This is a genomic window from Streptomyces sp. NPDC088725 (assembly GCF_044751305.1).
Lineage (GTDB): Bacteria > Actinomycetota > Actinomycetes > Streptomycetales > Streptomycetaceae > Streptomyces.
Window position 1 is genome coordinate 518,678 of record NZ_JBIVLO010000004.1, and the last position, 57,318, is coordinate 575,995.

Below are 57,318 nucleotides of genomic sequence, written 5' to 3' on the forward strand. Positions count from 1 at the left end.
AGCAACGGAACACCCCCGCGTGCGCGGGGCCGACCGACAGTGCTCCGCACGTCGACGTACGGGGTGTGGAACACCCCCGCGTGCGCGGGGCCGACCATCGGACGGAACGCCCGCCATGGCCCGACCGCGGAACACCCCCGCGTGCGCGGGGCCGACGCCCCCTCAGCCGACGCGGGCAACCGCCTGGTGGGAACACCCCCGCGTGCGCGGGGCCGACCTGCGTAGCTTGCGGTCGCCGTCGTGGAGCAACGGAACACCCCCGCGTGCGCGGGGCCGACCGACAGTGCTCCGCACGTCGACGTACGGGGTGTGGAACACCCCCGCGTGCGCGGGGCCGACCTCATGCTCGCCCCCGTTGCCGTCGAGGGCGATGGAACACCCCCGCGTGCGCGGGGCCGACTTCGACGCCCTGCGGGCGGGGGACGAGGACGAGGGAACACCCCCGCGTGCGCGGGGCCGACGGCCGAGCGCTGGCAGGCGGGCGGCTACGGCCAGGAACACCCCCGCGTGCGCGGGGCCGACGACGGCCGGGCGAAGCCGACGTGGTGGCTGACCGGAACACCCCCGCGTGCGCGGGGCCGACGACGCCGCCCTCCGGAACATGTTGATGCCGAGCGGAACACCCCCGCGTGCGCGGGGCCGACTGGGCGGTACCCAGATGGCGGCGTGGTCATGGCGGAACACCCCCGCGTGCGCGGGGCCGACACGTCGTCGAACCCAACGACACAGACACCCAGCGGAACACCCCCGCGTGCGCGGGGCCGACGCCGTCTCCGAGGAGACCCTCACCGCCCACGGCGGAACACCCCCGCGTGCGCGGGGCCGACGCCGGACTGCTCACCGCCCTCGTCTGACCTCACGGAACACCCCCGCGTGCGCGGGGCCGACGAACCGTACGCCCGGCGAGCCGTCGAGCGAGGCGGAACACCCCCGCGTGCGCGGGGCCGACCTGGTCGCGTCCCACGCGAGCTCGGCGACAAGGGGAACACCCCCGCGTGCGCGGGGCCGACTCGCGGTCCCTGGTCCGGTCAGCGACGCCGGCGGGAACACCCCCGCGTGCGCGGGGCCGACGCTTTTTGACCTGGGGTTTTATTCGCGAGGTGCCCTGGTTTTGTTCGGTGGGGTCGGCCCGAGGTGTTGAGTGAGGGGCTGTCCATAGGCCGCAGGACAGGGCAATGGTGGTTGGTCCCTCGGGCGTTGTCGGGGTTTCGTTCTCGGCTGTCCGGTCACCCTAGCGAGCCGGATCGGGGCCGGGACGGATTCCGGGTCCAGAAGCAGATCCCTCCGTGGAAGCGGTAACGCATCTGGTGGGCGCGGTAGTTGGGTTCGTGCTGTGCGCCCGTGGCCTGGTGTGGCCGTACGCAAAACACCCCCCTGGCTGCGTTTCCGCAGGTCAGGAGGGTGTGAGAGCGGTAGCGGAGGGATTTGAACCCTCGGTGAGTTTCCCCACACTCGCTTTCGAGGCGAGCTCCTTCGGCCGCTCGGACACGCTACCGAGAGAGATCTTAGCCCAAGGTTGGCCGTGCTCCGAAATCCGGGTTCTGGGGTGGGGTCAGCGGGCTCTGAAGAAGGTGGTCAGCTGGGCGGAGCACTCGTCGGCGAGCACTCCGTGGATCACTTCCGGGCGGTGGTTGAGGCGGCGGTCGCGTACGGCGTCCCAGAGGGAGCCGGCCGCGCCGGCTTTTTCGTCGAGGGCGCCGAACACCAGGCGGTCCACCCGGGACTGCACGATCGCGCCCGCGCACATCGTGCACGGTTCCAGGGTCACCACCAGCGTGCAGCCCGTCAGGCGCCAGGCGCCGAGTTGCCCGGCCGCCCTGCGGATGGCCAGGACCTCCGCATGGGCTGTCGGGTCGCCCGTCGCCTCGCGTTCGTTGTGTCCGGCCGCCAGGACCGTCCCCTTCGGGGACAGCAGGACAGCGCCCACCGGGACATCGCCGGAGCGCGCCGCCCTCGCGGCCTCGTCCAGGGCGAGGCGCATGGGCGCCCGCCACGGATCCCGTACCGGGTCCGGAGCCCGGTCCGGGGTCGGGGTCCGCTCAGGGGCCCGGTCCGGGTCCGCTTTTCGCTCCTGGGCCCGGTCCGGGTCCGGGTTGGAATTCCGAGCCCGGTCCGAGGCCGGGGGCGGAACCGCGTCCCCCGTCCCGTCCGGTTCCCGGGCGTGCGCCATCGTCACCGGTGCTCCTCCCGGCAGCCTTCGTACCGTTCCCCCACTAGCGGACGGTCTCCAGGATCTCGGCGGCGCCCAGGGCCTCGGCGATCTCGGACATCGCGTCGGTTTCGAGCTCCAGCAGGTCCGACTCGGAAAGGCCGAGGTCGGCGAGAATGCCCTGGTCCCCGACGGGTCCCGCGGGCACGGTGTCGCCGGCCTTCACGGGGATGTCGTCGTCCTCCTCGTCGTTCTCGTCCGGTTCGCCGTCCTCGGTGCCGTCGAGGTCCAGCGAGTCGAGTTCGTCGGCAGGGTTCTCGTTGTCCCTGCCGATCACTTCGTCGATAAGGATCTCCCCGTACGAGGAGCGTGCGGCCGCGGCCGCGTCGGAGACGTAGATGCGAGGGTCCTCCTCGCCCTCCACGCGGAGGATGCCGAACCAGGCGTCCTCCTGCTCGATGAAGACGAGCACCGTGTCCTCGTCCACCGAGGCATCACGGGCCAGGTCGGTCAGATCCGACAGGGTCTCCACGTCGTCCAGCTCTGTGTCGCTCGCTTCCCACCCGTCTTCGGTGCGCGCGAGCAGTGCGGCGAAGTACACCGTGACTCTCCCACTGGTCAGAGGTGACGATCCGGCGGTGCGTTGTCTGTGCCCCGCCCTCTCGGAATCGTGGCAGAAACCTGCGCTTCGCGAGAGGTCTTCCGCCGTTGCGTCGTCAGCCCATTTTATTCGGGGCCGGTTCGTACCCGACTGCCGGATGCCGTCATCTGTCCACGGTCGGCCGCCGCGCAGCCGTCAGGACGCCGGGGCGACGGACCCGCCGGCCGACCGCGGCTACCAGCGGAAAGTGCGCATCCGCATCTGCTGGCGCATCCGCGCGGCCCGTGCCTGCCGGGGCTTCACGCGCTCGCGCAGGGCCTTGGCCTCGTTCAGCTCCCGCAGGAACAGCGCGCGCCGCCTGCGACGCTCCAGGTCACTCTCCTGGCCCTGGACGAGGCCCTGATCGAGGTCCGGGTCGGGGCCGGCGTCCTCGTCCGCCGCGATGTCAGAGGCCGGGCCGACGTCAGAGGCCGGGTCGACGTCCTCGTTCGGATTGACGTCCTGGTCCACGCCGTCGTCCTGGGCATGCTCGCGCTCCCGTTCCGGCATCGACAGCCCCCCGTCCCCGCATCGACGCTTCACCACCCCCAGGACCGGGTCCTGTCTCCGGGAATGGTTCACCAGGAAAACCCCCTACCACCTTCCCTCGCACCCGAAGGATGATGCAGGCGCGCGCCGCGTTGACGCCCGGTTACTGTGGTCGCCATGCGGATTCACGTTGTCGACCACCCGCTGGTGGCGCACAAACTCACCACACTGCGCGATCGGCGCACCGACTCAGCGACCTTCCGGCGCCTCGCCGACGAGCTGGTCACCCTGCTCGCGTACGAGGCCACCAGGGATGTGCGTACCGAGCAGGTCGACATCGAGACCCCGGTGACGCCGACCACGGGAGTGCGACTGTCGTACCCGCGCCCGCTCGTCGTGCCCATCCTGCGGGCGGGGCTCGGCATGCTCGACGGCATGGTGCGGCTGCTGCCGACCGCCGAGGTGGGCTTCCTGGGGATGATCCGCGACGAGGAGACGCTTCAGGCGTCGACGTACGCGTCCCGGATGCCCGAGGACCTCTCCGGCCGTCAGGTGTACGTGCTCGACCCGATGCTGGCCACCGGCGGCACGCTGGTGACGGCGATCAAGGAGCTGATCAAGCGCGGCGCCGACGATGTGACCGCCGTGGTGCTCCTCGCGGCGCCCGAGGGCGTCGAGGTGATGGAACGTGACCTCGCGGGCACCCCCGTCACGGTCGTCACGGCCGCCGTCGACGAGCGCCTGAACGAGAACGGGTACATCGTCCCCGGCCTGGGTGATGCCGGGGACCGCATGTACGGGACCGTCGCCTAGATCCACTGGATCCGGCGCGGCAGGGATCAGTCGGTGCAGGCGGAAGCGGAGGGCGTCGGCGCGGGCTTCGTCAGGGTGGCGAGTGCCTGGTCGGCGTCCTTCGGCACGTTCAGCGTCTTGAAGGCCGTGCCGATGATCAGATCGACGTCCGCCGTCTTCCGGGCGTCGGTCTTCTTCGCCGCGCCCTTCAGCTGCGTACCGAGCACCGCGAAGGGGCCGTCCTCGGAGGTCGGGGCGCCGAGCAGCAGTCCGGCGCCCGGGACCTTCTTGTCGTACGTCTCCGGCGCGTTGCCCACCTTGCCGATGTCGAACCCGCGCTTCTTGAGTTCGTCCGCGGTGGACTTGGCGAGGCCGCCCCGCGGGGTCGCGTTGTAGACGTTGACCTTGATCTGGCCGGGCTTGGGCAGCGCCTTGACCGGCGCCTTGGTGGGTCTGCAGGCCGGTTTGTGGCTGGTGGCGGCGGCGGCCTGCTTTCCGTCACCTGTGAAGACATCGATGAGCTGCAGGGTTCCCCAGCCGGCCAGGCCGAGGGCGACGACGGCGGCGGCTGCCGCGAGCACGTACCTGCGGCGGTGACGAGGACGGCGCATGCGTGGGTACTTGTTACCCGTGATGCGGTATTTTCCGCCCATGCCGGGGGGAGTCAGCATGCTCATGAACGCAGCGTAGTGCGAGCCGCTGGTGATTCCTACTAAATGATCAATAGGTTGAGCGATCAGAGGTACGAAAAAGCCCCGAAAGGCTCAGCCGCCACTCAGCCTTCACTCATTGGTCGCCGGGTGAGCGCATTGGTCATCCGGCGAATGCAATGTTCGCGGAGCATTGACGGCCAGGCGCCAGCATGGGGCGTGACGCGCGAGCGTTGACGGCCGGGCGAGGGCCCGTTCAGCCGAGATCCAGCTCCAGCACACGCGCGTGCAGCACCTGTCGCTGCTGGAGCGCCGCGCGGACCGCGCGGTGCAGGCCGTCCTCCAGGTAGAGATCGCCCTGCCACTTCACCACGTGCGCGAAGAGGTCGCCGTAGAAAGTGGAGTCCTCGGCGAGCAGGGTCTCCAGATCCAATTGGCCCTTCGTGGTCACGAGCTGATCGAGGCGGACCGGGCGCGGCGCCACATCCGCCCACTGGCGGGTTGATTCCCGGCCGTGGTCGGGATACGGCCGCCCGTTACCGATGCGCTTGAAGATCACACGGAAAGCCTACCGGGCGGGCGGCTCCGGGCGCAGCCATGCTGCCGGACTCCGGAAGGCGCAAGTGCTGACAGAGCGGGAGCAAAGCCCTGACCGCGCGGGTTGGCAGGCGCGGCCGGGCGGGCGGAGCGCCGGCTGACCGCGCCGGTCGATTCGCTCGAAAGGGGTCGCCGTCCGGCCACCTGATTGTCAGTCCCCTGATGACCAGCTGCCCGGCTACGGGGCGGGCCCGCGGTTCGCGAGCGGGCCGAAGTCGTGGACGTACCTTTCGCGAGCGGGCCGAGGTCGTGGGCGTACGTACCCACCGCGTCGGCGATCACGCCGACGTTGATGCCGAAGGCCTTCATGTCGATGTTCGTGAGGTCGTCGCAGGCGGAGTGGTAGCACGCGTCGTACGCCACGCCCGCCTCGCCGCCGTACGTCTCCGCCTCGGCCGCCGACTTGATGTCCTCGGCGCCGGTGAAGGTGCCTCCCGAGGGAATGCCGGCGTCCATGAACGGCCCGTAGTCGGAACGGCCGTCGAAGTCCGCTCCCCGGTGCGGGACATTCCTGCGGTCGAGGAAATCGGTGATCCCCTTCTCCAGCTGTGCGGAGCCCTCCGGGCCCGGTCCCGAGCCGGTCGCGTCGGAGTCGTCGCCGTCGTAGACGAGTTCGGCGTAGTTGGGCGAGGCGATCATGTCGAAGTTGAGGTAGAGCGCGATGTCCGCGCGCTGCCCGGGGGTGAGGCCCGTGACGTACGCGCCGGAGCCGAGCAGTCCCAGTTCCTCCGCCGACCACCAGGCGAAACGCACCTTGTTGGTGGGGGCGGCGTGGATCTTCGCGAGTTCGAGGGCGACGGCGAGCAGCCCGGCGGATCCCGAGCCGTTGTCGTTGATGCCGGGGCCCGCCGTGACGGAGTCCAGGTGGGCGCCGAGCATGACGGTCCGGTCGGCGCGGCCCTCTCCGGTCTCGGCGATGACGTTGCGGGTGGTGCGCTGCTCCCGGAACTGCCGGAGGTCCAGAGTGACTGTGACACCGCCCGGCTCGCTCCCGCTCTTACTGGCCTCGGCCTCGGCCGCGAGCGCCTTGCCCGCCTCCTGGGTGATCCCGCCGGTGGGGATCGCGGCGGCGGCCGGATCGCCGAGTGTTCCGCTGAGCGCGCCGTCGGTGTTGTTGTAGATGATCGCGCCGACCGCGCCCGCGTTCGCGGCCTGCCGCTGCTTGGCCGAGAAGGCGCAGCCGCCGCGCTTGATGAGCGCGATCTTGCCGGTGACGGGGGCGGAGGTGTAGTCGGCGGGCTCGCAGCCGGCTGTCCCGTCGGCGGTGACGACGGCGAGTTCCGCCGTGAGGCCGCCCTCGGGCGTGGACGCCGTGTAGGACATCGCGGCGATGCCGACCTCGCGTGTCTCCGGCGCGGTAACGGTCAGTTTTTCGGCGAGCGTTTCGACGTACGTGAAGTCGAAGGTGCCGTACGAGACCTGGTAGCCGGCTTCCTTGAGCCGGTCGTGGACGTACGCGGCGGAGGCCTCGTGTCCGGGCGATCCCGCGGCACGGTTGCCGCCCGCGGAGCCGGCGATGGCCTGGAACCGTCTCAGATGCCGGTAGGCGTCCTCTGCGGACGTTTTCCGTACGAGCTGCCGGGAGAGCTTCGCCGCGCTTTTCCCGGGATCGCCGAGTCCCGGTACGGGCGCCGAGCCGGGTCCCGGTACGGGCGCCGATCCGGGTCCCGGTACGTCTGTGGCGGCGGGGGCCGCGGACAGCAGCAGCGGCACCGCGAGCGCGACGGCGGCGGCGACGGTCAGGGATCGGCGCGGCCTGCCGTTCATTTGTCGTCCCTTGCCGCTTTCGCCGCCTTGGCCGCGCGTTTCGCTTCCTGCTTGAACGCCCGGACCCTGGCGAGCGTCTCCGGCCCGGTGATGTCCGCGGCCGAGCGGTACGAGCCCTCCTCGCCGTACGCGCCCGCCGCCGCGCGCCAGCCGTCGGGCCGTACGCCGAACTGTTTGCCCAGGAGTGCAAGGAAGATCTGCGCCTTCTGTTTGCCGAAGCCGGGCAGCGCGAGCAGCCGCTCCAACACCTCGTCGCCGGTGGCGACATCACGCCACACCGCGCTCGGATCACCGTCGTACCGTTCCACCAGGTACTGGCAGAGCTGCTGCACGCGCCCGGCCATGGAGCTGGGGTAGCGGTGCACGGCGGGCTTCTGCGAGAGCAGCGCGGCGAAGGCGTCGGGGTCGTACGCGGCGATCGCGCGCGCGTCGAGGTCGTCGCCGCCCATGCGTACGGCGATGGTCCATGGGCCCGAGAAGGCCCATTCCATGGGGACTTGCTGGTCGAGCAGCATGCCGACGAGCGCGGCCAGGGGGCTGCGGCCGAGCAGCGCGTCGGCCTCGGGCTCTTGTGCGAGCCGAATGGTGGTGCTCATTCGGCGATGATCACCCGGCGTATGACATATTCCGGGTACGCCACGCAGAATACGTACGTTTATACGACTGATGAATGCTGCGGATGACGCGGATGGCGGAGTGCCGGGTGGGGTAGATCTGGACCAACCGGGTGACGAGGGCAGGGGGCGGTGGGCGATGCCGGCATTCCTGACCGGCTCATTCCGGCCCAGGAAAACCTTCCGGAACTGTCGGGAAAGGCCGCGCTCCAGTGACACAGCCCTTTGAACTGCCGGATTTCTACATGCCTTATCCGGCCCGCCTCAATCCGCATCTGGAGGAGGCCAGAGAGCATTCCAAACAGTGGGCCAGAGACATGGGAATGCTGGAAGGCTCCGGGATCTGGGAGGAGAGCGACCTCGACGCCCACGACTACGCGCTGCTCTGCTCCTACACGCACCCGGACTGCGACGGCCCCGACCTGTCGCTGGTCACCGACTGGTATGTCTGGGTCTTCTTCTTCGACGACCACTTCCTGGAGATCTTCAAACGGGACCACGACCGCGAGGGCGGCAAGGTCTACCTCGAACGGCTGGCCGCCTTCATGCCGATGGATCTGGCCTCCGGCTTTCCCGAGGCCACCAATCCGGTGGAGGCGGGCCTCGCGGACCTCTGGGCCCGTACGGTCCCGAGCATGTCCATGGACTGGCGGGAGCGGTTCGCCGAATCCACCGAGAATCTGCTCAACGAATCCCTCTGGGAGCTTTCGAACATCAACGCGGGGCGTATCGCCAACCCCGTGGAGTACATCGAAATGCGCCGGAAGGTCGGTGGTGCGCCCTGGTCGGCTGGGCTCATCGAATTCGTGAGCGCCGAGGTTCCCGCCGAGATCGCCGCGTCGCGCCCGATGCGGGTGCTCAAGGACACGTTCTCGGACGCCGTCCATCTGCGGAACGACCTCTTCTCGTACCAGCGGGAGATCGAGGAGGAGGGCGAGCTGAGCAATGGCGTGCTCGTCCTGGAGACCTTCTTGGGTTGTACGACGCAGGAGGCGGCCGACGCCGTCAACGACCTGCTGACCTCGCGCCTCCATCAGTTCGACAACACGGCACTCACCGAACTGGGGCCGCTCTTCGTCGAGAAGGGCATCGCGCCGGACGCCGCCGCCGGGACCCTCGCGTATGTGAAGGGGCTCCAGGACTGGCAGTCCGGCGGCCATGAGTGGCACATGCGCTCCAGCCGCTACATGAACGGCGGTGGGAGCGCCGCGGATCCGGGGAGCACGGCGGGACCGCTGTTCTCGATGACCCCGGTCGGCCGGGGCACGGCCGCGTCCGGTTTCGTCAAGGCGCTCACGGCGGGATCGGGGGCGCGACTGCGCAGCCACAGCCATGTCCCGTTCCAGCGGGTGGGGCCCTCGCTGCTGCCGGAATTCCAGATGCCTTACGAGACGACGCTCAGCCCGCATCTGGAGCTGTCGCGCGAGCACGTCGTGGAGTGGTGTCACCGGATGGGGATCCTGGAGGCCCAGCCGGGCATGCCGTTCTCCGACGTCTGGGACGAGGAGCGGCTGCGCCGGATCGACCTCCCGCTGTGCGCGGCCGGTATCCATCCGGACGCCACGCCCGAAGGGCTCGACCTGACGTCGGACTGGCTGGCGTGGGGCACGTACGGCGACGACTACTTCCCGGTGGTGTACGGCAACACCCGGGATCTGGCGGGCGCGAAGGCGTGCAACGAACGGCTCTCGCTGTTCATGCCGCTGGAGACCGGCGCCGGGACGCCACCGCCGGCGACGGGGCTGGAGCGGGGGCTGGCCGACCTCTGGGTCCGTACGGCCGCGCCGATGGACATGGACGGCCGCCGCGCCTTCCGCACGTCGGTCGAGGACATGACCGCGAGCTGGCTGTGGGAGCTGGCCAACCAGGCGCAGAACCGCATCCCGGACCCCGTCGACTACATGGAGATGCGCCGCCAGACCTTCGGCTCCGACATGACGATGAGCCTGTCGAGGATCGGCCACGGCACCACCGTGCCGCCGGAGATCTACCGCAGCGGACCGATGAAGTCCCTGGAGAACGCGGCGCAGGACTACGCCTGCCTGATGAACGACCTCTTCTCGTACCAGAAGGAGATCGAGTTCGAGGGCGAGGTGCACAACGGTGTGCTCGTCGTGCAGAACTTCTTCAACTGCGACTACAAGACGGGCGTCGCGATCATCGACGACCTGATGAAGTCGCGCATGCGCCAGTTCCAGCACGTCGCGGCCAACGAACTGCCGGTGCTGTACGACGACTTCGGGCTGGATGACGAGGTGCGCAAAGTGCTCGACGGGTATGTGAAGGAGCTGGAGAACTGGCTCGCGGGGATTCTGACGTGGCATCAGGGATGCCGCCGCTACCGGGAATCGGATCTGGTCGAGGACCGCGCGGGCATCACGCGCTGGGTGCCGCCCACCCTGTCCGGCCCCGGTACGTCGGCCGCGCGGGTCCGGTTGCCGTCGGCGTTGTTGTCGCCGTCGGCGTCGCCGCTGTTGTCGTCCACGAACGCGATCGCGGGCGCAGGTAGGGGTGTTCCGACATCTGTGCCCCATATGGCTCAGTAACCTGCTTATGGGGTAGGGCGTTTGCCATCCGGTCGATGTGATCGATACCGGATCGAGGGCGCGGGTGGCGAGCGGAGACGCACGGGACGTGCGGGGTGCGCGGGACGGCGTACAGGACGTACGGGGCGTACGGACGGCGGTGCTGGAAGCCGTCTCCGGCTGGGTCCCCGGAGAGCCCGTTCCGAACGAGGCGCTGCCCGGCACCTGGGGTGTGGACGACGCCTGGGTACGCAGCCGTACGGGCATCGGCAGCCGTCACCGGGCCGGCCCCGGACTCTCGACGGGCGACCTCGCGTACGAGGCCGCGAGGCAGCTGGTCGGGAACGACCGGCGCGCGTCGGCGGCCGGGGTCTCCGCGGTGTTCGGGGCGGCCGGTGCGCCTGATGTGTCGGGCGGTGTGTCTGATGCGGCGGGTGTGCCGGAGCCACGCGATGCGCGAGGTGCACACGATGCACGAGGCGTATGCGGTGCGCCGGTTGCCGCTGGTGCCGCTGGTGCCGCCGTCGTGTCCGGTGCGGCAGGTGCATCTGGTGCGGCCGCGGTTGGTGGTGCGTCTGGGACCACCGGTGCGGCAGGTGCAGTTGGTGGGTCCGTCGCCGGTGGTGTGCCCGCGTCGGGTGGTGTGCCCGGGGCTCGTGGTGTGTCCGGGGTGGATGCCGTGGTGCTGGCCACGTCCACCCCGGACTGCCTCTGCCCCGCCACGGCACCGGCCCTGGCCACGCGCCTCGGGCTGGGTACGGTGCCCGCGCTCGACATCGCGGCGGTGTGCAGCGGCTTCGTGTACGGCCTCGCCGTCTGCCAAGGCCTCGTTCTCTCGGGCCTGTTCGACCGCGTGCTGCTCGTCGGCGCCGACGTCTACTCGACCTGGCTCGATCCCCAGGACCGTTCGTCCGGTGTGGTGTTCGGGGACGGCGCGGGCGCCGCACTGATCGCGGCCGGCCGCGCCGGTGACCCCGGTGAGCTGCTGGGTTTCGACCTGGGCAGCGACGGCGCCGGACATGAGCTGATCACCGTGCCGGGCGGCGGCGCCCGCTCCAGGTCCACCGGCCGACCGCCCGCCGAGGGTGACGAGTACTTCCGGATGCGGGGCCGTGCGGTCTATCAGGAGGCCGTCGTCCGCATGACCGCCTCCTGCCGCGCCCTGCTGGACAAGCTGGGCTGGGACGCCGGTCAGGTGGACCACTTCGTACCGCACCAGGCCAACGCGCGCATCCTCCGCGCGGTGGCGGGCCGGGTGGGCATCGGCGCGGAGCGCTGCGTGATCCACCTGGACCGGGTGGCCAACACGGGCGCGGCCTCCATCCCCCTGGCCCTCGCGGACGCGGCGGCACAGGGCCGCTTCCGTGCGGGCGACCGGGTGCTGCTCACCGCCTTCGGCGGCGGCCTCACCTGGGGCTCGGCGGCGCTGAGTTGGCCCGCCCCGCCGGAAACGGCAACCGTCCCGCCGGAAGCACCACCAGAGGCGGCAACAGGCGCGGCGGTCGACCAGGGCGGCGGGCCGGGCCTCCCCCACGACGGCAGCGAGCCCGACGTCCTTCACGACGGCAGCGAGCCCGATCTCTCCGAGGGCGGCAGCGCGCCGGACCTCTCTCACGATGCTCGGGCTGCGGCCCAGGACGGAAGGAACGGATCATGACGGAGACGGCTGAGACGGTCGCGGTGAGCGGGGTGGGAGTGGTCAGCCCCGCCGGGGCCGACGAGACGTCGTTCTGGGACGGGCTGTGCGCGGGCCGTTCCTTCGCCAGGCGGTCGGCCGAACTGGCGGGCATGCCGGTGGACTTCGCCTGCGCGATCGACGGACTGGACGTGGACGAGGCCGTCGGCGGACGGTCCGTGTGGCGGATGGCGCGGTTCGTGAAGCTGGGGCTCATCGCCGCCAGGCAGGCCGTGGCCGACGCCGGTCTCGACCCCGCGACCTGGGACGGCCGGCGGGTGGGCGTGGTGCTCGGTGTGGGTGTGGGCGGGGTCTCCGTACTGACCGACAACGCGCTGAAGCTGGAGGCGCAGGGGCCCGGCGCGGTCTCCCCGCTGCTCGTGCCGATGATGATCCCGAACGCGGCCGGAGGAGAGGTCGCGATCGCACTCAAGGCCCAGGGGCCCAGCCTCGCGCCGGCGACCGCCTGCGCCTCCGGGGCCACCGCCATCGCCGTCGCCCGGGACCTGCTGGTCACGGGGCAGTGCGACATCGTGGTGGCGGGCGGCGCCGAGTCCGTGCTGACACCGCTCGTCGTGACGGCCTTCGCGCGGATGGGCGCGCTGTCCAGGCGTACGGGTGACCCGGGCGCGGCCTCGCGGCCGTTCGCGCAGGACCGGGACGGGTTCGTCATCGGTGAGGGCGCCGCCATGGTCGTCCTGGAGCGGGAGGCCGATGCGCGGGCCAGGGGGCGCGTACCGCGCGCGCTGCTGGCCGGGACGGGCTCCAGCACGGACGCGTACCACCCGACGGCCCCCGAGCCGCAGGGGCGTGGCGCGCAGGCCGCGGTGGAGGCGGCGCTGCGGGAGGCGGGCTGGAGCGCGGCGGATGTCGACCATGTGAACGCGCACGGCACGTCCACCCCGCTCAACGACGCGATGGAGGGCATGCTGATCAGCCGGGTATTTCCGCACCGGCCGTCAGTCACCGCGCCCAAGGGCGTGGTGGGCCACACACTCGCGGCGGCCGGGGCGATCGAGGCGGTGGCCTGCGTGCTCACGCTGGAGCACGGAGTCGTCCCGCCGATCGCGAACCTCGACGCGCCCGCTGTTGAGTTCGATCTCGACTGCGTGACGAAAACGCCCCGGCGACAGCAGGTGGAGAGGGCCGTCAGCCACTCTTTCGGCTTCGGCGGGCACAACGTGGTGCTGGCATTCCGACGCGCCTGACCGACGTGGGCAGACAGGGTGTTTGAACGAACATATGTCCGGTGAATTTGGGGGTGGCAGGGTCGTTTCTTCGGTTACCTCCGATCGTTCTTCTCGCGTGACCCTAATGATCGATGGCGGCGCCCGGGTGTTCACGATGGACGGGCTGACGCGCGTACTGTTCGGCAACAATTTCGAACACGAGCACGGGCCATGGCGTCAGCTCGCCGCCGCAGAACCGTTCCGCCGTAGACCGGGCGCCTCGGCCGCGGAACGGCTCTCGCTCGCGTACGACCGGCTCCGTACCGTCAATGACTCGCTCGCGGAGCCGATGGCTCTGGCCGCCGATCCGCGTCGGCTCGTCGCGCTGCACGAATGGCTGGGGCCCGTCGATCCGTCCTTCACCACGGTGGCCGGGATCCATTACAACCTGTTTCTCGGCAGCCTGCTCGACCATGCGGAGGACAGCGGCGACGAGGGCACTCCCGACGACGAGGGCCGAGACCTGTCGGACTTTCTCGCGCTGCGCCGCATCGGCACCTTCCTCTGTACGGAGGTGGCGCACGGCAACGACGCCGTCGCGGTCGAGACGACAGCGACGTACGACCGCGAGCGCGACGGCTTCGTCCTGGACACGCCGCACGCGGGGGCGCAGAAGTTCATGCCCAACACCAGCCCGGCGGGCGGCCCGAAAACCGGGGTCGTCGCGGCCAGGCTGCTGATAGACGGCGCCGACCACGGCGTTTTCCTCTTCCTGACGCCGCTGACGGGCCCGGTGCCGCTGACGGGCCCGGCGCCGCTGACGGGCCCGGCGCCGCTGACGGGCCCGGTGCCGATGACCGGCCCGGAGCCGCCGACCGACGCCGTCGACCCGCCGACCGGCCTGACGCCGCCGACCGACGCCGTAGCCGCGCTGCCCGGTGTACGGGTGCGCAGGCTGCCCGCGCGGATGGGCAGCCCGGTGGACCACTGCCTGACCTCGTTCCACGGCGTGTTCGTGCCACGCGGCGCGCTGCTCGCCGGAGAACAGGGGCGGATCGGCGACGACGGGGTGTTCAGCAGCGGGCAGAGCAACCGCAGGCGGCGCTTCCTCGCCTCGATCGGGCGGGTCACGGCGGGCAAGCTCTCGATGAGCGCCTGCGCGGTCGGCTCCGCACGCGTCACCCTCGCGCTCGCGGTGCGCTACGGCGGTCACCGGCTGATCGCGGGATCGCGCGGGGCCCAACGGGTGCCGGTGTTCGCGCACCGCAGCCACCACGGCCCGCTGATCGCCGCGCTGGCCACGGTCTTCCACATGAGCGTGCTGCACCGTACGGCGCTCGACGCGTGGGAGTCCCGCACCGAGCGTACGAAGGACGAGGCGGAGCGGCTGGTCGCGGTCACGAAGGGCTGGGTCACCTGGCAGGCCCGGGACATCATCGTGGAGTGCAGGGAGCGCTGCGGGGCGCAGGGGCTGCTGGAGAACAACGGCATCGGCGAACTGGTCGCCGGCATCGAGGGGGTCATCACGGCAGAGGGCGACAATGTCGCCATCTACGCCAAGGCGGCGGCCGAGATGCTGTTCACGACCGCTGCCGTTCCCGCGCCCGCTCCCACCGGTGTGCCGGAGCCCGGTGAGCTGTCCGACCCGCGTTTCCTGGGCGAACTCCTCGCGGCCGTCGAGACGTTGTGGCTGACCCGTGCCCGCAGCAGGATGAGCCGGGCGCCGCACGGCGACCCGCTCGCGCGCTGGAACGCTGCCTCGGGCGCCGCGCTGCGGGCCGTCGAGGCACACGCGTACCGCAGGGCGGCCGAAGCGTTCGCGACGGCGGTGGCCCAGGCGGGCGCCGATGCGACGGCGGTGGACCTGGCGACTGTCGACGCTTCGGCGGTGGACCTGACCGATACCGAGGCACCGGCATCCGCCGATACCGGCACTCCGCCGTCCGCCGCCCACCCGCACACGCTGCCGCGCTCCCTCCAGCAGCTGTTCGCGCTGCGCTGGATCGAGCGCAACAGCGGCGATCTGCTGGCCGCCGGTCTGCTGGCCGCCCGCCAGCTGGACGAGCTGTCCGAGACCGTCGAACAGCTCATCGCCGAGCTGGCTCCCCACGCCGCCACGCTCATCGCGGCCTTCGCCCTGCCTGAGGAGCTGCTTGCCGACTGGCCGATCGCCGGCGCTGACTACGCCGGCGCCTACGACGACGCGGACGCCGCCTGGCACTCCGTCGGCCCGAGATCCCCTACCGAATGAATTCCCTGAAAGGACATGCGATGACCTACATCCACCCGAAGATCACCGAGGTGCTCACTGAGACCTTCAAGGTGCCCGCGGTCGAGATCTTTCCCGAAGCCACGATGGACAGCCTGGAAATGGATTCCCTCGCCGTCGCCGAATTCGCCGTCATCATCAAGGAGACCCTGGGAATCGACACGGACGCCGAAAATCTCCTCAAGGGCGCCACCCTCGCCGAGATCAGCATGTTCCTCACCGAGTCCGCGGTGGGCGTTCCCCAATGACCGGGCCCACCATCGCGGTCACCGGTCTGGGCATGATCACACCGGTCGGCAACGACACCGGTTCCACCTGGCAAGGGGTGTGCGCCGGTGCGTCGCCCGCTCGTCGCGTCCCCGAACTGGCAGGCTGTCAGATCGACTTCGCCTGTACGGTCGGCGGTATCGACCTCGATACCGCCATCGGCGGACGCACGGCGTTCCGGATGGGCCGGTACGTCAAGTTCGCGCTCCTGGCCGCCCGCGAGGCGGTCGCGGACGCCGGACTCGACCCCGCCACCTGGGACGGCACACGCGTGGCCGTCGTCGTCGGCACCAGCAGCGGGGGTTCGGCGAGCCTGACCGAGCAGACGATGGCGCTCGAACAGCGCGGTCCCGAGGCGACCTCACCGTCCGGCATCCTGCTCACGATCCCGAACATGCCGGCGGCGGAGATCGCCATCAAGATGCGGGCCACCGGTCCCAGCATGGCGCCGTGCACGGCGTGTTCGTCGGGCGTCACGGCGCTGTCCGTGGCGCGTGACCTGCTGGCCACCGGGCAGTGCGACATCGCGGTGGCGGGCGCGACGGAGTCGATCGTCTTCCCGGTCGCCATGACCGGCTTCGCCCGCTCGGGCGCCGGGGCCCTGGCGGGACCCGGGGACGATCCGGCGCGGCTGTGCCGGCCGTTCGCGGCCGATCGCGCCGGTCTCGTCATGGGCGAGGGCGCCGCGATCATGGTGCTTGAGCGGGACGGCGACGCGCGGGCGCGCGGCGCCGTCCCGCGCGCGATCCTCGCGGGTGCCGGCGCGACCACCGACGCCCACCACCCCACCAGCCCGCACCCCTCGGGCGCCGTCGCCCAACGCGCGGTGGAAGCAGCGCTGTTGAACGCGGGATGGGAAGCCTCCGACGTGGACCACGTCAACGCCCACGGCACGTCGACACCCCTCAACGATGCCACCGAGGCCGCGCTGATCAGCCGGGCATACCCGCACCGGCCCCCGGTCACGGCCCCGAAGGGCGTGCTGGGCCACTGCATGGGGGCGGCGGGCGCGATCGAGGCCGGTCTGACCGTCCTCACGCTCCAGCACGGAGTCGTACCGCCCATCGCCAACCTGGAAGCTCCCGCAGCGGAGTTCGACATCAACTGCGTCACCAAACAGCCGCTCCACCGGCGGATCGACCGAGCGGTCAGCCACTCGTTCGGCTTCGGCGGACACAACGCTGTCGTGGCGCTGCAACGGGCCTGAACCGGTCCGCGCGGATCGACGCGGTGCCCCTGACTTACGAGGCCCTGGCCCACCAGGTACCGGCCTACGAGGCCGGGGGCATCCTCATCGGGTCCGCAACCCGGCCCGCTGTACGGTCACTTGCCCCGCTCGCCGCAGCGGCCGTGTCGCGTACGTAGGTCTCCGCGCTCTGTACGAACATGTCGTGCAGGGCGCGTGCCGCCGCCGGAAGCGAGTCCGACGGGGGCCGCTGGAGCACGAGTTGTACGTACGTGTCGGCGGCCGCCAGCGGGCGGTACGTGATCAGGCCCGTCCGCTCCAGCGGGTCGCCCGTGACGCTGAAGTCCGGCAGCACCGTGGCCCCCAGGCCCTCCGCCACCATCAGCTTGCCCATCTCCGCGCCGTCCGTGGAGTACGAGAACGTCGGGCTGCGCCCCTCCAGCAGCCGGTGCACATAGCGGTGCATCACGTAACCGGCCCGCATCACGATGAGCGGTTGCCCGAGCAGGTCCGTCACCGACACCGAACTCAGTCCCGCCAGCGGGCTGTCGGAGCGCATGCAGACGACCGGCCGGCCGCGCAGCAGCTCCGTGGTGGCCAGGCCCGGCGGTTTGTCGTCGCCCTGAAGGTAGTTGACGAGGCCCAGGTCCAGACCGCCTTCCAGCAGAGCCCGGTGGATCTCCGCCTGCTGGGCGCCGGTCACCTCGATCTGGGTCTCCGGGTACACCGCGCGGAACGCCTGGATGGTGGGGACCAGCAGCGGGACCGTCGCCGCGTTGACCGTACCCAGGCGGATCATGCGGCTGGTGCGGTGCCGGTCGTCGGCGGCGCGGCGGAGCGCGTCCACCGCGTCCAGTACGCCGACGATGTGCGGCAGCAGCTCGCGCCCCGCGCTGCTGATCTTGGCGCCGGAGCGTTTGCGGTCCAGGATGTCGACGCCCAGTTCCCGTTCCAGGTTCCGGACGGTCTCGCTCAGGGCGGGTTGCGAGATGTGCAGGGACTCCGCCGCGCGGCGCAGGGAGCCCAGACGGGTCACCGCCTCGATGTATTCGAGCTGTTCTGTCCGCATGATGACGCCCTCATCCTGTCACGATGAAAGGTAAACCCTATCGCCATCTCGCGGATCCCGATTCGACCGCCATCGACCGGACCGGGGCACGGCACGTACGCTCATGAGGCAGGGTCTGACAGGGGCCTGTCGAAGAGCGAGAGGCGGTGACGGTACGGATGGCGGATGCCCGGGACACACGGGAGCTGACCAGGCGCCGTCATGTCGACCTCGTACGCGTCTCCAGCGCCCTCTGTCGCCGCACGGACTGAGAAGTCGCGACTGAGAGGGAGCGAGCGGGACGATCGGGCGATGTCTCGATGAGTACCGGTGATGCGCCGGTGCTGCCCCCGCCCTCACCTCTCCGGTCCGCCCGTGGCCGGTGAATGAGCGAGAGATCCGTATCGCCGTGTGAGTGACAGTTCCGTGTCGCCGCGTGAGTGAGTGATCGGTATCGCGTGTTCTCCGGACGCCGGGCGCCGTTCGTACTGCCCGCTGTCCGTATCGCGCCCTGAGGTGATCGCGCATGGCCACGATCCTGTCCGTATCCGGAAGTCCCTCTCCCACCTCCCGCACCGCCCGGCTGCTCCGCCATCTGGACGCCCGGCTCACCGAGCAGGGGCACCGGGTGGTGCCCCTGGACGTACGTACGCTGCCCGCCGAAGCCCTGCTCGGAGCTGATTTCGGGCACCCCGCGATCGTCTCCGCCCGGCGGCTGTTCGAGGAGGCCGACGGGGTCGTCGTCGGCACCCCGATCTACAAGGCCGCGTACTCGGGGCTGCTGAAGTCCCTGCTGGATCTGCTGCCGCAGTACGCGCTGGCGGGCAAGACCGTGCTGCCGCTGGCGACCGGCGGCTCCACCGCGCATGTGCTGGCCATCGACTACGCGCTGCGGCCGGTGCTCTCGTCCATGGGCGCGGCGCACATCGTGCAGGGGTGGTTCGTCCTCGACCGGCACATCACCGCGCGGGACGACGGCGGGGTGAGTGTGGAACCGGAGGCGCAGGGGGCGCTGGACACGGTGGTCGACCAGTTCTCGGCGGCGCTTCGGCGGCCGCTCCGGCCCGGTGTCGCCGCTTCCGCTGTCGCCGCCTGATCCCTGTCCGTCCGTCCTTTCTCCGGAGGCTCCACCGTGACCGCTCCCTCTTCCGCCGGCCGTGCCGCCGCGCACGTGATCGCCGACGACGCCGAAGCACTCGCCGTCGCCGCCGAACTGGCCGGTGAGTTCCGGACCGGCGCGGCGGAGCGGGACGCGGGGCGCGTGCTGCCGCGCGCCGAACTGGACCGGCTCTCGGACGCCGGGCTGCTCGCCATCACCGTGCCCCGCGAACACGGCGGCGCCGACGTCACCGCCCGTACGCTCGCCGAGGTCTTCCGGCTGCTGGCGTCCGGCGACCCGAGCCTCGCGCAGATCCCGCAGAGCCACTTCGTGTACGTGAACGTCCTGCGGCGCCAAGGCACCGCCGCCCAGCAGAAGTTCTTCTTCGCGGAGGTGCTGGCGGGGCGGCGGTTCGGCAACGCCCAGTCGGAGCGCGGAACGAAACATGTGCAGGACATCCGCACCCGGTTGGTCCCGCAGGACCCCGAACTCCCTGGTGCGGAAGGCTCGTACGTCCTCAGCGGCGAGAAGCACTACTCCACCGGCGCGCTGTTCGCCGACTGGATCCCGGTGCTCGCGCGCATTCCCGGCGATGCGGGGGAAGGCGCGCTGCACGTCGCGTACGTACCCCGGGACGCGCCGGGCGTGAGCGTCGTGGACGACTGGGACGGCATGGGGCAGCGCACCACCGCGAGCGGGACGGTCCGGCTGGCGGAGGTCGTGGTGCCGGCCGACCGGGTCGTACCGCATCACCTCACCTTCGAGGGGCCTCAGCTGCACGGGGCGGTGGCGCAGTTGCTGCACGCGGCGATCGACGCGGGCATCGCGTCCGCCGCGCTCGCGGAGGCCGCGGAGTTCGTCCGCACGAAGAGCCGCCCGTGGTTCGAGAGCGGATACGAGACCGCTGCCGAGGATCCGCTGCTCGTCCAGCGGTTCGGGGAGCTGGGGGTGCGGGTACGGGCCGCCGACGCGCTGCTCGCCGCGGCGGCGGACGCGGTGGACGCGGCCAGGGCCTCACTGACCGACGACACCGCGGCGGAGGCGTCCATCGCGGTGGCGGCGGCGAAGGTCTCGGCGGCCACGGCGGCGGTGGACACGAGCAGCGCGCTGTTCGAAGTGGCCGGTACGCGCGCGGCGCTGGACAGCCTGAACCTCAACCGCTTCTGGCGTGACGCGCGTACGCACACGCTGCACGATCCGGTGCGCTGGAAGGTGCAGCACATCGGCCGCTACGTCCTGTCGGGCACGCGACCGCCACGGCACGGCCTGCTCTGACACCTGCTGCCTTACACCCCTTCCTGGAGAGTTCCGTGAGCCTCACGTTCCACTGGTTCCTGCCCACCTACGGCGACAGCCGCCATGTCGTCGGCGGCGGCCACGGCCTGCCCGCGGGCGCGGCGGGCGGGCAGCGCCCCGCGTCGCTCGGCTACCTCACCCAGATCGGCCGGGCGGCCGAACAGCTCGGCTTCGTCGGCGCGTTGACACCCACCGGCGCCTGGTGCGAGGACGCGTGGCTCACGACGGCGATGCTGGCGCGTGAGACGGAACGGCTGAAGTTCCTGGTCGCGTTCCGCCCCGGCTTCGTCGCCCCGACGCTCGCGGCGCAGATGGCGGCGACCTTCCAGCGGCACGCCCCCGGGCGTCTGTTGCTCAACGTGGTCACCGGCGGCGAAAGCCACGAGCAGCGCGCGTACGGGGACTTCCTCGACAAGGAGGGCCGGTACGCGCGCACCGGTGAGTTCCTGGCGATCGTACGGGCGCTGTGGCGCGGCGAGTCGGTGACGCTCGACGGCGAGCATCTGCGCGTGGAGAACGCCAAGCTGGCGCGGGTACCGGACCCCGTACCGCCGGTGTACTTCGGCGGTTCCTCTCCGGCGGCCGGTGAGGTCGCGGCGCGGCACAGCGATGTCTACCTGACGTGGGGCGAGCCGCCCGCGCAGGTCGCGGAGAAGATCGCGTGGATCCGGACCCTCGCGGAGAAGGCGGGCCGGACCGTACGGTTCGGCATCCGGCTGCACGTGATCGCCCGCGACACCTCCGACCAGGCATGGGCCGAGGCGCGGCGGCTGCTGGAAGGGTTCTCCGAGGACGCGATCAGGGACGTACAGGCGGGCCTGGCACGGAGCGAGTCGGAGGGCCAGCGCCGGATGCTGGCCCTGCACGGCGGAAGCAGCGACGGCCTGGAGGTCTCGCCGAACCTGTGGGCGGGGATCGGCCTGGTACGCGGTGGCGCCGGGACGGCCCTGGTGGGCAGCCACGCGGAGGTGGCGGAACGCATCGCGGAATACGCAGAGTTGGGCATCGAGGAGTTCATCATGTCCGGGCACCCACATGTGGAAGAGGCGTACTGGTTCGGCGAGGGCGTACTGCCCCTGCTGGCCCGCCAGGGCCTGTGGACCCACCCGGCCGCCTCCACGGAACCGGCGGCATCGGTCCCGTTCGCGGCGGAGGTACGACGCTGAGGCGGTGACGTCGCGACCGCGCGCGGGCGGAAGCACGGTAGACGTCACCCGAGGGGGCGGTCGGGGCCGACGACCGCGTCGAAGAGGGGCCACGCGTCGATCTCTTTCGTGCCGGGTGAACCCGGCACCGCGTCGTGTGCGACGGCCAGGTCGAGAAGCCGGCGGACGACGCCTGGTTCGTTGAGGTTGAGGTGGTCGGTGCCGTTGCTGACGGAGCCCGTGTGGCCCGTGTATTCAGGGACGAAGCGGCCAGGACCCGCGCTGAAGACGAGGCGCAGTGTCGTGCCCGCTTCCTCACGGTGGAGAGAAAGCGTCTCGCGGCACCCGAAGCGCCCGTCGCGCCGACCGCACCTGTGGCGTACCGCCCATAACCAGGTCGCGTCGCCGACTACGAGGCGGCGGACCCGACGTTTCTCACCCACGGCTCCCACCCTACGGACCACACCGGGACGGCTCAGCGGCCCGCGGAAAATGGGTCGACAGGCGACGCGTGGCACGGTGGGATGAGCGGCGCCCGCCCGCAGGGCGGCCTCGACCCTCCCAGAAGGTGACCCATGTGCGCTGCCAAGATGCACGCCGATGAGGCGGACATCGACGACTCGCTCGTACGCGGTCTGATCGCGGCGCAGTTCCCGCAGTGGGCGGACCTGCGCGTCGAAGCCGTCGCCTCGTCCGGTACGGACAACGCCATGTATCGCCTCGGCGAGGACATGGCCGTACGCCTTCCGCGTACGGCGGGTGCCGCCGGAGACGTGGAGCCCGAGCAGCGCTGGCAGCCGTGGCTCGCCTCGCGGCTTCCGGTCGCCGTTCCCGTACCGCTGGGGAAGGGGACGCCGACTGCCGACTATCCGTGGAGCTGGACCGTCTGCCGCTGGCTGGACGGCGACAACCCCGTCGTGGGCCGTCTGGCCCAACCGGCCCTGCTCGCAACGGAGCTGGCGGATTTCATCACCGCGCTGCGCCGCATCGATCCCGCCGAAGGTCCGTGGACCCGTCGAGGCGCGCCACTGGCGACACTGGACGCCGGGGCCCGCGCCGCGATCGCGCAACTGCACGGGCTGATCGACACCGACGCGGTCACGGCGGTGTGGGAGGAGGCGCTGAAGATCCCTGAGCGGTCCGGGCCCACCGCGTGGCTCCACGGCGACCTCTCTCCCGGGAACGTGCTGGTCAGAGGCGGTCGGTTGAGCGCCGTCATCGACTTCGGATGTGCGGGTGTGGGCGACCCCACCGCAGACCTGATGGTGGCGTGGAATCTGCTGCCCGCCGAGGCGCGTGGCGTATTCCGCGACGCTCTGGAGGCCGACGACGCGATGTGGGCGCGTGGACGCGGCTGGGCGCTTGGCGTTGCGCTCATCCAACTCCCTTACTACTGGGAGACGAACCCTGTGCTGGCGGCCAACTCGCGTCATGTGATCCGTGAAGTCCTCGCGGACCAGGGGTACGTGGGATGACCCGGCAGCGGACGGGAGCGAGCCGGCCTGCGCCTGCTCAGGCCCTGCGATTCCATCGCGACTACCTCGACGCGGTGCGCGCGGGAACGAAGACGACCACGGTGCGGCTCCGGGAAACGGTGACAACGGGCGCGGTGCGCCTGGTGTTTGAGCTGGACAAGGAGGCGGAACTGCCCGGCGTCGTCACGCTGCTCACACCGAAGCGAGTGGCCGACCTGACCGAGGAGGACGCGCGGGCCGACGGCTTCCAGGACGTGGCGGAGCTGCACGAGAGGCTGCGCTACCACTACCCCGGCATCGCTCCGGCCGACGACGTCACCGTCGTGCACTTCCGACTGGCGGACTGACACCGTGGCTTGGAGATCGTGTTGATCTCTCCCATCCAAGATCACCGACAGAGTCAAACCAAGAGTCTCGATCAAACCCGGAACGGTTCAGTTCGCGTCGATGCAGTCACTGGCCAGCAGGTGCAGCCCGACCCCATCCTCGGCTGACCTCGGCGTTTCGCCTGGCCTGAGGCCAGGCGAAACGCCGAGGCTAAGGTCTGCAGATCGTCCCGGAGGCAGCGGGGCGGCCCTGAGGCGATCGTAGGAGTAATCGCACGGGAACGACCGCCGGATCGTCCAATATGTTGCCCGATTTCGCGCCATCTTCGTACACGCCGGGAGGAGAATTCGAACTACAACAAACAGAAACGCTGTTGCCTGATCCGGGACGTATGCGCGGTCTGGCCGGGCTGCGAGCCGCGTGTCGATTACGTCGCGAACGCGGACGCGATTTACGACTGCGGGGGTGTCAGTCTCTTCACCGGTTCGTTGCGAAGCTGACGAAGTCGGCCCACGCGCCGGGGGTGAGCATGAGGACGGGACCGGTGGGGACCTTGCTGTCGCGAACAGGGACGACCCCAGCGAAGTCGTCCGAGACTTCGAGGCAACTGCCCCCCTCGTCGTTGCTGTAGGACGACTTGCGCCAGTGGATGGTGCGCGGGTCCTGCTCAACGCTCATGTGTGTAGTCCTCCGACACCGATTCGATCAGGGAGAGGGACGCCTCAGGCGACAGCGCCGCGGCCCGCAGTAAATCGTACTCGCGCTGGTACTTGCGAACCAGCGCCGGTTCGTCCAACAGCTGCCCCGCGTGCTGGCTTTCGAAATAGACGACCGGAGGTGCGTCGTCGAAAGTCATCAGGTTGAACATGCCGGAGCTGGCCGCCCAAGCTCCCGCTGAAAAGGGCAAGATCTGTACGATGATTCGCTCTCGACGGATCAGTCCAGCAATGTGCGTGAGCTGGACGGCCATGACGGCAGGCCCCCCGACGGGGATGCGGAGCACCGATTCATGGAGCACCGCCCAAAACACGGGCTTTGTTGGGTCATCGAGCAAGGCTGCTCGCTCCATCCTCTCGCGGACCAGAGCGTCAACGTTGCGGTGGCGGTTGAGTGTCGCCGAGGGGCGCATCAAAGCTCGTGCGTAGCTCTCGGTCTGTAGTAGGCCGGGCATACGAGTAGGTGCGTACTCGCCGATGCTGGTGGCCAGACTTTCGAGGTAGGCGGCGTGAGTGAAGTATGCCGGATGCGGTGAGCTGTTGATGAGGTCGTCGCACATGCGGCCGAAGAGGCCGTCCGTCTTCAGTTCGGCATCCATGCGCTTCGCCAGGTCGTACTGCGGTTTGCGGATTGCCGTTTCGAACTGTCCGATATACGCACCTGAACAGAACACTCGGTCGCCCAGTTCCTGCTGGGTGAGGCCGACAACTTCGCGGCGGCGCTTCAGCTCGGACCCGAAAAAGTCCCACCCGAACCTCGGCTGGCGGAACGCGTTCGGATTCTCATTCTTGGCCATGGCATGACTCCTTTGTCCTGCACGGTCGTTGTTGACGCTCAGCCCTGTCGAGATTAACGGCGATAGGGCAATGCTGGATGCGAAAAGTCAGCGACCGGTGACGGAGAGTGCGACGTGCGAGCGAATGGTCTGGGTGGTGAAGACGTGACGGATCCCGTGGGTGGGTTTGAGGACACGGTCCACGGCTGGGGCTTCCTCCGCATACCGTCCGACCACCGTGGGGTCGGCCGCTACGCGCCGGTCACGGAAGAGCTGATGCGACGGGTGCTTCGTGGACTGAAAGGGTTGGCGGGATGACGAGGAGCGAGGCGCGGTGGTCGTTGGCGCGGCTGACGGAGCGGTTCGGGAAGGACGGTGTGCTCATCGTCCCGAAGGGCGATCCGGGCGCTGACGGCGCTGACCTGGTGCCGGGGTCGGCGCTGCGGTGGCCGCCGTGTGAGTGCGGGGGTGAGAAGTGTCCGGACTCGGGTCCGGGCGCGGAGCCGAAGCCGTTGTCCGCCGCCGAGGTGCTGAGCGCGCGGCTGGCCGAGCGGAATCGGCTGAGCCGGCAGGAGCGGCTGTGAGGTCGAAGCCCGGTCCCGGTGGGCTGCGTGTGGGGATGGTCGTCTACGACCGTACGTACGACATGGTCGGCGTCGTGGATGACTTCGCCGGGCCGCTGGTTCACCTGTCGCGGCCCACCGGGCTTATGTGGGCGAGTCGTTGGGCGTCCGTACGGCAGGGGACCGCGTACGAGCAGCGGCAGCTCCGGGCCATCGGCGCGCTTCACCGGCTCCGCCACAAAGGGCTGGCCCAGGACCGCAGGAGGTAGCGGCGCCGGGGCGATGTCCCGGTGAGGTTGGGAGACGTATGGGGTATTACGAGGCGTCCTCGGCCCGGCGGGGCCAGGGGCGGCCCTCCTTCTCCTCGATCGTGGTGTTGAAGCGCAGCAACGCATGGGCCAGCGTGGCCAGTTCGTCCGGTGACCAGTCGGCCAGGACCGTGCCGAGGCCGTCGGTCGCCCAGGCGCGGTTGGCGTGCAGGCGGCGCAGGCCCTCGTCGGTGATGCGCAGCTTGCGGGCCATTCCGCCGTCCGGGTCCGGGATCCGTTCCGCCAGGTTCGTACGGAGCAGCGCGGCGGTCTGGCGGTTGATGGTGGAGGCGTCCAGTCCGAAGGCGTCAGCCAATTGGCCGATGGACAGGGGGCCTTCCAGTTCGATACGGCTGAGAAGCAGCGAGGCGCTGCGCTCCAGGCGGTCGCCCGGCGGGCAGTTGGAGGAGGAACCCATGGAGGAATGGCGGCCCACCAGCCTCAGCTCGCGCTCGATCGTGGCGATCTCCGCTTTTGCCGCGCCGGCCCTCGTGATGTCCGCCCTTGCGACGTCCGCCTTTGTCACATGCGCCCCCGGCGTCTCCCGCGCGGCGGTCTCCACTGCCGTGGTCGGCTCCGCAGCCGTCTCCGCCCTCGTGGTCGGCTCCGTCGCCAGGTCCTTCTCCACGCCTGCCTCTTTCTGCGGGTCGGTGCGCCGGGATGCCGGTCCGGTGCGTCGGGTCGTGCGCCGGGATCGTGGACGTAGTGGACGTATCGACACCGTACCGTTGTCTGTATGTAGGGTGCATTATGCATGCAGCCTGCATACTGTGTGCATGATGCATGCCCGCATAGCAGTCCGACTGGAGAGAACATGAGCGCCGTTTCGGCCTCGCCGGCGTCCACGGCGCCCACGGAGTCCCGCAGTACCAACGTGATCGTCGGCGTCCTCGCGGCCGCGGGCATCATGGTCTCGCTGATGCAGACGCTCGTCGTCCCGCTGATCCCCGACCTGCCCCGCCTGCTGCACACCAGCGCGTCCAACGCGTCCTGGGCCATCACCGCCACCCTGCTCGGCGCCGCCGTGGCCACCCCGGTGGTCGGACGGCTCGGTGACCTCTACGGCAAGCGGCGGATGCTGCTGATCAGCACGGCGTTGCTGGTCATCGGCTCACTGGTGTGCGCGCCCGCCGACTCGCTGACCCCTGTCGTGATCGGCCGGACGCTCCAGGGCTTCGGGATGGGCGTGATTCCGCTCGGCATCAGCATCATGCGCGATGTGCTGCCGGCCGAACGGCTCGGTTCCGCCATGGCGGTCATGAGCTCGTCGCTCGGTGTCGGTGGCGCGCTCGGGCTGCCCCTTTCGGCGGCCGTGGCGCAGGCCACCAACTGGCATGTGCTGTTCTGGGGCTCCGCGGGGCTCGGGCTCGTGGTCGGCATACTGATCTTCCGGCTGGTTCCCGGTTCGCCGGTCGTCGCGCGCGGCTCGTTCGACTTCGTCGGTGCGATCGGTCTGTCCATCGGACTGGTGTGTCTGCTGCTGCCGGTGTCCAAGGGCAGTGACTGGGGCTGGGGGAGCGGGACGACGCTCGGCCTGTTCGGCACCGCGGTGGTGGTTCTTCTGCTCTGGGGCATCTGGGAGCTGAAGCGGCCCGCGCCGCTGGTGGATCTCCGTACCAGCGCGCGCCGCCCGATCCTGATGACCAACCTCGCGTCGGTCGTGATCGGCTTCGCGATGTACGCGATGTCCCTGGTGGCACCGCAGTTGCTCCAGCTGCCGTCGAGCACCGGCTACGGTCTCGGGCAGTCGATGCTCGCGGCGGGCCTGTGGATGGCTCCCGCCGGGCTGGTGATGATGGCGGTCTCGCCGTACGCGGCGAAGGTGTCGGCCGCGCGCGGCCCGAAGGTCTCGCTGCTCATCGGCGCGATCATCATCGCGTGCGGGTACGGGGTCGGGCTCGGCCTGATGGGCAGTACGTGGGGCATCCTCGTCTTCGCGGCGGTCATCAGCGCGGGTGTGGGCTTCGCGTACGCGGCGATGCCGGCGCTGATCATGGGCTCGGTGCCCGCGACGGAGGGTGCGGCGGCCAACGGCCTGAACAGCCTGGCGCGTTCCATCGGTACGTCGACGGCCAGCGCGGTCATGGGTGTGGTGCTCGCGCACATGACGATGGACCTGGGCCCGGTGTCGATTCCCACGGAGGAGGGTTTCCGTGTCACGTTCATGATCGGCGCGGGGGTCGCCGTGGTGGCGGCTCTGGTGGTTCTGACGATTCCGTCGCGTACCAAGCCGGCGGCGGAGCGGCTGCTCGCGTCGGACGAGACGGATCCGCGTCCGAAGGAAGCGGCCACGGAGGCGTAGGCGCCCTTCCCTCCCGCGCTCCCTGTCCGGCGTCGACGGCCCCGCATCCGTATGGTTCCCACGGATGCGGGGCCGTCCGGGTGTCGGTGGGCGGTGCGGCGGAACAGATCGAGGCGCCTACCGGTTTTGATCAGCATGGCAACTCTTGGACTCATCGGCAGTGGACTCATCGGCAGCACGCTCGCGCGGATCGCGGTGGACCGCGGTCTCGACGTCGTACTCAGCAACTCGCGGGGGCCCGAGACCCTCGCCGATCTCGTCGCGGAACTCGGCCCGCGCGCCACGGCAGGCACCTCGCGGGAGGCCGCCGCCGCAGGCGACTGGGTCGTCGTGACGATCCCGCTCAAGGCGTACGAGCAGGTCCCGCGCGAGCCTCTGGTCGGCAAGACCGTGCTCGACACGAACAACTACTACCCGCAGCGTGACGGGAATCTGCCCCGGCTCGACAGCGGGGAGACGACGAGCAGCGAGCTGCTTCAGGGGCACCTGGAGGGCGCGCACGTCGTCAAGGCGTTCAACAACATCTTCTTCAAGCACCTCGCCGAACTGCCCCGGGCGACGGGCGCCGCGGACCGCACCGCGCTGCCGATCGCGGGGGACGACGCCGAGGCCAAGGCGCGGGCGACGGAGCTGCTGGACATCCTGGGCTTCGACACCGTGGACGCGGGTTCGCTCGCGGAGGGATGGCGGTTCCAGCCGGGTACGCCGGCGTACGGCGAGCCGTTCGCCGGGCGGGCGGAGGGCGAGGCGTCCGGAACGGCGTTCATGGAGGCGCCCGCCGGAGCCGCCTCTGTAGCCGACATCGAGGAAGCGCTGGCCGCGGCGCGCCGCTGATGCCCCTGACGCGCGGGTGATTCGTGAGGTTTGGGTTAATGATCGCTTGCGTGTGTGAATACCGGGCACGGACTGAAGATGGAACGTTCCCGGGCAGCTACGGTGGCAGAGGCGGACACCGCACACAGAGCGGACACCGCGAGCGGATCGAAAAGACCGGGTGACGCGGGCGCCGGGAGCGAGGGCGCACCCGGGGCGGTCTCGCGCGGGGCGGTCGGGCGGGGGTTCCCGTCCGCCGTCCCGCGCGGCGCGTTCCCGTCCGCACCGCGCGGCGGGGGACGGGTACAAGGTGTGGACGGGCTGCGCACCCTCGCCGTCGTGCTCGTCATGGTCTACCACCTCGAACCGGGGCTGCTGCCCGGCGGCGCCCTCGGCGTGGATGTCTTCTTCACCATCAGCGGGTTTGTGATCACCCGGCTGCTGCTCGCCGAGTTCGCCCGTACGGGGAACGTCGCGATGCGTTCGTTCTACTGGCGGCGGTGGCTGCGGCTGGTGCCCGCGCTGATGATCGTGTGCGCGGTGTGTGCCGTACTCGCGTTCGCGACGGAACTGCCCGGTTTCGACGGCGCCTGGGCGTCGATAGGGCTGGCCGCCACCTTCCTGGTCAACATCGCCAGGGCCGTGCAGCCGGGTGCCTACGGTGATGTGACGGGGGTGCTCGGTCACGCCTGGTCGCTGGGCGTGGAGGAACAGTTCTACTTGCTGTGGCCACCGTTGCTGCTGTTGCTCCTGCGACGAGTCGGGGCGCGGACGGTGGTGCTCGTGGCCGCCGTGCTGTGTCTGCTGCCGATGGTGTGGCGCTTCGTACTGTGGGACTCGACGGCGGCACACCGTATCTACAACGGCACCGACACCCGCGCCGACCAGCTGCTGATCGGCGCGCTGCTTGCGCTCGTGGTGGCCCGGCTGCACGCCGACGACCTGCGGCTCGCGGCGCTGCGCAGGTGGTCGGGGCGGCTGGCCTGGCCGGCGATGGCGGTGCTCGCGCTGATCGTCTGGCAGGTGCCGATGACGGGTTCGAGCGCGTGGTCCGCGCCGTTCTACACGGTCGGTTTCCTGCTGACGGCCCTGCTGTCGGCCACGGTCGTGGCCGCGCTGGAGCTCCAGCCGCGCGGCCGGCTGTCCCGGGCGCTGTCCCTGGCCCCGGTGGCCTGGGTCGGGCGCAATCTCAGTTACGGCCTCTACCTCTGGCACTACCCGCTCGGGAAGCTGCTGTCCGGCCTGGGAATGGAGACGGGACTGAACACCTGGCACGCGCCCGCGACCATCGCCGCGTCCTTCGCGGTGGCCACGGCCTCGTACTTCCTCGTCGAGCGCCCACTCACCCGCCGCTACAAGCGCCCGCGCACGCCGGGGCGCAAGCCCCCGTCGACGGTCGTGTCCACGTCTGTGCCCGCGTCCGCTGCGGTACCGTCCACTGTCTCCGCCTGACTGTGTCCGGCGGTGTCCGGCTGACGGTGGTGTGTGCCCGAAGGGCGCTGAAGGGGCCGAAGGGGGCTGGGCTTTGGGTTCACCGGGAGCGGGTCGGAGCCGTCGTGCCGTGCTCGCGGCGGGCGCCGGGAGCGTACTGGCGGCTTGCGTTTCCTCGGGCGGTCGTACGGCCGCCGGGGGCTCTTCGAGTGGTGGGCCGCAGGACCAGGCGCAGGACCAGGCGCAGGACCAGGTGCAAGGCCGGCTGCGAGAGCAGTTGCGCGGGCTTGAGCGTGAGCACTCCGCCCGGCTCGGCGTGTTCGCGCGGAACGTGCGCACCGGTGCGACGGCGGTGCACCGCGCGGACGAGCGGTTCCCGATCTGCTCGACGTTCAAGCCGCTCGCCGTCGCCGCCGTCCTGCGGGACCGGGACAGGAACGGCGAGTTCCTGGCCAGGCGTATCCGCTACACCGAAGCCGACCTCGTGGACCACTCCCCGGTCACCGGCACCACAGAGCACGTGTCGGACGGCATGACCGTGGCGGAACTCTGCGCCGCCGCCCTCAGCCACAGCGACAACGGCGCCGCGAACCTCCTGCTGCGCGAACTCGGCGGCCCCGGGACGGTCACCCGTTTCTGCCGCTCCGTCGGCGACACGACCACGCGGCTCGACCGGTGGGAGCCCGAGCTGAACTCGGCGGAGCCCGGCCGGGTGGAGGACACCAGCAGCCCGCGCGCACTCGGCGGAACGTACGCGCGGCTGACCATCGGCGACGCGCTCACGCGGCAGGACGCGAAACGTCTGACCGACTGGCTCCGGGCCAGCACGACCGGCGGGAAGAGCTTCGGCGCCGGACTTCCGGACGGCTGGACCCGCGCGGAGAAGACCGGTTCCGGTGCCTACGGGACCAACAACGACGTGGGCATCGTCTGGACCCCGGACCGGTCGCCGGTCGTGCTGGCCGTCCTCACCACCAAGAAGGACGCGGACGCGCCGGCGGACTACCCTCTGGTCGCCGAGACCACCGCGCTCCTGGCATCGGCGCTCGGCTGACGGTCTTGTGGCACGGGTGGCCGGCGACCGTTCGGGGGCCGGGCGGCACCGGGGTTCAGGCCGTGACGCCGTTCGCGTCGTTGACGTACATGATCGCGCGGCCCGGGACGGGGAGTTGGATGCCCTCGGCCCGGTAGCGCCGGTGCAGTCGTTTGATGAACTCGTGCTGGATCAGATACTGGTGGTTGAACTCCAGCGCCCGCAGGACGACCGCGAGGCCGACGCCGGATTCCGTGAACGTATGGAAGCGGACGGCCGATTCGTGGTCGGGGACGCCGCCTGGCACCTCGGCCATGACCTGGTCCGCGACCTCCGTGGTCACACGCTCGACGTGGTCGAGGTCGCTGCCGTACCCCACGGTCACCTGGATCAGCACGGCCAACTGCTGTTCCGGGCGGTGGTAGTTGGTCATGATCGTGCCGGCGAGCCTGGAGTTGGGGATTATCACCAGGTTGTCGGGGAGCTGACGGACCACGGTGTTCCGCCAGTTGATGTCGACGACGTAGCCTTCTTCGCCGCTGCTGAGGCGTATGTAGTCGCCGGGCTGGACCGTTTTCGAGACGAGGATGTGCACACCGGCGAAGAGATTGGCCAGGGTGTCCTGGAGCGCGAGGGCGATCGCCAGGCCGCCCACGCCCAGTGCGGTGATCAGCGGCGCGACGGAGATGCCGAGCGTCTGCAACAGCGCCAGGATGCCGAGCGCCAGGACCGTGGCGCGCGTGATGTTGACGAAGATGCTCGCGGATCCGGCCACGGCGGCCCTGGACTGCGTCACGGACCGTACGACTTCGGCGATCGCGCGGGCAGCCGCGCAGGTGGCGGCCAGTATGAGGATGGCGATCACGGTCCGGTCGACGTCACGCCCGACCGCCCGGGTCAGCGGCAGCGACGCGGCCGCCGCCGAACACCCGACGGCGAGCGCGCCCCACGGCGCCATGGTGCGCAGCGCGGCGACGATGATGTCGTCGCCGCCCCAGCGCGTACCGCGGGCCCGCTCCCCGAGCCACCGCAGCGTCACCCGCAGCAGCAGCCCGGCGACGAGGCCGATGAGCACGGCCGCACTGGCGAGAAACAGGTCGTGCGGCGTGACGTCACGGATCACCGGCGGCCCCCTGATTGCTGCGTCGTCACTCGGTCTCCCGACTGCCTGTACGGTCGCCCGGCCGTTTCCCGGTTGTCCGGCGGGCCCGCGCACTTCATGCGGACTTTCCGCGCACAGAACTGAATGCCCGGAATGTTCGCCATAAATGCGGCGGAGCGCCCTCGGAACGTGGAACGGCCGGGCGGACGGGAGTTGGCGGGGCGCCTGGTGAGAGGAAGGGCAATTGTCCTGGACGCTCTCGTACGTTTGTCTCTGGTGCCACGAGTCGGGGGCGAGGAGTCTGGTGTCGGCGGTCCGGTGCGTGGGGTCCGGCGCTGAGGGGCCGGTGCGAGAAAGCCGGTGTGAGGCGGAGAAGTACAGTCCGGTGGTGAAGGCACGGAGGGGGATTCGGCCATGCGTATCCATACGGTGAGATCGCGCGTCGCGGAGCGGCAACGCGCCGTGCGTCCGCGCGGGGCGTGGCCGCGGGGTTCATGGGGGGCGCGGCGCGGGGGCCTGCTGTCTTTCGGGACGGTCCTCCTGTGCCTGCTGTTCAGCTCGCTCGCCGTCACGCCCGCCACCGCAGCCGGGTCCGCCACCGCAGCCGGGTCCGACGCCGCGCCGCAGTCCGCGCGGCTCGCGGACCTGTTGCGTGACACCCCTGTCTATGTGACGGACCAACTGCCGCGCGAGGTGCCGCGTTCCACCGCACCGGACTTCGCCAGGCTCGCCAAGCGCACGGGTGTTCCCACGTACGTCCTCGTCCTCCCCGACCAGAGCCTGGCCGGGGAGTCGCTGCTCGGCGCCGTGCACGACAGGCTCGGCAAGGAAGGGCTGTACGTTCTGCTCAACCCGACGGGAGTGGCCGACGCGCGTGCCTTCGGTGTGAGCGTCCCCGCCGAGGACGCGTCGACCATCCAGCTCTACGGACTGCCGTACGACGCGGGCCCGCTGCGGTCCTTCGAGATGTTCGTGGACGCCGTCGCGCAGGGCCCGGACCGGGCCGCGCGGCGCGCGGACGAGCTGCGGAAGAAGTACGGCGACGGCGGCAAGGAGATCGCCCCGCTCTTCATCTCGGCGACCGACCGGGAGAACCAGTCCTTCGTGACCGGGGTCGTGCTGCTCGGGGCGCCGTTGCTGGTGCTGCTGATCAGCCCGTACGTACGGAGATGGCGGCGCCGGGTCCCGCCGGGAGCGGCGCCCGGGTCCGCCGGCCTGCCTCGGCCGCTGCCGAATCTGATCGAGACGGCCGTCGCCGCGGCGCTCGCCGCCACGGTCCTGATCGGCGCACCGCAGATCTTCGACCAGAAGGTCGACAGCGATTCACCGATGCCCACCCGCGCCGACATGACGTCCAGGCTCGACCGGGTCGCGGCCGGTCTCGGCCACGACCCGCTGTACACCGACCCGGAGAGCCCGCAACTGCTCGACGCCGCGCGCCGGGCGGAACTGGAAGGGCGCATCAAGAAGTTCGCGCCGGGCCCGGTCTATGTCTCCGTCGTTCCCCAGCTCAGCCGGGACGAGTCGGCGGGCGACGTAGGTGTGTTCGCGGCGGCGCTGCACAGCAGGGTCGGCAAGGACGGTGTCTATGTTGTCGCCGACCCGCTGACGGGACAGATCGATCTCGTCAACTACGGCCTGCCGCTGGACGAGAGCACCCTCCTCTTCAAGGTGCCCGACAGTGTGGTCAGGGAGGATTACGAGCGGCGCAGTGACGATCACCAGCTCGGTGAACGGCTCGATCAGCTGATGACGTTCCTGGAGAAGGCGCCGAAGTCGTCCACACCGCCGTCGGACAGCGCCGGCAGGTCGGACAGAGTGGCGGAGCCGCTGGACGATCACGCGCTTCCGTCCCTGTACGCGGGGGACTTCCGGCCGGGGCTGCTGATCGGTGCGCTGGCGGCTGGGCTGGTCTTCGGTCTCACCGCGGGCGGCCTGGGCATCGCGCGCCTGGCCGGGAGCCGACGCCGCTCGGCGGGAGCGCCGCCGGTGTCCCTGGCGAAGGCGGCGGGCGCGCAGGTTCCCGTGTTCGACGCGCCGGCGACGCCGTCCGCCGCGTACCTCCGGCGTAAGGCCCAGGAGGAACTGGACGGGCTCGCGGCCGAGTTCGGCGCACAGACGCCCGGCGACGCTGTCCGGGAGCGGGTCTGGGACTGCCTCGACGCGGCGATACTGTTGACCGACCGCGATCCGGACGGCCGCGTCGACGCCGACGCCACGCCCTCCGACCTGGTGGCCGCGATCGTGCTGGCGCGGGCCGGCCGGGCGCAGCTCAAGGGGACGGCATACCGGCACTGCTGCGCGGTCAACCCGCTGCACGGGGCCGGGAACGCCCGGCAGGACCTCCTGCTCGGCACGGAGCGCGTCCGACGCGTACGGGTGTGCGCGTTCTGCCGTACCGCTGCTCGCCGCGAGCCTCAGCGGGTAGAAGGACTGCGGCTGACCCTGCCGGGCCCGGCGGGCCGGGGCCCGAGGACCCCGTACGAGGAGGCCGCGGGAGCGCTGTCGGCCGCGCGCGACGGAATACCTCAGCTGATCGTCAAAGCAAGGGAGTACGCCAGTGTCCAGTGACCGCACGCGTGGCCCCGCGCGGCTGCTTGCCGCACGGACGGCGGGGCTGGTGGCCGCGCTCGCGCTCGTACTCCCGCCGCTGCTCACGGCGTCACCGGCTTCCGCCGCTCCTGCCGTTCCGGTGGCTGCGGACGCGCCGGTGGCAGTGGCGGCCGACACGAGTCCGGGGCAGCGGATCGCGGACGCGCTGCGCACCTCACAGGTGTACGTGGACGCCGCGTACGAAGGCGCCGTACCGCCCGACCGGCAGAAGGAACTCACCGCGCGGATCGACCGCACGGGACTGCCGATCAAGGTGGCACTCGTCCCGCTGGTCAAGGGCGACGCCTTCGACGGCGACCCCCAGATGCTGGCAGACATCGTCCACGAACGGCTCGGGCAGCGTGAGTTGGTCCTCATCACCATGGGCGGCTTCACCGACACGCTGAACGGTTACGAATGGCCGGACGGGAGGCACCAGGCGCGGGACGCGGTGAGCGCGGTCGGGTTCCTGGACTCGATGAAGGGCGCGTCGCTCGCGGACCGCGTCGCCAAGGCCGTCGACCTGACCGCTCAGGGCAACGGCAAGAAGGTCTACGACGACGCGACGGCCGACCTGCGCGGCGGCGTGGACAGCCTGAAGGACGCCGAGAAGGACCAGCGGGACAACGGCGGGACGGAGGCGTGGCTGCCGGTCACGGTGGGAGTCGTGGCGCTGGCGCTGTGCGCGGGCTGCGGTTTCTGGCTGGTGCGGCGCCGCCGTCCTTCGCGCTCCGGGGTGAGCACGCCGTTCGCGTTCCCGCAGGCGGTGTTCGCCGCGGCCCGCGCGGCCGACGAGGACGAGCTGCGGCGCCGCGCGGAGACCGAAGTGCTCGCGCTCGGCGAGGCGGTGCGGGCGGCCGACGCGGCGGCGGTGCCCGAGCTGGGCCGCGCGCTGGACGCGTACCAGGCCGCGGGCAAGGTGCTCGACGGCGCGCGCGGACTTCCCGACCTCGCCGGCGTGCTGGCCCTGGTCACGGCGGGGCGTGACGCGCTGGACGGCCGGTCCGACGCGCTGCCGCTCTGCTTCTTCGACCCGCTGCACGGCCGCGCCGAACACCGCGTCCGCTGGCGCCCGCTGGGCCGCCGCGACACCTTGGACGTGGCACCCTGCCACACCTGCGCCCAGGCGATACGGGCCCGGCGCGCCCCGGAGGTCCTGACGGACACGGGGCGCGACGGCAAGCGCGTGCCGTACTTCGAACTCGGATCGCAGGACAGCGTGTGGGCGGCGACGGGATACGGCTCGCTGGTGAAGTCGGGCAGTGTGGGGGACATGGCGGAGCGGGTGACACGCGGAGACTTCACGCGGACGCGGCGGTGAGCCCGTGCGTCTGCCGGATCCGGGCGCCGGGGCCCGCGGCCTCGGGTCAGTAGTGGGCGACCGGGGTGGGGAAGGTGGTGGTCGGGTTGAAGAGGGCCGCGTACGCCTCCTCGTGGTGCCGGCGGTGCCGGCCCGACCGGATGGCCTCGGGGGGCGGCGGCGAGGCGTTGGGGGTGAGCAGCCCGTCGTCGGCGAGGGACTGGACGCGCAGCAGCAGGGCCCGCATGTCCAGGCCGAGTTCGGCGGCGACCGTCTGAAGGTCGAGGCCGGACTTCCAGCTCCAGAGCAGCACCGAGTCCATGCTCGACGACCAGATCACGGCGTTGTCCGCGTCGGTGGCGTGCAGTGCGGGTGGCGCGGTCATGTCCTGGGGCTGGGGCTGTGTCGGCGGCTGGTATTGGTACTGCGGCAGGGGCTCCATGTACGGGTTCGGGGGTGGCGGCGGGGCCGGGTGAACCGTTTCGTCGCGTGGATGCGGCACCTGGATTTCCATGGCCGGGTGAGCCTCGGCGGAAGGATCCCTCGGCATCTCCTGTACGCACTCCCGCGTCGGGTCCCTCGGTTGCTGCGGTCCGCGGACCAGCAGCTCCTCGGCGACGACCCGGGCGTCGCTGCGGCCCACGGTGCGGCGCGCCAGGCGCACTTCCCGCTCGTTCAGGCCCATCAGATCCGCGATCGTGCCATCGTTGCCGACGGTCACGGCGAACGCCGCGAGCGTCCTGCTCCGCTCCGCCTGCGCCTCGTCCAGCACGGCCTGCGCCTGGCGTACGCGCTCGTCACTGGCGCAGAACGCTTCCGCCAGTACGGTGTTCCGATCCCAGAATTCACGTGGTTCCACGAGGGTTACAACGCGGCCGTGCGCACAGGGAACGGACTTCGCTGGCAATTACACCTAAATGGACCAAACGGGTGCCGTGTGTCGCTTCCTTCACGCGGGGGGCACAGGAGCCTCACGTGGGGCCGGGACGGCAGTGACACCGAGCCATCCCCTGGCCAACGAGTGCCCCTGCGAGCCACGTGTCGGCGGAGCTTTTGCCGTCTCGGCAAGAGTATTTGTCGCGTGCCCGGTCGGCGGCGGACCCTCTCCGGTACTGGGGCGCGTGTTCCGGTACCGGGGCACGTGTTCGGGTACTGGGCACGCGCGACGCATACGGAAGAGGGCGCACACGCCATGGCTGACCACACGGTTTCGGACGACACCCGTCCTGACGACACCCGTCCTGACGACGAGATCTGGGACGAGCTGTACTCCGGGAGCGAGCAGAGATGGAGCGGGAATCCCAACGCCATCCTGGTCCGTGAGGTCACCGGCACGGAGCCGGGCCGCGCCCTGGACCTCGGGTGCGGTGAAGGCGGGGACGCCATCTGGCTCGCGCGGGAAGGGTGGCGCGTCACCGCCACCGACGTCTCGCGCGTCGCCCTCGACCGCGCGGCCCGGCACGCGGCGGAGGCGGGCGTCGCCGACCGGATCGACTGGCAGCAGCACGACTTCACCGTGTCGTTTCCCGGTGGCGTCTACGATCTCGTCTCCGCGCAGTTCCTGCACTCACTCGGTGGCATGTCGCGGGAGAAGGTTCTGCGGACCGCCGTCCCGGCCGTCGCGCCCGGCGGAGTGCTGCTCGTCGTCGGGCACGCGGGATCCCCGTCCTGGGAGCACCACGCGCACCCCGAAGTGCGCTTCCCCACGCCGGAAGAGGTGCTTGACGACCTCGATCTCGCGGAAGGCGAGTGGGAGGTACTGATCTGCGAGGAACACCCGCGCACCCAGGCGGGCCCCGACGGGCAGCCGACCACTCGTACGGACAACACGGTCAAAGTCCGGCGGCTGAGTGCCTGAGCGCATGAGTGGTCGGGCACCTGAGTGGTCGGGCATCTGAGCGGCCGGGTGCCCGAGCCGCCCCGGCCCTTCCGAGGGCTCTTGCGTCACCGGTCCCGGATCAGCCGAAGTACTGGCCGCCGTTGATGTCCACCACGGTCCCGGTGACGAACCCGGAGAGTTCGGAGGCGAGCCACAGCGCCGGACCCGCCACGTCCTGCGGGACCCCCGCGCGACCGGCCGGGATGGCGGTGATCGTGGCCGCCTTCGACTCCGCCGAGGTGAACGTGTCATGGAACGGCGTGGCCTCGATGAACCCGGGCGCGAGCGCGTTCACCGTGATCCCCTCGGGCGCCAGCTCCTTGGCCAGGCTGCGCGTGAAGCCGAACACCCCGGCCTTCGCGGTGGCGTAGGCGAGCGCGCCCGGATGCCCGCCGCTGCGCCCGGCCAGTGACGCGACGTTGATGATCCGGCCCGATCCCCTGGTCAGGAGGGGATGGGCATGATGAGTGAAGAGGAACAGGCTGTCGAGGTTCACGGCCAGGACGCGGTGCCAGAGGTCCAGCTCCAGAGCGTCGAGGGTGGCCCGCTGGACCAGTCCGCCCACGTTGTTGACGAGGATGTCCAGCCCGCCGAACTCCGCCCGCACCTGATCGAGCGCGCCCGCGACCTGGGACTCGGCGGTGGCGTCGACCGGCAGCAGCAGCGGTTGGTGGCCCGAGGCGCTGGTGAGCGCCGCGACCAGCTCCTCCTGCGGCTCATGCGTCAGATACGTCAGCGCGATCCGCGCACCGGCGTCCGCGAACTGCCGGGCGATCTGTTCGCCGATGCCTACGGAACCGCCCGTGACCAGCGCGGTCTTTCCTGCCAGGAGCTTCGTCACGTTCGGTCCTTCATGTCCTGTCGTTCACCGCGGCACGTCCGGTCGTTCGCACCGGCACGTTCGGTCGTTCACGCCGGCGGTTCCGTACGCCGGTCCCTCACCGTGGGCGGGGCGAACGTACCTCTCACCGCACAGGTGTGCAATAAACGCCCGGAACGGAAGCCCTACCCCTGATCCGGCGGCGCGCCCGTCGTCCCCCGGGCCACCAGCTTCGTGTCCAGGAGTACGCGCGGTTCCGCGACCGTTCCCCGCTGTACGGCCTCGACCAGCAGGCGGCCGGCCAGCAGGCCCTGTTCGTGCACGGACTGCGCGATCGTCGTGAGGTCCAGCAGCTCGGCCATCGGGCTGTCGTCGAAGCCGATGACCGACATCCGGCCCGGGACGTCGATGCCCGAGCGGCGCAGCGTGCGCAGCGCGCCGATCGCCACCTCGTCCGCCTCCGCGAAGACGGCGGTCGGCGGGTGGCGCAGCGACAGCAGTTCGCCCATGGCCCTGGCGCCGCCGTCGATGCCCCACGGCGCGGAGACGATCGCGTCCTCCGGGACGTCGAGCCCGCACTCGGCCATGGCCGTGCGGTAACCGTGCAACCGGCGCCGGGAGACGCCCTGGTGGATGCCCTCCTCGTCGGTGGAGCGGATCATGCCGATGCGCCGGTGGCCGAGGTTGGCCAGGTGGTGCACGGCCTTGGCGGCGCCCGCGACATCGTCGATGCCGACGGCCGGGTGCTCTCCGACGTGCGTGCTCGCGCCGACGAGCGGGATGCCGAGCCCTTCCAGGCGCCGCGTCTCGGCCTCGCTCAGGGAGAGTGCGATGACGACCAGGCCGTCGGCCTTGCGCCGTACCGGCAGCGTCTCGAAGAACTCCCGCCGCTCGGCGGTGCCTTCGACGTGGTAGAGCACGATCTCGAATCCGGAACGGCGCAGCGGCTGATGCACTCCGGCCAGCGCACGCGCGTGGAACCAGCGGCTGATGAACGGCACCAGGACCGCCACCGAGCCGGTGCGTCCGGTGACCAGGCCGGACGCGGCCGGAGAGACCACGTAGTCCATGCTCTCGGCCGCGCGCAGGATGCGTCTGCGCAGCGCTTCGGAGACTCCCGGCTGTCCGCGCAGCGCCCGCGAGACCGTGCCGGTCGAGACGCCGACCGCGCGCGCTACGTCCGCCATGGTCCGAGTCGCCCGCTCTTCACTCACACCGGAATGTTACCAGCGGACTACGCAAAGGTTTTAGTCAGATCACCCTTGACGTATTACTTACGTGACTTCAGGATGACGCAAGCGTTTGCGTCAAGGAGGTCGCCGTGATTGTGGAGCAGCAGAACCACCGCCCGTCCGGGCGTGCCCGAAGGGGCGGAAGCCGCAGGCGCCGGTCGCCGGGCGTGGTGAGGGCGGTCGCGGTCGGGCTGGCCCTCACGGTCACCGCGGCCTGTTCGGGGAGTTCCGGCGGCGGCGAGGCCGGGGACGGCGGCCGGGTGAAGATCACCTGGCAGGCCGCGCCGTTCGGTGACCGGGCCGACGACGCCCGTAAGTACCTCGTCAAGGACTTCGAGCGGGAGCACCCGGGCATCGATGTCGAGGTCGTGAGCGCCCCGACCAACGTGGACACCAACCGCGCCGGTCTCACCACCCAGATCATGGGCCGGTCCGCGACACCGGACGTCTTCAACGGAGACGTGGCCTGGGCCGCGCAGTTCGCGGCGGCCGGACTCGTCCTGCCCATCGGGGAGCACGTACCCAAGAGCTTCTGGGACCGCTTCGACCCGGCGACCGTCGAGGGAGCCTCGTACGGCGGGACGGTGTACGGCGTGCCGCTCACCCTCGACCAGGGCTTCCTCTACTACCGCAAGGACCTGCTGGCCAAGCACCACCTGCCGGTCCCGGCGACGTGGGAGGAAGTGGCCAGGCAGTCGAAGATCCTGAGCGACGCGGGCGACGTGGACTACGGACTCGCCTGGCAGGGCGCGTCGTACGAGGGACTGACCGCCGTGACCAACGAGTTCGTCCAGGCGGGCGGTGGCACGCTGGTCGATGCCGACGGCACGCGCTCGGGCGCGGGCAGCGGGGCCTCGGCGGACGCGCTCGCCTTCATGAAGAAGCTGATCGGCAGCGGGGTCAGCCCCAGGGCCACCACCACATTCCAGGAGCCGCAGTCGCTCCAGGCGTTCACCGGCGGCAGCGCGGCCTTCCTGCGCAACTGGTCGTACGCGTACGACACCGCCGACGCCAAGGGGACGAAGACCGCGGGCAAGGTCGGGGTGACGGGGATGCCCGCCTTCGACACCAAGGGCGGCAAGCACGCGTCGTCCGTGGGTGGTTGGAACGTGTACGTCAATCCGCACACCCAACACCAAAAGGCCGCGCTGGAGTTCGTCACCTGGCTGACCAGCCCCAAGGTCCAGCGGCTCATGGCGGAGCGGTCGTCGACCATCCCGACCGTGGACAGCGTGCGCGAATCGCCCGAGGTGCGGAAGCTGAGCGCCGTGCTGCGCGCGTCGTCCGGGAACGACCTCGTCAGCAGGCCGACGACCTCGCGGTACTACCCGCAGATCAGCCAGGCGACCTCCAGCACGGTCAACTCCATGCTCTCGGGCGGGCTTTCGCCGTCCGACGCGTCGAAGCGGCTCGCGTCGGACATCGAAGCGGCGCTGGCGGGACGCAGGCTCTGAGCGGACCGCACGAGCCGTAGTGGCGGACCGCACGAGCCGTAGTGCGGACGCCAGAAACCCGAAGGCAGCAACAGTGAGGAGGGCGCCTTCCCATGACCGAATACGCCTGGCCCGCCGGCACGCGCAGCGACCGTACCGACGGTGAGGCCCGTGACGAAGGCGGGCTGAAGCCGCCACGGCGCCGACGCGACCGTACGGCGTGGTGGTATCTCGCGCCGACCCTGTTCGTCGTGGCCGCCGTCACGCTCTTTCCCATCGGCTTCTCGGCCGTCATGAGCTTCTCCGACGTCCGGCTGGGCACGTCCGGCTTCGAGCTGGGCGACTGGACCACCAACAACTACGCGGCCCTGCTGGACAGTCCGGTGTGGCGGCAGGCGCTCGTCTTCACCTCGCTCTACACCGTGGTGAGTGTCGCCGTCGAGCTGGCGCTCGGAGTGCTGGTCGCCCTCGTCCTGGAACGGCTGACGAAGGCGCGCGGCTGGATGATGGCGCTGCTGCTCATCCCCTGGGCGATGATCACCGTCATCTCCGCGCAGCTCTGGAGCTACATCTTCAACTCCGCTTACGGCGTGGCCACCTGGCTGTTCGGACTGGTGACGGACGAGCCTCCGGTCATCCTCGGTACGCCGGTCTCCGCCTTCGGCGCGATCCTGACGGCCGACGTCTGGAAGACCACACCGTTCGTGGCGATCATCGTGCTCGCCGGGCTCATGACCATCGACCGCAGTGTGTACGAGGCGGCCGAGATGGACGGGGCGGGTCCGTGGAAGACGTTCTGGCGGGTGACTCTGCCGCTGCTGCGGCCGACGCTGGCCATCGCGGTGCTGTTCCGCGTGCTCCAGGCGTTCGGCGTCTTCGACCTGCCCTTCGTCCTGACCAACGGCGGACCGGGTACGTCGACACAGCCGCTGGCGATGCTCGGGTGGAAGGTCATGTTCCAGAACCTCAACATGGGCGCGGGCGCGGCAGTCGCCCTGACGACGAGCCTGATCGTCTTCCTCGCCTGTCTGCTCAGCCTCAAGGCATTCCGCTCCCAGGTCGGCGAGGAGGACTCCGCATGAGCGTCCCGAACCTTCAGAACCTTCAGAACGCCGGTCGCCGAACCGGTCCGCGTGCGGGCCTCCGTTCAGGCCCCCGACGCAGGCGCCGCGCCTTCGGTCCGGTGCACGCCGGCGCGGTTGTCATCACGCTCGCCACCGCGCTGCCGCTGTACTGGCTCGCGGTGTCCTCGTTCAAGCCCGACGCGGAGCTGGGATCCTCCGTCCCGAGCCTGTGGCCGAGCCATCCCACCACGGAGCACTACCAAGAGGCCTTCGGGCAGTACGAGTTCGCCCGCTACCTGGGGAACAGCCTGCTCGTCGCGACCCTTTCGACGATCGGGGTGCTCGCGCTCGGGCTGTTCGCGGCCTACGCGCTCGCCCGGCTTCCGATGCGCGGGAAGCGGCCCATTCTCATGAGCCTTCTGATGATCTCCGTGATCCCGACCGTCTCCGTGATCACACCGCTGTACCTGCTGGAGCGCGAACTCGGCTGGCTCAACAGCTATCAGGGGCTCGTCGTCCCCTATACAGCGTTCCATCTGCCGTTCGCCGTCTGGATCCTGCGCAACTATCTGCTGCGCATCCCGAAGGAGATGGAGGAGTCCGCGAAGATCGACGGCGCGAGTCCCACCAGGACCCTGCTCCAGATCATCCTGCCGCAGGCGACACCGGGACTGTTCACCGCAGGCGTCTTCACCTTCACCGCCACCTACACCGAGTTCCTGATGGCGCTGACCTTCAACAGTGAGGACGCGTACCGCACGGTGCCGGTCGGAGTGGCCTTGTTCGGGGCCGAGTTCGAAGTACCGTACGGGACGATCTTCGCGGGTTCGATCGCCGCGGTGGTGCCCATCGCGATCCTCGTGCTCGTCTTCCGCCGCTCGGTCGTCTCCGGGCTGACGTCGGGCGCGGTCAAGGGGTGACTCCCCCTGCCGGATCGCACGTCCCACGTCCCAGCATCAGGTCCCACGCACCACGTCCACGCCCCCGGCATCACGTCCCACAGAACGTCCCTCACGACCACGCACAAGAGGTAGCAGTGACAGAGCAGTACGTGTTCCAGGAAACCGACGGCCTCGGCAACGGCGCGAGCACCGGCGAAGGCAGCGACTGGTGGCGGGAGTCGGTCGTCTACCAGGTGTACGTTCCGAGCTTCGCCGACGGCGACGGCGACGGGATGGGCGACCTGCGCGGGATCACCGCCAGGCTCGGCCACATCGCGGACCTCGGCGCCGACGCCATCTGGCTCACGCCCTTCTACCGTTCGCCGCTCGCGGACGGCGGTTACGACGTGGCCGACTACCGGGACGTCGATCCGCGCCACGGCACGCTGGACGACTTCCGCGCGCTGCTCGACCGGGCTCGTACGCTGGGCCTGCGGACGATCGTGGACATCGTGCCGAACCACTGCTCCGACCAACACCCCTGGTTCATCGAGGCCTTGGCGTCCGAGCCCGGCTCGGCCGCACGCGAGCGGTTCCTCTTCCGGGACGGCAGGGGACCCGACGGCAGCCTGCCGCCCTCGGACTGGCAGTCGAAGTTCGGCGGCGCGGCCTGGACGCGCGTGCCCGACGGGCAGTGGTACATGCACATCTTCGCGGCCGAGCAGCCCGACCTGAACTGGGAACACCCGGACGTCGCCGCCGACTTCGAGCGCACGCTGCGCTTCTGGCTGGACCTCGGGGTGGACGGGTTCCGGATCGACGTGGCCCACGGGCTGCGCAAGGACCTCAGCCTGCCGCTGCGCGACACGAACGGCGCCGACACCGCGCCCCTCAACGCCCCTCCCAGCGGCGACAATCACCCGTTCTGGGACCGTGACGAGGTCCACGAGGTCTACCGCGCCTGGCGGAAGATCACCGACTCGTACGCACCGCCGCGGATCATGGTCGCCGAGGCGGGAGTCAGCGCCGACCGGCTGCCGCTGTACACCCGGCCCGACGAACTGCACCAGGCGTTCAACTTCTTCCACCTGCGCTGTCCCTGGAACGCCGCTTCGTTCCGGCAGGTCATCGACACGTCCCTGGCCGGCGCCGCGTCCACCGGCTCGCTGCCGACCTGGGTGCTGTCCAACCACGACGTCGTACGCCACCGCAGCCGCTACGCCCTGCCCGACGGCACGGACCTCCCCGCCTGGCTGCGGACCGACGGCCGTAGCCCCGCCACCGACGAGGACCTCGGCCGCGCCCGCACCCGGGCCGCGGCGCTGTTCACGCTCGCGCTGCCGGGCACGACGTACCTCTACCAGGGCGAGGAACTGGGCCTGCCCGAGGTGGCCGACCTGGCCGCCGACGCCCTGCGCGACCCGATGTGGGAGCGCACCGGCCACACCGTCAAGGGCCGCGACGGCTGCCGCGTACCGCTGCCCTGGACCACGGGCGGAACGTCGTACGGCTTCGGTGCGGGCGGCAGTTGGCTGCCGCAGCCGGACGGCTGGGGCGACCGCTCGGTCGAGGCACAGACCGGCCGCCCGGATTCCTTCCTGGAGCTGTACCGCGCGGCCCTCACCCTGCGCCGGTCCTTCCTGGGCGACGAGACCTTCACCTGGCTCCCGTCGGCCGAGGGCGAACTCGCGTTCCGCAAGGGCGCGGGGCTCGAATGCCGGGTGAACCTCTCGGCAGAGCCCGTGCCGCTGCCCGCCGGGGCGAAGCTCCTCCTGTCGAGTGACGCGCTCCCGGGGAACCTGCTGCCGCCGGACACGGCGGTATGGCTGGAGGCCAGGCCCTGAGCCGAGCGCACCGGGGCGGTAACGGGCGGCGCGGGCCGAAGGCCCCGATCGGTGCGTGATCGGGGCCTTCGGCATGGCAGTTCGGGTTCGGGCCGGACGAGCGGCGGTCCGGCGCGCGGCTCGGAGGAGCGGCACCTCGGCGCACGGCTCAGACGAGCTGCCAGAGGTGGTCCGGGCTCCCGTTGTCGGTCCACTGGGTGACCTGCGCGCCGTCCGCGAGCGACTGCTGGTCGACGGCCAGCACCTTGCCGCTGTGCACGTTGACGATCTTCGACCATCCGCCACCGGCGTCGACGATCCGCCACAGGTGATCGGGCGTTCCGTTGTCCCGGTACTGCTGCGCGTGCGCGCCGTCGTCGCCGCTCTGATCGTGCACGGCGAGGCACTTGCCGCTGTTGCGGTTGACGATGCGTACGGTGTCGTCCCCGGCGCCGGCGCCGACCAGCGTCCAGAGATGGTCGTCGGTGCCGTTGTCCGCCCACTGCGTCACCTCGGCGGAGTCCGCCAGGGACATCCCCGACACCGCGAGCACCTTGCCGGACTTCTGGTTCCGGATGCGCCGCCACTGCGTGGTCGAGGCGGCCGGTTTCACCGCGAGCGCGAACACGCCGCCGATCACCGGCCGTGCGGCGAAGCCCTGTTGGTTGGCGTTGGCGACCACGTACCAGTCGGTGAACGGCACCCGCTGCGGGGTGGTGTTCGCGAAACTGTAGACGCCTTCGACGAGGCCGTTGCGTACGGCCGGCTGATCGGCGAGCCAGGCGGCGGTCCAGATCTCCCAGTCACCCTTGGTGTAGTTGTTCCTGGGGTCCAACAGCACGCCGTGGGAACCTGTGTTGGCCGCGTACCAGGCACCCTCCAGCGCCGCCACACCGGTGGGCACGAGGTCAAGCCCCAGCAGCCGGTCGGCGAAGCCGTTGTACTTCAGGCTCCACGTACCGTCCTGGTCATAGGCGAGCTTGAGGTGGCTGCCGGAGGAGTCCTCGGCGAGGACGACCCACTGGCTGGCGTACGAGCGGGACGTGGACCGGTAGTGATCGGCGTCGGCGGTGTTGCCGGCCGCCTGGGAGATCACGCCCATCGCGCCGATGCCGATGATGCCCTTGAGCGCGAGGTTGGCGCTGTGCGCGATGAAGCCGGTGAAGTCGTCGGTCTGGTTCTGGAACCCGGGGTCCAGCGCGTTCCCCACCAGGTACTCGGCCCACTGCCGCAGGATCGGGTAGTGCGCGGTGGCGTACGAAGCGGCGTCGGCGGCGGGCAGCCGCTGGACGAGCGCGGCCACCATGATGAGCATGTTGGCCGACTCCTCGACCTCCATGTCCTCTTCGTTGCCGTCGTTGTGGCCGGCCGCGTTGGGATAGTGGGTGCCGAGGTCGTGCTCGGCGAACTCCTTGGGCCAGCCGCCGTGTTCGGCGTAGTGCAGCAGGGGCTCGAGCAGCAGTCGCAGGTAGTCCGGGCTCAGCTGGAGGTACGCGGGGAACGCCGGGTAGATGACGTCCACGGTGGACATGTTGCCGTTCGAGGAGATCTCCTTGAGGAACGCCCAGGGGGAGCCGTCCCGGTCCACCAACTCCGTTCCGCCGAACGCCTGTCGGAGCGCCAGCGCGCAGATCCCCGCGTAGTGCTCACCGGTCGTGCCGCCGCCCGCTGCCTGCACCGCGTCGTCGTGCACCCGCTTGTCCAGGGCGGTCGCGGCGGTCAGGGCGGCGTCGTAGTCGGCTCCCACCCAGTCGGCCATCTCGGGCCAGGAGCCCCAGTTCTTCGTCCACCAGGGGTTGAGCGGTGTGCCGAGGTAACTCACCGCCGGGGTGCGGACGTGTCCGATGGTGACGGTGAACGGCGCGGACGTGGCGCCGGGCGCGACCGTACCGAGGTCCTTGTTCAGGCCGAGCACCGGCCAGCGGTCGTTGATGGCGCGCGGCTGCGCGGTGTCGGAGGTGTTGTTCAGCGCGCCCTGGGACGACGAGGCCGTACGGACGACCGTGTCCTCGCCGATCTGCCAGGTCAGTCCGGTGCTGGTGGGTGCGGCGACCACCAGCGTTCCCCAGGTGGCCAGTTCGTTGTTCTCGGCCAGCTCCGCGGGTCTCGCCGGAGCGCAGGAGAGCACGGTCATGGACCCGGTCCGCTGCTGCGACCAGCCGATCTGAGTGGTGACATCGCCGTGCGCCCACTCGCCGGAGGTGTCGAAGTGCAGATCCACACTGTGCCGGCCGCCGTCGGCGGACGCCGCCGTGACGGTGACGTACCCGAACGGAACAGACTGCCGCCGCAGGTCTCCCGGGTCCACCGGCGACAGGAAGGTCACGGTCAGTGTGACGCCTCCGCCGGTCAGCGTGTAGATGGACCGGGTGGCCGTGACCTCCAGGGACGTCTGCGTCATGGTCGCGAGGGCGGGCGCACCGGTGCCGGAGAGCCGCGGGTCACCGGCGAAGACGTACGGGGTGCCGTCGATCCGGGCGATCCCGCACAGTGCGGTGGTGTGTCCGTTCCAGAAGCTCGCCCAGGTGCCGGTGAGGGTGTCGGACGCCTGCCACGTCGTGAGGTACGGCGAGCGGACGATCAGCGGCGTGGCCGGCGGACGCAGCGGGGTGAACGTCCCGTCGATCAGCGGCGCGGACGCCACAGGTCCTGCCGCGGGCGCTGAACTCCGCGACGCGGCAAGGGCGGTTGCCTGCGGCAGCCACATGGCGGCGGCGGTCCCCGCTGCGATGCCACCGGCCCGGCGCAGCAGCCCGCGCCGGGAGAGCGAGGGCGGCGGGAGCGGCGAGCGCGGTGCCGGGACGGACGGTACGGAATGACTTTCGGGATCGTGCTCCTCGGGGAACATCAACTGGGTCCTTCCTGGGAGGAGAAGACGGCGCCCCGCACCACGGGAGTGTGGCCCGCGCGACCTTTGTACCGCCGGGATACAACGTTGTAAATACTGCTGCCGAGCCAGGCGCGAGATGCCGTTGAAACACGAAGTGGGTTCCAGCGGACGTTATTTGGCGCCACGTCTATGAATGGAAGGCGCCGTATTGACATGTCCCCCGCAAGGCGTTTGCCTTGCTCCGGCCGGAGGTCCCTCCGTGTGCACACCGATCCGGGCAGGCCGTGGTCGCACGGCCGGATGGGAAAGCCGTGTCCCTACGCCGTGGCAGACCAGCTCTGCTGACAGCCGTCTCGTGCCTGTTCCTCGCTCTCCTCCAGCCGTCGGCGTGGGCCTCATCGCCCCCTGAAAAGGCGCCCGTTGCGGCTTCGGCCATCTGCAACGCGCTCTGCGACGCCAGCGACCCACAGTCGGCGCCGCAGGACCGGGTCCCGGTCAGTGCGACGATCTACGGCCGCACCCTCCAGCTGCACGTCGACGACACCGACGCCACGGGATGGGCCTCCATCGGCAACGGCTCTCCGGGAGACGAGGTCTGGCTGGACCGTTCGTTCGACGGCGGCAAGACCTGGTCGGACGGCAGTCGACTGGGAGCCACGGTGACACCCTCCGGCAACTCGGGCTGGCGCACCCTGATGTACAACGTCGACGACTGGAACACCAACGGCGTCGGCGCCCTGCGCGCCTGCGGCAAGGCCGGCGACCGCGACGAGATCGCGTGCACCGGCTGGGCCCGCTCCAACTGGAACGCGGGCAGCCGCAGTACGGCCGCGGCGACCGGGCTGATGATGCTGTACGACCGCGACACGGGGCTCTTCGAGAAGAACGGCTGGTGGACCTCGGCCAACGCGCTGACCGCCGTCATCGACAACATCCGCGTGAGCGGGATGCCCAGTTACACGTACGCGATCTCCAACACGTACGAGAAGAACCTCGGCGCCCAGGGCCAGAACTTCACCAACGACTATCTGGACGACACGGGTTGGTGGGGCCTGGCCTGGGTGGCCGCGTACGACCTGACCGGCGACAGCCGCTACCTCAGCACCGCGCGCACCGACGCGGACCACATGTACGCCAACTGGACTTCCCAGTGCGGCGGCGGCGTGCTGTGGAACGAGAACATGACGTACAAGAACGCCATCACCAACGAACTCTTCCTCCAGCTCAACGCGGCCCTGCACAACCGCATCGGCGGGGACACCGTCTACCTGGGGCGCGCGCAGGACGAGTGGAACTGGTTCCGCAACAGCGGCATGATCAACGGCGGCCACATGATCAACGACGGCCTGACCGACGCCTGCGCCAACAACGGCCAGACGACCTGGACGTACAACCAGGGCGTGATCCTGGGCGCCCTCGCCGAGCTGTACCGCGCGACCGGCGACACCACCCTGCAGGACACCGCCCGCACCCTCGCGGACGCCTCGACCACCTCCCCGGACCTGCACACCGCCGGCATCCTCCACGAACCGGGCGAGGGAGACGGCTGCGACGGCGACGGCCCGTCGTTCAAGGGCGCGTACGTACGCGGACTGGGATCGCTGAACGCCCAGTTGAGCAACCACCCGTACAACGCCTACCTGACCAAACAGGCGGACGCCGCCTACAACAACGACCGCGACGCCCTGGACATGTACGGCCCGCACTGGAACGGCCCCCAAATCACCCCCGCCAAGGGCCACGGCTGCCAGCACAGCGCCCTGGACCTGCTGAACGCGGCGCCGTAGGGGACGCGTTCCGGCGAGGCCGGCTTTTCACATCGGCTGTGCTGCGCGGACGGTCTCGTCGGCGCAGCACTGCTCGACCTGTTGGCAAGGCGGCGTCCGTGGCCACCGATTGGCCATATTGCGCCAATTCCCCATGAAGCGTGAGGGGCGTTCGCCCGTGGCTGCCATCGTGGCACCGGTCCCCGCCGGTGTCGTGGTGGGTGGCCCGTGCGTGGCTTTTGTGCGCCGGCGAGTCGGATCGTCTGTGGCACGTGTGCGTCGCGCCGTTGTCCCGCCGTCCGGTTGTGCAGAGGAGACCGCACTGTGAACGCATACATACCCCAGGTGGATCAGCGGCCGGGGGAGCGAGGCGGGTGGACGCGGGAGCGTTACGGGCAAGGCGGGTTCAGCCACGCGATCGACAGTGAGCAGCGGCGGCTCGGGCTCATGCAGTCGGCGCTGGACAGGCATACCCGCGCGCGTTTCGAGGCGCTGGGGCTGAAGTCCGGGGACCGGGTGCTCGAAGTCGGGGGCGGCGGTGGATCGGTGGCGCGGTGGCTGGCCGGGCAGGGTGCCCGGGTGACCGTGACGGACCTGGACACCACGTTCCTCGAAGACCTGACGGACCTCGGTGTACGCGTGCTGCGGCACGACGTGTGCACCGATGACTTTCCGCCCGGCTCGTTCGACTTCATCCACACCCGGTATGTGCTCGTCCATCTGCCCGATCAGGAGGCGGCGTTGGCCCGGCTGGTCGAGTGGCTGAGCCCGGGTGGGGTGCTGCTGGTGGAGGAACCCTCGGCCTCCTCGATCGTCGACTCGCCGCACGAGGCGTACCGCACCATCGCGCGCGCCTTCTGCACGCACCTCCGGCAGACGCTCGGCACGGACACCCGGTGGGCGCGCACGCTGCCGGTGCCGCTGGAGAGGGCCGGCCTCCTCGACGTCGCGCTCGATGCCCGGCTCCCGGTCTTCAACGGCGGCGATGACGAGGCGGAGTGGTGGCGGCTGAATCTGGAGCAGTCGCGGAAGGCCATGGTGGCCGCCGGGCTCGTGGAGGACGCCGACTTCGAAGCCGCCTACCGGGAGTTGGCGTCTCCTGACTTCCACGATCTCTCGCTCGCGGTCTTCACGGCCTGGGGCCGACGGGCGGGCTGACGAGCGCCTGTCGTGGCGGGATTCGGGGCAGGAACGGTAGGGCGCCGAGCCGCGGGTACGGGGCGGTACGGCGCCGAGCCGCGGGTACGGGCGGTACGGCGGCGCGCTGCCCGGACGGTACGCGGCGAGCCGCGGTACGGGGCTGAACCCCCGTACCGCTGACCGTTGTTCAGGCTGCCGGGACTTCGACCAGGTAGTCGCCGGGGATGCCCGCCTTGTCGGGGCCGTAGTACTCCTTGATGGCCTCGGCCCAGGTCGCCCGCCTGATGTGGTCCGTGTCCGAGGGTTCGAGGGCGTCGAAGAGGGCGTGGATGTTGGCGTGCCGGAAGCCGACGGCCGTCATGATCGCGTCGAAGACGGGCCGCGAGACGAAACCGTCGCCGTCCAGGTCGCCCAGGGCGGAGATGGATTCGGCGAACTCGGTCAGGGCGCCTTCGAAGCGCTCGGGGCAGAGCACGCAGGCGTTGTACTCGGCGAGGCTGATTCTGCCGTCACGGTTGGTGTCCAGCTCACGGACCAGAGCCGCCCAGTAGCCGCGGAACCCGGCCAGCATCGCGCTCTTCGCCGCGTCCTCGGCCTGGGGTACCGCCTGGTTGACGCGCTTCGCCATGAGTTCGAAGTCGTCGGGGTCGAGGTATCCGTTGTTGTTGGCGTCGAAGAGGTTGAACACGAGCGTGGACCGGTTGAGTGCTTCCGTACGCATGCTTCTCGCCTTTCGTCAGGCCATGACTGGCGTGGTTCTGCGTCGTCCGTCGTCACCGCTGTCGCTGGTGCCAACTGGTAGCCGCTGAACGCGTTTTCACTATGAAAGGCAGTGGTGAGCGCGTCCGGCAGGATCGTGGGCAGTCATCAGAAAGAGTGAACGCCTTCTCTTTGTCGACTGGGTTCGTGCTTGGGCGGTGATGGTGAAGTCAACCGCGACGCGTGGTTCTCCAGGCCCGGTCGCGCAGTTGAAACGGGGACAAGCTGCCCCGCGTTGACTTGAGTGTGAAGGGCCCGAGTACCCGCGCGTTCGCGAAGGCGAGATTCGGCCGATGTCGGCATGCCTTTCTGAGGGACCTCCCTACGTGCCGAGATCTGCCGAAGGCGCTGTCCTTCGAAAGTGCTGGACACGAGGGCTCGTTGAGGGCAGCCGGAGGCGTGTGATCGTTTTCGGAACTGGCGTGCGCTGCGCTGTAGTTGATGGAGAGGAAACGGGAAACCCTCTTCGGGTTGTCTTGAGGTGGGTGACGCCATGCCAGAATAATTCTCGCGGGCCTGAGAACGCTCAGGTCGCTGATCCTGCTGTCTCAGCAGCGAAAGATCCCGGGAGTGCATTCGTATGAACACGCACTTAGATTTTGGTTCGGAGCTCCGTCGGCTACGTCAAGATGCCGGGCTTTCTCTCACCGAGTTCGCCGCAATGGTGAATTACAGTAAGAGTCACCTCAGCAAGATCGAACGCAGTATGAAGCGAACCCCGCCCGCCTTGGCACGGCGGTGTGATGCGCTGCTGGGGGCGGAAGGCCGTCTACAGCGTCTGGTGGATTCCGACGCGGTGGCTGAGGACGGAGAGAGAGACCGAGGGGCGGTGGGCCGGCGGAAGGTGGTCACCGTGGGGGCCACTTCCTTGATCAGTTTCTCGTTGGGTGCGAATCAGCAGGTGGTCCGCTCGGAGAAGCCGGCACCTTCCACGGATCTCCTCCGCGTACAGTTCGACCACTTGCGGCTGTTGGGACAAAGCACTGATCCGGTCGTTCTGTTACCTGTGCTGCGGTCACAGACGCGCCTCGTCGTTGATCTTGCCGGCGCTGCGGGTCCCGGAACACGGGAACGACTGCTCGCATTGGGCGCGCGCTTCGCCGAATACACTGGGTGGATCGCCCAGGAGGCGGGTGACAACCTGGCTGCCCTCAATTGGACGGCCGACGCCGTACAACTGGCGGAGGCGGGCGGAGATCCGCATCTCGCCTCCTATGCGCTCGTCCGTCGCGCGCTGGTGACTTTTTACGACTCCAACGCCGGGCAGACTGTCGGCCTCGCGGTCCAGGCGCAACGAGATTCGTTGCCGCCCAGAATCCGGGGCCTCGCAGCACAGCGCGAGGCGCAGGGCCACGCCCTGGCGGGTGATGAACGGGCTTGCTTGAGCTGTCTTGACCGCGCCAGGGAATTGCTCGACTGCGACGACGCCTTGTCCGGAGCGGAGCCGCCAATCGGCACGACCAGCTTGGCCGACCCTGCAGCCATGGTGACCGGTTGGTGCCTGTACGACCTGGGGCGCCCGCAGGAGGCCGCAGAGGTATTGGACCGTGAATACCTCCGTATCGCGCCTCAGGCACTGCGGGCCCGCACAAGGTATGGCTTGCGAAGGGCGTTGGCCCATGCGGCAGCAGGAGAGATCGAGTACTCCTGCGAGATCGCCGGAGAGCTTCTCGGCATCCTGTCCATCGTGGACTCGGCCACAGTGAGGTCCGACGTCTCTCGCCTTGCCCGGGAGCTGTCGCGCTTCAGAGCCAACAAAGCTGTGAGGGATTTGCAGCCTGTCCTGGCTCGTGCTCTCAGGCCCGTACAACTTTGAATTATCACGTGTCCGGCCGGACGGCTCAGGAGCCGACTGTGACGCGACGAGTCGCGGATAGGGGCGTTTCAGATCCGATCCAGATCATGTCAAGCCATGTCAGTGATTTCGTATTCCCGAAAGAGGAAGGCACTCAATGCACGACATCTTCGTCAACTACCGTACGGGCGATGAGGAAGGCACCGCCGCGCTGATCGAACGCGACCTTTCCGCGCGCTTCGGCAGCGATCGTGTCTTCCGTGCCAGTAAATCGATCGCGCCGGGCCACCGCTTTCCGCAGGAGTTGATCACCGCTGTCCGTCGATGCCGGGTTCTGCTTGTCGTCATCGGGCCACGCTGGACCGAGGCTCGATCGGCCGACGGCGGACTGGCGCTCGAGGACCCCGAGGACTGGACCTGTCGCGAAATTCTGGAGGCGTTCGAGAGTGGAGCGCTGGTCATTCCGGTGCTGGTTGGCAGGAAGACCCGGCTTGCAACGGCAGACCTTCCCCCAGCCCTGGGAGAACTGGCGGACTGCCAGTACCGCCGACTCGATCACCGAAACGATGAAGCTGACCTTGCCGGACTGGCAGCCGTCCTCTTGGAGCTTCTGCCCGACCTCGGCCCTGTCCGGAGCAGACAGCAGGCCGACCAGGAAGAGACCGACCGCGCCCAGGAAGCTCGGGGCGCCGGCATTTCAATCCGTGACGTCAGACACCGGCAGCGAAGCGGAATCGGCAACCTCGCCGGAGGGATCTCGGGCACCTTCATTGGCGAGTCACGGGGGCCGGTGCACACGGGTGATGGAAACCAGTACAACGGCAACGGCCCACAGTTCTCCGGGGACGGCATGGGTGTCGCGTTCGTAGCGGGAGACAACTCCGGGACCGTACGCCAGGAGTCACATGGTGAGCGTGGTTGCGTGAACGAGGGCCGGTGAGCAGCGGAGGAACCCGGTTCGCCGAGTCGCATGGCCCTGTGTCGAGCGGTGACGGGTCCCAGTACAACACCTGGGTCAGTTTTTCCGAGCGGCTGATCAGGACCGGGGCGCCCCGGCTGTCCGTGGTGCGTGAGCACAGGCTTCAACTCAGTCGAAGGTTTGTATCACCTGGGAACTACCGCAGCGCCGCCGATCGGCTGGCCGAGCCAGGGTCGGTTGTTCTGCTTGCGGGGCCGCCTGGCAGCGGCCGCCGGACTGCGGGGACCATGCTGTTGCACCAACTTGCCAGCTTCGAAGGCAGATTTGAGGAGCTCTCAGCAGAGCGGAACGACGACGAACTCGACGCGGGGCCCGCCGACCGGTTTCTGTTCGACCTCTCCGCCTTGGTGGACGACGGCTTCATCGCCGCTCAGCGCGCGGTGGCTCTGTACAGGGCCAAAATCGAGGAGTGCGGAGGCCGGCTGGTCGTTGTGCTACCAGCCGGCTTGGACCACCTGCTCGACGCGGATCTAGCACCGCTCGTTGTGAATCTCGTGCGCCCGCGCGGAGAGGTGGTCTTCCGTAAGTATCTCAAGGCCATGGGCATCAGTTTCCAGCCGGATCAGCTCACCAGCCCCGAACTGGAACAGCTTTTCGCTCAGGCCCCGATGCGGGACCTGGCGCGTCTGTCCGAAATGGTTCGCCGAGCCCGGGACAGTCGACACTGCGGCAACAGCCTCTCTTCCTGGTGCGATGCGGCGGTCAGCGCTGTCACCAACTGGTCCGATGCCGTGGCCCGACAGGTGGCGGCGCACCGCAGCGTCCAGGAGAGAGCGCTGCTGCTGACCGCCGCCATGTTCAGCGGGGCTTCCGCCGACGCGGTGTTCCTCGGCACGGACCGTCTGCTGGAGAAACTTGACCACCAAGACGATGAAACGCCGCAGCTCGCCCGGGCCGACCTCGGAGAGCAACTGAAGGCTCTCAAGATTGATAGGGCTCCCGATGCCAGGGTGGGTTTCGAGCAGCTCGCCTACGACGGAGCGGTACGCACGCACTTCTGGGCCAACTTCCCGCATTTGCGCGACGCCCTGCGGGACTGGGTCGGACACTCGATGAGTCTGGCCGAGCTGACCAGCGAGGACAGGATGAATCTGGTCGCCCGGTTCGCTGAGCAATCGCTCGCCGTCGGTCGCCCCCATGATCTGTGTTCGCTCACAGAGCAGTGGACGAGACCGTCGGCCCGCGGAACGATGAGGGCGGAAGCTGCGGCGGCCCTGGAATACGGGCTCAGCCACGAACGCTACGGAGGCGCGTTCCGTACGCAGATCTACGAATGGGTGACCAGCTCCCGACTGGCGCCGGATCTCGTCAGCGTGATCACTGGTGTCTGCCTCCAGGTCATGGCCGCGACGCATGCTGATCAGGCCCTCGTCAGACTGCACCACCTTGCGCTTCGCCACGGCGGGGAAAATATCGAAGGACCGGGTTCGGCGCTTCTCGAACTGGCGAAAAGCAACCGCAGAATGTACCAGCGGTTCGTTCGTCGTTTGATTGCGCGGCCCGACACTTCGAGATCGGCCGCCGGATCGGCGCTGCTTCTTGGAATCGTCGATCCTGACGGGCTGCGAATCATGCCAGCATGGCCAGCCCTCTCCCTTGCCTGGTCCGTGGTCATGGCCGAATGCCCGCCAGCCGAATGGGAGCCACAGGTACATCACTGGCTGTCCGCCGTGGCGGGCGCCGCTCGCTGGGACCCCGTATTGAACGTCCTGCTGGTCGCTACCTCGGGCCGTAGAGACCTACTGAGCCGTCTCTACGTCATTACCGGCGACTGGGTTCGAGTATCTGTGCAGGACCGAGCGATCCGGGAAGCAACGGCTGCCCGTTTCTGGCACAAGATTGATGCCATTCAGGGGGCCGGCAGCATGGCCGTGTTTCATATCGAAGAGAATTCTGGAGGCATCACGTGAAAATCAGAAGCATGGCTCCCGTAGTCCTTCTCTGCATTGTCAGTGGTGTGGGACTCGTTATTTTGGGGACGGCGCTGGGATGGCCCCTCTGGGTGTGGCTCCTCATCCCCACGGTTGCTGTCGGCATCCTCCTTTTGGTGACGATCAGATCGGAACAAGAGCCGAAAGTCGATGCTTGGTCTGCGGAAACTCCAGCGTTTGTTCCCGAATCGCCGGTTGATGCCCCCTATCAGGAAACGCGCCTGCAAAACGTATCGCTCCCAAGCTCCATGACGGATTATAATTTTTTATTTTCCGCAACGGTTTGGTGGCGTCCCGAGTGGGAGGTCGGCTCCCGCTCATTCCCCACTGACTTGACAGGGAAGGCGCATGACTGGGTTCTGAGCCGAGCGCGGACGGTCACGGCCCAGGAACACCCAGGCCGCTGTGACCTCGTTCAGCACCGGTTGAACGGCGCACTCGGTGTCGCTATGCGGGATGACTCCGGCTTCGTAACGGCCCTGGCGACCCACGTCACGATCACCGTGCCCGAGGCGGACAGGGAGCACCTCGAAAAGCTCACCGCGTTGAGCAAGTGGGAGGACGTCTGGGAGAGGCAGTGTCATCACGAGCGGCGTAAACGTGCGTACATCGGCGACGACGTACTCAAGAGTCCGGGCAGCGCGGTGGTGTGGTGGATGGCTCGCCATGATGAAAAGATCACAGAAGCCGTTGACATGATCGGTCCGTTGGCTCAGTTGTCGGCTGCTGCCAATGACATGGAAGTGCCCGAGCCGTTCCAGCCCTTCGTTGCGCAAGCATTCGCCGGCTATGTGCCGGATCTTTCGGAATGCGATTCGGTCGAACAGGCCGATCTGATGGAAGAAGCCCGAAGCCTCCCTATTCCCGAACC

Annotated in this window: 49 protein-coding genes, 1 tRNA gene, 2 pseudogenes and 1 CRISPR repeat array (1 of these 53 running past the window's edge); of the genes and pseudogenes, 33 read left to right on the top strand and 19 right to left on the bottom strand. The window is 69.7% G+C overall.

The window, feature by feature from the left end:
* Positions 1-6: 6 nt before the first annotated feature.
* Positions 7-1,071: a CRISPR direct-repeat array (repeat unit 28 nt; unit sequence GGAACACCCCCGCGTGCGCGGGGCCGAC).
* 339 nt (positions 1,072-1,410) lie between these two features.
* The 4 genes from ACIP6N_RS12535 to ACIP6N_RS12550 form a co-directional block, all read right to left on the bottom strand.
* Positions 1,411-1,495 (bottom strand) — tRNA-Ser (locus ACIP6N_RS12535).
* 57 nt (positions 1,496-1,552) lie between these two features.
* The gene (gene tadA / locus ACIP6N_RS12540) at positions 1,553-1,981 is read right to left on the bottom strand and encodes a tRNA adenosine(34) deaminase TadA (protein ID WP_401815038.1); all 429 of its coding nucleotides are present in this window, start codon (positions 1,979-1,981) and stop codon (positions 1,553-1,555) included.
* A gap of 232 nt (positions 1,982-2,213) precedes the next feature.
* The gene (locus ACIP6N_RS12545; protein WP_401815039.1) at positions 2,214-2,750 is read right to left on the bottom strand and encodes a hypothetical protein; all 537 of its coding nucleotides are present in this window, start codon (positions 2,748-2,750) and stop codon (positions 2,214-2,216) included.
* Positions 2,751-2,984: 234 nt separating this feature from the next.
* On the bottom strand, positions 2,985-3,299 hold the full coding sequence (locus tag ACIP6N_RS12550) for a hypothetical protein (protein WP_401815041.1): 315 nt from the start codon (positions 3,297-3,299) through the stop codon (positions 2,985-2,987).
* Positions 3,300-3,455: 156 nt separating this feature from the next.
* Between ACIP6N_RS12550 and upp the strand changes: the two genes are divergently transcribed.
* Complete coding sequence (gene upp / locus ACIP6N_RS12555) at positions 3,456-4,091, top strand: uracil phosphoribosyltransferase (RefSeq protein ID WP_401815042.1); 636 nt, start codon at positions 3,456-3,458, stop codon at positions 4,089-4,091.
* 26 nt (positions 4,092-4,117) lie between these two features.
* On the opposite strand, the gene ACIP6N_RS12560 is transcribed toward upp, so the two are convergent.
* The 4 genes from ACIP6N_RS12560 to ACIP6N_RS12575 form a co-directional block, all read right to left on the bottom strand.
* Positions 4,118-4,747 (bottom strand): LytR C-terminal domain-containing protein, encoded by a 630-nt coding sequence (locus tag ACIP6N_RS12560; protein ID WP_401815044.1) that lies wholly within the window; start codon positions 4,745-4,747, stop codon positions 4,118-4,120.
* Between the two features lie 229 nt (positions 4,748-4,976).
* Entirely contained in the window at positions 4,977-5,279 is a 303-nt protein-coding gene (locus ACIP6N_RS12565) for a type II toxin-antitoxin system VapB family antitoxin (protein WP_023540426.1), read from the bottom strand.
* Entirely contained in the window at positions 5,276-7,084 is a 1,809-nt protein-coding gene (locus tag ACIP6N_RS12570; protein WP_401815046.1) for a M28 family peptidase, read from the bottom strand. The genes ACIP6N_RS12565 and ACIP6N_RS12570 overlap by 4 nt, the downstream gene beginning before the upstream one ends.
* Positions 7,081-7,680 carry an HhH-GPD-type base excision DNA repair protein gene (locus tag ACIP6N_RS12575; RefSeq protein ID WP_401815047.1) on the bottom strand — a complete coding sequence of 200 codons (600 nt, stop codon included), beginning with the start codon at positions 7,678-7,680 and terminating at the stop codon, positions 7,081-7,083. The genes ACIP6N_RS12570 and ACIP6N_RS12575 overlap by 4 nt, the downstream gene beginning before the upstream one ends.
* 230 nt (positions 7,681-7,910) lie before the next feature.
* Between ACIP6N_RS12575 and ACIP6N_RS12580 the strand changes: the two genes are divergently transcribed.
* From ACIP6N_RS12580 to ACIP6N_RS12610, 7 genes and pseudogenes are all read left to right on the top strand, one after another.
* Positions 7,911-10,244 (top strand): germacradienol/geosmin synthase, encoded by a 2,334-nt coding sequence (locus ACIP6N_RS12580; protein WP_401815049.1) that lies wholly within the window; start codon positions 7,911-7,913, stop codon positions 10,242-10,244.
* 139 nt (positions 10,245-10,383) lie between these two features.
* Positions 10,384-10,561, top strand: a pseudogene (locus ACIP6N_RS12585) (3-oxoacyl-ACP synthase); the annotation flags it as partial.
* Between the two features lie 329 nt (positions 10,562-10,890).
* Positions 10,891-11,676: pseudogene (locus tag ACIP6N_RS12590) on the top strand (beta-ketoacyl-ACP synthase 3); the annotation flags it as partial.
* Between the two features lie 200 nt (positions 11,677-11,876).
* A complete protein-coding gene (locus ACIP6N_RS12595) occupies positions 11,877-13,106 on the top strand; it encodes a beta-ketoacyl-[acyl-carrier-protein] synthase family protein (RefSeq protein ID WP_401815051.1) in 1,230 nt (409 codons plus the stop codon).
* A 106-nt stretch (positions 13,107-13,212) separates the two neighbouring features.
* A complete protein-coding gene (locus tag ACIP6N_RS12600; protein WP_401815052.1) occupies positions 13,213-15,318 on the top strand; it encodes an acyl-CoA dehydrogenase in 2,106 nt (701 codons plus the stop codon).
* Between the two features lie 20 nt (positions 15,319-15,338).
* Positions 15,339-15,584, top strand: coding sequence for an acyl carrier protein (locus ACIP6N_RS12605; protein ID WP_401815053.1), 246 nt, complete (start codon positions 15,339-15,341; stop codon positions 15,582-15,584).
* A complete protein-coding gene (locus tag ACIP6N_RS12610; protein WP_401815054.1) occupies positions 15,581-16,810 on the top strand; it encodes a beta-ketoacyl-[acyl-carrier-protein] synthase family protein in 1,230 nt (409 codons plus the stop codon). The genes ACIP6N_RS12605 and ACIP6N_RS12610 overlap by 4 nt, the downstream gene beginning before the upstream one ends.
* A 64-nt stretch (positions 16,811-16,874) precedes the next feature.
* On the opposite strand, the gene ACIP6N_RS12615 is transcribed toward ACIP6N_RS12610, so the two are convergent.
* On the bottom strand, positions 16,875-17,858 hold the full coding sequence (locus ACIP6N_RS12615; protein ID WP_401815055.1) for a LysR family transcriptional regulator: 984 nt from the start codon (positions 17,856-17,858) through the stop codon (positions 16,875-16,877).
* A 158-nt stretch (positions 17,859-18,016) separates the two neighbouring features.
* Between ACIP6N_RS12615 and ACIP6N_RS12620 the strand changes: the two genes are divergently transcribed.
* From ACIP6N_RS12620 to ACIP6N_RS12635, 4 genes are all read left to right on the top strand, one after another.
* Positions 18,017-18,109: a putative leader peptide gene (locus tag ACIP6N_RS12620; protein ID WP_401815250.1), complete on the top strand. Its 93-nt coding sequence runs from the start codon at positions 18,017-18,019 to the stop codon at positions 18,107-18,109.
* A 254-nt stretch (positions 18,110-18,363) separates the two neighbouring features.
* Positions 18,364-18,933 carry an NADPH-dependent FMN reductase gene (gene ssuE, locus ACIP6N_RS12625; RefSeq protein ID WP_401815056.1) on the top strand — a complete coding sequence of 190 codons (570 nt, stop codon included), beginning with the start codon at positions 18,364-18,366 and terminating at the stop codon, positions 18,931-18,933.
* A gap of 36 nt (positions 18,934-18,969) precedes the next feature.
* Positions 18,970-20,211 (top strand): SfnB family sulfur acquisition oxidoreductase, encoded by a 1,242-nt coding sequence (locus ACIP6N_RS12630; protein ID WP_401815058.1) that lies wholly within the window; start codon positions 18,970-18,972, stop codon positions 20,209-20,211.
* Positions 20,212-20,246: 35 nt separating this feature from the next.
* On the top strand, positions 20,247-21,398 hold the full coding sequence (locus ACIP6N_RS12635; protein ID WP_401815059.1) for an LLM class flavin-dependent oxidoreductase: 1,152 nt from the start codon (positions 20,247-20,249) through the stop codon (positions 21,396-21,398).
* A gap of 44 nt (positions 21,399-21,442) precedes the next feature.
* Here the strand turns inward: ACIP6N_RS12635 and ACIP6N_RS12640 are convergent, their stop codons facing one another.
* Complete coding sequence (locus ACIP6N_RS12640; protein ID WP_401815061.1) at positions 21,443-21,820, bottom strand: hypothetical protein; 378 nt, start codon at positions 21,818-21,820, stop codon at positions 21,443-21,445.
* Between the two features lie 132 nt (positions 21,821-21,952).
* On the opposite strand from ACIP6N_RS12640, the gene ACIP6N_RS12645 reads away from it, so the two are divergent.
* Together ACIP6N_RS12645 and ACIP6N_RS12650 are read left to right on the top strand one after the other, a co-directional pair.
* Positions 21,953-22,852 carry an aminoglycoside phosphotransferase family protein gene (locus ACIP6N_RS12645; protein WP_401815062.1) on the top strand — a complete coding sequence of 300 codons (900 nt, stop codon included), beginning with the start codon at positions 21,953-21,955 and terminating at the stop codon, positions 22,850-22,852.
* A complete protein-coding gene (locus ACIP6N_RS12650; protein ID WP_401815064.1) occupies positions 22,849-23,199 on the top strand; it encodes an ASCH domain-containing protein in 351 nt (116 codons plus the stop codon). Before ACIP6N_RS12645 ends, ACIP6N_RS12650 begins: the two co-directional genes overlap by 4 nt.
* A gap of 457 nt (positions 23,200-23,656) precedes the next feature.
* Here ACIP6N_RS12650 and ACIP6N_RS12655 read toward each other — a convergent pair whose 3' ends face one another.
* A complete protein-coding gene (locus ACIP6N_RS12655; protein ID WP_401815065.1) occupies positions 23,657-23,857 on the bottom strand; it encodes a DUF397 domain-containing protein in 201 nt (66 codons plus the stop codon).
* Complete coding sequence (locus tag ACIP6N_RS12660; RefSeq protein WP_401815066.1) at positions 23,847-24,692, bottom strand: Scr1 family TA system antitoxin-like transcriptional regulator; 846 nt, start codon at positions 24,690-24,692, stop codon at positions 23,847-23,849. The genes ACIP6N_RS12655 and ACIP6N_RS12660 overlap by 11 nt, the downstream gene beginning before the upstream one ends.
* 293 nt (positions 24,693-24,985) lie before the next feature.
* Here ACIP6N_RS12660 and ACIP6N_RS12665 point away from each other — a divergent pair, with 293 nt between their 5' ends.
* Together ACIP6N_RS12665 and ACIP6N_RS12670 are read left to right on the top strand one after the other, a co-directional pair.
* On the top strand, positions 24,986-25,255 hold the full coding sequence (locus ACIP6N_RS12665; RefSeq protein WP_401815068.1) for a hypothetical protein: 270 nt from the start codon (positions 24,986-24,988) through the stop codon (positions 25,253-25,255).
* The gene (locus ACIP6N_RS12670; RefSeq protein ID WP_401815070.1) at positions 25,252-25,503 is read left to right on the top strand and encodes a hypothetical protein; all 252 of its coding nucleotides are present in this window, start codon (positions 25,252-25,254) and stop codon (positions 25,501-25,503) included. The genes ACIP6N_RS12665 and ACIP6N_RS12670 overlap by 4 nt, the downstream gene beginning before the upstream one ends.
* A gap of 46 nt (positions 25,504-25,549) precedes the next feature.
* Here ACIP6N_RS12670 and ACIP6N_RS12675 read toward each other — a convergent pair whose 3' ends face one another.
* Positions 25,550-26,170 (bottom strand): MarR family winged helix-turn-helix transcriptional regulator, encoded by a 621-nt coding sequence (locus tag ACIP6N_RS12675; RefSeq protein WP_401815072.1) that lies wholly within the window; start codon positions 26,168-26,170, stop codon positions 25,550-25,552.
* Positions 26,171-26,356: 186 nt separating this feature from the next.
* Here ACIP6N_RS12675 and ACIP6N_RS12680 point away from each other — a divergent pair, with 186 nt between their 5' ends.
* The 4 genes from ACIP6N_RS12680 (at position 26,357) to bla (ending at position 31,142) form a co-directional block, all read left to right on the top strand.
* A complete protein-coding gene (locus tag ACIP6N_RS12680; protein ID WP_401815073.1) occupies positions 26,357-27,844 on the top strand; it encodes an MFS transporter in 1,488 nt (495 codons plus the stop codon).
* A gap of 135 nt (positions 27,845-27,979) precedes the next feature.
* Positions 27,980-28,678, top strand: coding sequence for an NADPH-dependent F420 reductase (locus tag ACIP6N_RS12685; RefSeq protein WP_401815074.1), 699 nt, complete (start codon positions 27,980-27,982; stop codon positions 28,676-28,678).
* A 291-nt stretch (positions 28,679-28,969) separates the two neighbouring features.
* A complete protein-coding gene (locus tag ACIP6N_RS12690; protein WP_401815075.1) occupies positions 28,970-30,109 on the top strand; it encodes an acyltransferase family protein in 1,140 nt (379 codons plus the stop codon).
* A 73-nt stretch (positions 30,110-30,182) separates the two neighbouring features.
* Entirely contained in the window at positions 30,183-31,142 is a 960-nt protein-coding gene (gene bla, locus ACIP6N_RS12695; protein ID WP_401815077.1) for a class A beta-lactamase, read from the top strand.
* A gap of 55 nt (positions 31,143-31,197) precedes the next feature.
* On the opposite strand, the gene ACIP6N_RS12700 is transcribed toward bla, so the two are convergent.
* A complete protein-coding gene (locus tag ACIP6N_RS12700) occupies positions 31,198-32,244 on the bottom strand; it encodes a mechanosensitive ion channel family protein (RefSeq protein WP_401815078.1) in 1,047 nt (348 codons plus the stop codon).
* Between the two features lie 393 nt (positions 32,245-32,637).
* On the opposite strand from ACIP6N_RS12700, the gene ACIP6N_RS12705 reads away from it, so the two are divergent.
* Together ACIP6N_RS12705 and ACIP6N_RS12710 are read left to right on the top strand one after the other, a co-directional pair.
* Complete coding sequence (locus tag ACIP6N_RS12705; protein ID WP_401815079.1) at positions 32,638-34,794, top strand: hypothetical protein; 2,157 nt, start codon at positions 32,638-32,640, stop codon at positions 34,792-34,794.
* Positions 34,784-36,136: a hypothetical protein gene (locus tag ACIP6N_RS12710; RefSeq protein ID WP_401815080.1), complete on the top strand. Its 1,353-nt coding sequence runs from the start codon at positions 34,784-34,786 to the stop codon at positions 36,134-36,136. The genes ACIP6N_RS12705 and ACIP6N_RS12710 overlap by 11 nt, the downstream gene beginning before the upstream one ends.
* 46 nt (positions 36,137-36,182) lie before the next feature.
* Here the strand turns inward: ACIP6N_RS12710 and ACIP6N_RS12715 are convergent, their stop codons facing one another.
* Entirely contained in the window at positions 36,183-36,974 is a 792-nt protein-coding gene (locus tag ACIP6N_RS12715; protein WP_401815081.1) for a hypothetical protein, read from the bottom strand.
* Between the two features lie 333 nt (positions 36,975-37,307).
* Between ACIP6N_RS12715 and ACIP6N_RS12720 the strand changes: the two genes are divergently transcribed.
* On the top strand, positions 37,308-37,973 hold the full coding sequence (locus ACIP6N_RS12720; protein ID WP_401815082.1) for an SAM-dependent methyltransferase: 666 nt from the start codon (positions 37,308-37,310) through the stop codon (positions 37,971-37,973).
* A 100-nt stretch (positions 37,974-38,073) separates the two neighbouring features.
* Here the strand turns inward: ACIP6N_RS12720 and ACIP6N_RS12725 are convergent, their stop codons facing one another.
* Positions 38,074-38,835: an SDR family NAD(P)-dependent oxidoreductase gene (locus ACIP6N_RS12725; RefSeq protein WP_401815084.1), complete on the bottom strand. Its 762-nt coding sequence runs from the start codon at positions 38,833-38,835 to the stop codon at positions 38,074-38,076.
* 164 nt (positions 38,836-38,999) lie between these two features.
* Complete coding sequence (locus ACIP6N_RS12730) at positions 39,000-40,001, bottom strand: LacI family DNA-binding transcriptional regulator (protein ID WP_401815085.1); 1,002 nt, start codon at positions 39,999-40,001, stop codon at positions 39,000-39,002.
* A gap of 134 nt (positions 40,002-40,135) precedes the next feature.
* Between ACIP6N_RS12730 and ACIP6N_RS12735 the strand changes: the two genes are divergently transcribed.
* The 4 genes from ACIP6N_RS12735 (at position 40,136) to ACIP6N_RS12750 (ending at position 45,268) form a co-directional block, all read left to right on the top strand.
* A complete protein-coding gene (locus ACIP6N_RS12735; RefSeq protein WP_401815086.1) occupies positions 40,136-41,500 on the top strand; it encodes an ABC transporter substrate-binding protein in 1,365 nt (454 codons plus the stop codon).
* A 92-nt stretch (positions 41,501-41,592) separates the two neighbouring features.
* On the top strand, positions 41,593-42,561 hold the full coding sequence (locus ACIP6N_RS12740; RefSeq protein ID WP_401815087.1) for a carbohydrate ABC transporter permease: 969 nt from the start codon (positions 41,593-41,595) through the stop codon (positions 42,559-42,561).
* The gene (locus ACIP6N_RS12745; protein WP_401815089.1) at positions 42,558-43,463 is read left to right on the top strand and encodes a carbohydrate ABC transporter permease; all 906 of its coding nucleotides are present in this window, start codon (positions 42,558-42,560) and stop codon (positions 43,461-43,463) included. The genes ACIP6N_RS12740 and ACIP6N_RS12745 overlap by 4 nt, the downstream gene beginning before the upstream one ends.
* 131 nt (positions 43,464-43,594) lie before the next feature.
* Entirely contained in the window at positions 43,595-45,268 is a 1,674-nt protein-coding gene (locus tag ACIP6N_RS12750) for a glycoside hydrolase family 13 protein (RefSeq protein ID WP_401815252.1), read from the top strand.
* 148 nt (positions 45,269-45,416) lie between these two features.
* Here the strand turns inward: ACIP6N_RS12750 and ACIP6N_RS12755 are convergent, their stop codons facing one another.
* Complete coding sequence (locus ACIP6N_RS12755; protein ID WP_401815091.1) at positions 45,417-48,095, bottom strand: glutaminase domain-containing protein; 2,679 nt, start codon at positions 48,093-48,095, stop codon at positions 45,417-45,419.
* 293 nt (positions 48,096-48,388) lie between these two features.
* Between ACIP6N_RS12755 and ACIP6N_RS12760 the strand changes: the two genes are divergently transcribed.
* Together ACIP6N_RS12760 and ACIP6N_RS12765 are read left to right on the top strand one after the other, a co-directional pair.
* A complete protein-coding gene (locus ACIP6N_RS12760; protein ID WP_401815092.1) occupies positions 48,389-49,864 on the top strand; it encodes a glycoside hydrolase family 76 protein in 1,476 nt (491 codons plus the stop codon).
* A gap of 303 nt (positions 49,865-50,167) precedes the next feature.
* Positions 50,168-51,001 (top strand): class I SAM-dependent methyltransferase, encoded by an 834-nt coding sequence (locus tag ACIP6N_RS12765; RefSeq protein WP_401815093.1) that lies wholly within the window; start codon positions 50,168-50,170, stop codon positions 50,999-51,001.
* A 169-nt stretch (positions 51,002-51,170) separates the two neighbouring features.
* Here the strand turns inward: ACIP6N_RS12765 and ACIP6N_RS12770 are convergent, their stop codons facing one another.
* A complete protein-coding gene (locus tag ACIP6N_RS12770; protein WP_401815094.1) occupies positions 51,171-51,704 on the bottom strand; it encodes an EF-hand domain-containing protein in 534 nt (177 codons plus the stop codon).
* A gap of 618 nt (positions 51,705-52,322) precedes the next feature.
* Between ACIP6N_RS12770 and ACIP6N_RS12775 the strand changes: the two genes are divergently transcribed.
* The 4 genes from ACIP6N_RS12775 to ACIP6N_RS12790 all read left to right on the top strand — a co-directional run.
* A complete protein-coding gene (locus tag ACIP6N_RS12775; RefSeq protein ID WP_401815096.1) occupies positions 52,323-53,558 on the top strand; it encodes a multiprotein-bridging factor 1 family protein in 1,236 nt (411 codons plus the stop codon).
* 136 nt (positions 53,559-53,694) lie between these two features.
* A complete protein-coding gene (locus tag ACIP6N_RS12780; protein ID WP_401815098.1) occupies positions 53,695-54,477 on the top strand; it encodes a toll/interleukin-1 receptor domain-containing protein in 783 nt (260 codons plus the stop codon).
* A 266-nt stretch (positions 54,478-54,743) separates the two neighbouring features.
* Positions 54,744-56,426 carry a hypothetical protein gene (locus ACIP6N_RS12785; RefSeq protein WP_401815099.1) on the top strand — a complete coding sequence of 561 codons (1,683 nt, stop codon included), beginning with the start codon at positions 54,744-54,746 and terminating at the stop codon, positions 56,424-56,426.
* Between the two features lie 11 nt (positions 56,427-56,437).
* Positions 56,438-57,318, top strand: the 5' portion of a protein-coding gene (locus ACIP6N_RS12790; protein ID WP_401815100.1) for a hypothetical protein. 412 nt of this gene lie beyond the right edge of the window; 881 of the gene's 1,293 nt are visible here — the first part of the coding sequence; its start codon is at positions 56,438-56,440; its stop codon lies off the right edge, out of view.

Coding starts and splice junctions, on each gene's coding strand:
- ACIP6N_RS12685 (WP_401815074.1), top strand. CDS start 27,980: ATGGCAACTCTTGGACTCATCGGCAGTGGACTCATCGGCAGCACGCTC.
- upp (WP_401815042.1), top strand. CDS start 3,456: ATGCGGATTCACGTTGTCGACCACCCGCTGGTGGCGCACAAACTCACC.
- ACIP6N_RS12705 (WP_401815079.1), top strand. CDS start 32,638: ATGCGTATCCATACGGTGAGATCGCGCGTCGCGGAGCGGCAACGCGCC.
- ACIP6N_RS12560 (WP_401815044.1), bottom strand. CDS start 4,747: ATGAGCATGCTGACTCCCCCCGGCATGGGCGGAAAATACCGCATCACG.
- ACIP6N_RS12645 (WP_401815062.1), top strand. CDS start 21,953: ATGTGCGCTGCCAAGATGCACGCCGATGAGGCGGACATCGACGACTCG.
- ACIP6N_RS12680 (WP_401815073.1), top strand. CDS start 26,357: ATGAGCGCCGTTTCGGCCTCGCCGGCGTCCACGGCGCCCACGGAGTCC.
- ACIP6N_RS12770 (WP_401815094.1), bottom strand. CDS start 51,704: ATGCGTACGGAAGCACTCAACCGGTCCACGCTCGTGTTCAACCTCTTC.
- ACIP6N_RS12665 (WP_401815068.1), top strand. CDS start 24,986: ATGACGAGGAGCGAGGCGCGGTGGTCGTTGGCGCGGCTGACGGAGCGG.
- ACIP6N_RS12650 (WP_401815064.1), top strand. CDS start 22,849: ATGACCCGGCAGCGGACGGGAGCGAGCCGGCCTGCGCCTGCTCAGGCC.
- ACIP6N_RS12570 (WP_401815046.1), bottom strand. CDS start 7,084: ATGAACGGCAGGCCGCGCCGATCCCTGACCGTCGCCGCCGCCGTCGCG.
- ACIP6N_RS12655 (WP_401815065.1), bottom strand. CDS start 23,857: ATGAGCGTTGAGCAGGACCCGCGCACCATCCACTGGCGCAAGTCGTCC.
- ACIP6N_RS12780 (WP_401815098.1), top strand. CDS start 53,695: ATGCACGACATCTTCGTCAACTACCGTACGGGCGATGAGGAAGGCACC.
- ACIP6N_RS12615 (WP_401815055.1), bottom strand. CDS start 17,858: ATGCGGACAGAACAGCTCGAATACATCGAGGCGGTGACCCGTCTGGGC.
- ACIP6N_RS12745 (WP_401815089.1), top strand. CDS start 42,558: ATGAGCGTCCCGAACCTTCAGAACCTTCAGAACGCCGGTCGCCGAACC.
- ACIP6N_RS12620 (WP_401815250.1), top strand. CDS start 18,017: ATGGCGGATGCCCGGGACACACGGGAGCTGACCAGGCGCCGTCATGTC.
- ssuE (WP_401815056.1), top strand. CDS start 18,364: ATGGCCACGATCCTGTCCGTATCCGGAAGTCCCTCTCCCACCTCCCGC.
- ACIP6N_RS12660 (WP_401815066.1), bottom strand. CDS start 24,692: ATGGCCAAGAATGAGAATCCGAACGCGTTCCGCCAGCCGAGGTTCGGG.
- ACIP6N_RS12755 (WP_401815091.1), bottom strand. CDS start 48,095: ATGTTCCCCGAGGAGCACGATCCCGAAAGTCATTCCGTACCGTCCGTC.
- ACIP6N_RS12775 (WP_401815096.1), top strand. CDS start 52,323: ATGAACACGCACTTAGATTTTGGTTCGGAGCTCCGTCGGCTACGTCAA.
- ACIP6N_RS12550 (WP_401815041.1), bottom strand. CDS start 3,299: ATGCCGGAACGGGAGCGCGAGCATGCCCAGGACGACGGCGTGGACCAG.
- ACIP6N_RS12595 (WP_401815051.1), top strand. CDS start 11,877: ATGACGGAGACGGCTGAGACGGTCGCGGTGAGCGGGGTGGGAGTGGTC.
- ACIP6N_RS12740 (WP_401815087.1), top strand. CDS start 41,593: ATGACCGAATACGCCTGGCCCGCCGGCACGCGCAGCGACCGTACCGAC.
- tadA (WP_401815038.1), bottom strand. CDS start 1,981: ATGCGCCTCGCCCTGGACGAGGCCGCGAGGGCGGCGCGCTCCGGCGAT.
- ACIP6N_RS12605 (WP_401815053.1), top strand. CDS start 15,339: ATGACCTACATCCACCCGAAGATCACCGAGGTGCTCACTGAGACCTTC.
- ACIP6N_RS12575 (WP_401815047.1), bottom strand. CDS start 7,680: ATGAGCACCACCATTCGGCTCGCACAAGAGCCCGAGGCCGACGCGCTG.
- ACIP6N_RS12610 (WP_401815054.1), top strand. CDS start 15,581: ATGACCGGGCCCACCATCGCGGTCACCGGTCTGGGCATGATCACACCG.
- ACIP6N_RS12720 (WP_401815082.1), top strand. CDS start 37,308: ATGGCTGACCACACGGTTTCGGACGACACCCGTCCTGACGACACCCGT.
- ACIP6N_RS12730 (WP_401815085.1), bottom strand. CDS start 40,001: ATGGCGGACGTAGCGCGCGCGGTCGGCGTCTCGACCGGCACGGTCTCG.
- ACIP6N_RS12600 (WP_401815052.1), top strand. CDS start 13,213: ATGATCGATGGCGGCGCCCGGGTGTTCACGATGGACGGGCTGACGCGC.
- ACIP6N_RS12785 (WP_401815099.1), top strand. CDS start 54,744: ATGCTGTTGCACCAACTTGCCAGCTTCGAAGGCAGATTTGAGGAGCTC.